This is a genomic window from Citrobacter sp. B72 (genome assembly GCF_016894305.1).
GTDB classification, from domain to species: Bacteria; Pseudomonadota; Gammaproteobacteria; order Enterobacterales; family Enterobacteriaceae; genus Citrobacter; species Citrobacter portucalensis.
Map to the genome: position 1 here is coordinate 1,670,789 of NZ_CP069801.1, position 57,671 is coordinate 1,728,459.

Genomic DNA, 57,671 nt, shown 5'->3' on the forward strand with positions numbered 1-57,671 from the left:
TCGGCAAACCGAAGGCGGTGCGCGCGGTGGCCAGTGCCTGTGGGGCCAACAAACTGGCGATTGTTATCCCGTGTCACCGGGTGATCCGTGGCGATGGCGCACTTTCGGGCTACCGATGGGGTATTGCGCGCAAGGCGCAGCTACTGCAACGGGAAGCTACTGGCGAGGAAACATAATGCTCGATCTCTTTGCGGATGCGAAACCCTGGCAGGAGCCGCTGGCGTCAGGTGCGGTTATTCTGCGACGTTTCGCTTTTGACTCTGCGCCCTCTTTACTGCAGGCGATAGCGGCTGTCGCCAGACAGTCGCCGTTTCGCCAGATGGTGACGCCCGGCGGCTATACGATGTCGGTGGCGATGACCAACTGCGGCCATCTGGGCTGGACGACGGATCAGCATGGCTATCTTTATTCTCCGTTTGATCCACTCACCGGCACGCACTGGCCGCCGCTGCCGGATGCGTTCGCTGATCTGTGCCAACAGGCGGCGACGGCGGCGGGCTATGCTGATTTTCAACCCGATGCCTGCCTGATTAACCGCTACACGCCAGGGGCAAAACTGTCCTTACATCAGGATAAAGACGAGCCCGACCTGCGGGCGCCAATTGTCTCTGTATCGCTGGGGCTACCAGCCATCTTTCAATTTGGCGGCTTGCGCCGTAATGACCCTTTAAAGCGTTTACTGCTGGAACACGGCGATGTCGTGGTGTGGGGCGGTAATTCGCGGCTGTTTTATCATGGGATCCAGCCGCTTAAGACGGGCTATCATCCGTTGACCGGAGACTGTCGTTACAATCTGACTTTTCGCCAGGCAGGTAAAAAAGAATAAAAATAAGAATTATTATTGCTGTCAGCGAAGAGATGTTTAAACTGCGGGCTGTTATTACTTGTCCGGGTTGTGTGCATGGAACTTTTACTTCTTGTCTGGCGGCAGTATCGCTGGCCATTTATCAGCGTGATGGCGCTCAGCCTCGCCAGCGCCGCGTTGGGGATTGGGCTGATTGCGTTTATCAACCAGCGCTTGATCGAAACGGTCGACACCACGCTGATGGTGCTACCGGAGTTTCTTGGCCTGCTGCTGTTGTTGATGGTTGTCACCCTCGGTTCTCAGCTGGCGTTGACCACGCTGGGTCACCACTTTGTCTACCGCCTGCGTAGCGAATTTATCAAACGAATTCTGGATACTCACGTCGAGCGTATTGAACAGCTTGGCAGCGCCTCGTTGCTGGCCGGTTTAACCAGTGATATCCGCAACATCACCATCGCCTTTGTTCGTCTGCCTGAGCTGGTGCAGGGGATTATCCTGACCATAGGATCGGCGGCGTATCTGGCGATGCTGTCGACCAAAATGCTACTGGTAACGGCAATCTGGATGGCAATCACCATCTGGGGCGGATTTGTGCTGGTGGCGCGGGTGTATAAACACATGGCCACCTTGCGCGAAACTGAAGACAAGTTGTACAACGATTATCAGACGGTGCTGGAAGGGCGCAAAGAGCTGACGCTTAACCGCGAGCGCGCCGAGCATATCTTTAATCAGATGTACGTCCCGGATGCCAAAGAGTATCGCCACCACATTATCCGTGCCGATACCTTCCACCTGAGCGCGGTTAACTGGTCGAACATTATGATGCTGGGTGCCATTGGCCTGGTGTTCTGGATGGCTAACAGTCTGGGATGGGCTGATACCGCCGTGGCAGCGACCTATTCTCTGACGCTGTTATTCCTGCGAACACCGTTGCTCTCTGCCGTTGGCGCGCTGCCGACGCTGCTTACCGCGCAGGTGGCGTTCAACAAGCTGAATAAATTCGCACTGGCACCTTTTAAGGCCGAATTCCCACGCCCAACCGCGTTTCCCAACTGGCAAACGCTGGAGCTGCGCAACGTGGTTTTCCACTATCAGGATAATGCGTTTTCCGTGGGGCCGGTGAATCTGACGATTCATCGCGGTGAACTGATCTTTCTGATTGGCGGTAACGGTAGCGGGAAATCTACGCTGGCGATGTTACTGACCGGTCTGTACCAGCCGCAGTCAGGCGAAATATTGCTTGATGGTAAGGCCGTTGCCGTTGAAAAACCGGAAGACTACCGCAAGCTCTTCTCCGCCGTGTTTACCGACGTCTGGCTGTTCGACAAACTGCTGGGGCCGGAAGGTAAAGAGGCTAATCCGCAGCTGGTCGCGAAGTGGCTGGAACATCTGAAGATGGGTCATAAGCTGGAGCTGAGCGATGGTCGTATCCTCAATCTGAAGCTGTCGAAAGGGCAGAAGAAACGCGTGGCACTGCTGCTGGCCCTGGCGGAGGAGCGCGACATCATTCTGCTGGACGAATGGGCCGCCGATCAGGATCCCCATTTCCGCCGGGAGTTCTATCAGGTGCTATTGCCTTTGATGCAGGAAATGGGGAAAACCATTTTCGCCATCAGCCACGACGATCACTATTTTATTCACGCCGATCGTCTACTGGAAATGCGTAACGGACAGTTGAGTGAACTGTTGGGCGATGAACGTGACGCCGCCTCGCGCGACGCGGTGGCTCGCACAGCCTGATCCTTCAGTGCCGCCGGTTTTTTAGCCACCCGGCGGCACTGTTTATTGTTATTTACATAAATCGGCATCATGATTAATGATATTTCATATCATGGATTTATGATTAATGTCCGTAATAAACAAAAACAGCGCCAGACTGCGTGATGAAGAGCGTGCGCGCCTCATCTGGCTGCTGACCACTGATAAAGCCATTATATCAACGCTGTTGGGCAAGCTTACCCTGGCTGAGCAATATGACGTCGGTACGTTAGCCGACGATATTGCTGAGGTAGGGGCGCTGGTGGCCCACCTGCCACCGCCTGACCTCGCCGATACCCTCGAAGCTTTGCCCTCTGAAGAGCGCCACGCCCTGTGGCGACTGGTCGAAAATGAAAAGCGCGGTAACGTCTTGCTTGAGGCGTCTGAAAACGTCTGGGACGACCTGATCGATGAGATGAGCGACCGCGAGCTGCTGGATGCGCTGCAATATCTCGATATCGATGAACAGATTTACCTGGTGCAGCATTTGCCTCGTAACCTTACCGGTCGTCTGCTGGCGACGTTACCGGCAGAGGAGCGGACGCGCGTCCGCCAGGTGCTGCACTACGAGAAAAATAGCGTCGGCGCGATCATGGAGTTCGAGGTCATCACTGTGCGTCCGGACGTGACGCTGGAAGTGGTGCAACGCTACCTGCGGCGGCTGGGGAAAATGCCGGAGAATACCGATAAACTTTTCGTGACCGATCGCAATAAAGTGCTGGTTGGCGAACTGACGCTAACCTGCATTTTACTCAATGATGTGCAGCGAAAAGTCAGCGAGGTGATGGAAGATGACCCGCTCACCTTTTCTCCTGAAGATATCGCCGAAAACGCTGCGCGTACCTTCGAACGCGACAACCTGGTCAGCGCCGCGGTGGTTGACCCTTCCGGTAAACTGATGGGCCGTTTAACCATCGATGAGATCGTCGACGTTGTCTATGAAGAAACCGACACCGATCTGCGTCGAATGGGGGGCTTAAGCGCCGAAGAGGACGTGTTTGCGCCTGTTACCAAAGCGGTAAAAACCCGCTGGGCGTGGTTGGCCGTTAACCTCTGTACCGCCTTTATCGCCTCGCGGGTGATCGACGGTTTTGAACATACGATTTCGCAACTGGTGGCGCTGGCCTCGTTGATGCCGATTGTGGCGGGTATCGGCGGCAATACCGGGAATCAAACTATCACTATGATCGTCCGCGCGCTGGCGCTGCAAAATATTCAGCCGGGGAACCTGACGTTTCTCATCCTGCGCGAGATGGGCGTGGCGCTAATCAACGGCCTCGTGTGGGGCGGGATTATGGGCGGCATTACCTGGTGGCTGTACGATGATATGGCGCTCGGTGGTGTGATGACTCTGGCGATGATGCTCAATCTGCTGATGGCGGCGTTGATGGGGGTTATCATTCCGATGACGATGGTGAAGCTCGGGCGCGACCCGGCGGTCGGCTCGAGCGTCATGATAACCGCTATCACTGATACTGGTGGTTTCTTTATTTTTCTCGGTCTGGCAACGCTGTTTCTGATGTAGTCGCCCGTTTGCGTCTGACGATACGCGGTAGAATAAGCATCGTCATCACCCCGGCAACCACGCCAATCGCCAGGTTGCCGGTAGAAACCGTGGCAGCGACGGTCACCAGCATCACCAGCGTTTCAGTGACGGGGAGTTTCGTCAGCGTGGCGGGCTGGATGCTGTGCCAACTGAAGGTTTTTACCGCCACAATCACCATAATACCTGCCAGCACCGACATGGGTATTTCTGCCATCACTTCGCTTAACCCTGTGACTAACAGGAGTAATACCAGTCCGGCGGCAACCGTCGAGACGCGGCTGCGTCCTTTGCCCATCTCGACGTTAACGATGGTTTGACCAATCATCGCGCACCCGGCGATGCCGCCATAAAATCCGGCCAGAATATTGGCTATCCCCAGCCCGGCACTCTCGCGATTTTTATTCGACGGCGTCACCGTCAGGTCATCCACCAGACGGGCGGTTAACAGCGATTCCATCAAACCAACAAAAGCGATGCTCAGCGCGCAGGGCCAGATAATCGCCAGCGTGTGCAGGTTGAGCGGTACGAGTAACTGCGTTAATCCTGGCAGACCGCCGCTCATTGAACCTTCATCACCGACGGTCGGTAACAGTTGCCCGCTGGTGACAGTGAACACGGTCAGCAGCACGATGGCGATAAGCGGTGCGGGAATTGCTTTAATAAACCGCGGAACCCACAGCACAATCAGCAGCGTCAGGACAAACAACCCCCAGATGAGCGGGCTTTTGCCCCAGAAATGCGGGACCTGGGCAAAGAAAATCAATATACCCAGCGCGTTAACAAAGCCGGTCATCACGGCCGTAGGGATGAATCGCATCAGACGTGCCATTCCCAATACACCAAACAGGATCTGAATCATCCCGGCCAGCACCACTGCAGGCAGGATGTATTGCACGCCGTGTTGATGCACCATCGGACCAATCACCAGCGCGACCGATCCTGCAGCGGCGGTAACCATTGCGGGACGACCGCCTAAAAAAGACATCGCCAGGCACAGTACGACGGAGGCGATCAGACTGACTTTAGGATCAACGCCTGCGATCACGGAAAACGAGATTACTTCCGGGATCAGCGCCAGGGCGGTTACCACACCGGCCAGCGTTTCGCGCACCAGCAGACGGGGTTGGCGGAGCACGGCGCGGGTCGTGTGTTCCGAGACTGTGGCAGAGGAATGTTGAGTTGCAGACATAGTTACACTCAGGTCAAAAATGGCCTGATACAGCAGACCGACAGGCATCCGTGCGGTGAATAGCAAAGCGCAGCATAGTACCCGTCAGATGGACCGGTTTCCAGAAATGATTGTCAATAACCGCATAAGCTATCAACGTATTAATAACATTTTTAAAAATTAAATATAATTTATAAACTTTATTTAATTATTTTTACTTAAGTGTTACCGTTGGTGCCGCTCGATTTTCACCTGCATTAAAAGCAAAAAAGCGATACTAAAAGTAAGGCATTAACATTATGAAAAAAGTGACTGCCATGCTCTTCACCATGGCCGTTGGGCTGAATGTTGTCTCGATGGCGGCAAAAGCGAAAGCGGCGGAAGAGCAGGAAACGGATGTACTGTTGATTGGCGGCGGCATCATGAGCGCCACGCTGGGAACCTATTTACAGGAGCTGGAGCCGCAATGGTCAATGACCATGGTTGAGCGACTGGATGGTGTAGCGCAGGAAAGCTCAAACGGCTGGAATAACGCCGGAACCGGCCACTCCGCACTGATGGAGCTGAACTACACGCCTAAAAAGGCCGACGGTAGCATCAGCATTGAAAAGGCAGTCGAAATTAACGAAGCCTTCCAGATTTCCCGCCAGTTTTGGGCCTATCAGGTCAATAATGGCGTAATGCATGAACCACGCTCGTTTATCACCACCGTTCCGCACATGAGTTTTGTCTGGGGTGACGAGAACGTGAACTTCCTGCGTGCCCGTTACACCGCACTGCAGCAGAGCACGCTGTTCCGTGGTATGCGCTATTCAGAAGACCACGCGCAGATCAAAGAGTGGGCGCCGCTGGTCATGGAAGGTCGCGATCCGCAGCAGAAAGTCGCGGCAACGCGTACCGAGATTGGTACTGACGTGAACTACGGCGAAATCACCCGCCAACTGATTACCTCATTGCAGAAAAAGCCCAACTTTGCGCTGCAGTTGAGCACCGAAGTGCGTGGCTTTAAGCGTAATGCCGATAATAGCTGGACGGTCACGGTCGCCGATCTGAAAAATAACGAAGCGGAACACGATATCAAGGCGAAATTTGTCTTTATCGGTGCCGGTGGCGCTGCGCTGAAGCTGTTGCAGGAAACCGACATTCCGGAAGCGAAAGGCTATGCCGGATTCCCGGTGGGCGGGCAGTTCCTGGTTGCAGAAAATCCGGATGTGGTCAATCGCCACCTGGCGAAAGTGTACGGTCAGGCCTCCGTTGGCGCGCCGCCGATGTCTGTACCGCATATCGACACCCGTATCCTTGATGGCAAGCGCGTTGTGCTGTTTGGGCCATTCGCGACATTCTCCACCAAGTTCCTGAAGAATGGTTCATTGTGGGATCTGCTCAGCTCGACCACCACCTCAAACTTTATGCCGATGGTCAACGTGGGTCTGGATAACTTCGATCTGGTGAAATATCTGGTGAGCCAGGTGATGCTCAGCGACGACGACCGTTTTGCTGCGCTGCAAGAGTACTATCCGCAGGCGAAAAAAGAAGACTGGCGTTTATGGCAGGCTGGCCAGCGTGTGCAGATCATCAAAAGCGATGCGGAGAAGGGCGGCGTGCTGCGTCTGGGCACTGAAGTCGTCAGCGATAAAGAAGGCACGATTGCAGCGCTGCTGGGAGCTTCTCCGGGCGCATCAACCGCGGCACCGATCATGCTGCATCTGATGGAAAAAGTGTTTAAAGATAAAGTAGCCAGCCCCGAGTGGCAGGCGAAGCTGAAAACCATTATTCCGTCTTATGGTACTAAGCTGAACGGTAACGTTGAGGCTACGGAACAAGAGCTGCAGTACACCAGTGAGGTTCTGGGTCTGAAATATGACAAGCCGCAGGTTGCTGATGAAGCGCCGAAACCACAGCTGAAACCTCAGGCACAACCTCAGCCTGAACAGAAAGCCGTCGCGGATATCGCGCTGTAAAATAAAATGCCGGATGGCGCTGCTGCGCTTATCCGGCATTGTTTATGCGTCTGTAGGCCGGATAAGGCGGTACGCTGCCATCCGGCACATTCTCACTTAGCGCGCGACTGCGTCCTGAATTTTGTCTTCCGCTTTCCAGATACGGTATTTAACGTCCACGTTTTCCGGGGTATAGACCACAATCGGCAACTTGCTGTTGTAACGCAGCATGCCGTCATCACCCAGATGCGCAGTAATGAATTTCTTCTCTTTCTTACCGTCCGGGCAGGCCATCATGGTTGAAACCGGAGACGTAACTTTGTCAAAGACATAGTAGTCATATCCCCAACCCTCCAGCGTTTTGCTGTCCAGTTCTCCGCCCAGGCGGTGTTGGTTACAGTCAACTTCCAGCGTTTGTCCGATCAGCAGTTCTACTTTCAGAGTAGATTCATCTTTCTCAGGGGTAAGCTGGATAACCTGGCGCTTCATACCCTTTTCCGCCTTGGGATAAGGGGCGACTTTTTCCAGCGGCTGAGCGGCGGTATCGTTACTGGCAGCCCATGCAGAGGTGCTGGCAAAGGCGGCGAAAAGTACGGCAGGGACAATTGTCTTCATCTTATTGTTCACAGTGTTTCCTTTCTTCTGTCTTATGAACGAGTCTGTAGCAGGTTAACATATTTGGATAATCTATTAATCTGGATTTACTTATATTTAAAGTGTATTAGGTAGAATTTCGTTGCCATGGTAGCGATATATCCTAGGAATTATCCTAATATTGAGATCTTTGTCTTTTTGAGTAAGTCGTTATATATATTGTTATATAACTCATTGAAATGTGAGCAAAAGCGCATTTTTTCCCGCCAACTCAACACTCCTTTGATCCGGCAACAGCATTTACCCCAATTGGGGTATGCACCTCTAACACATCCTGAAATATCTTACGGCTAAAAATAACTACTCATAAATAGTGCAGTTTTTTATGTCGTTCAACCCGCCGAGGGAGGGCGTCATTATGGAAGGACAATGTCATGGTTGATTTATCCCGTCGAGGCATGTTGACAGGCAGTTGGCGAAACGCCAGCGCAGGGATTCGTCCGCCGTGGAGCAAGGAAGACTCTCACTTTCTGGCCCATTGCCTCCGTTGTGACGCCTGCATCCAGGCGTGCGAAACCGACATCCTGCAGCGAGGCCAGGGTGGTTACCCGAGCGTAAATTTCAAACACGGCGAGTGCAGCTTTTGCTATGCCTGCGCAGAAGCCTGTCCCGAATCACTTTTTCTTCCGCGCCACACCAGGGCATGGGATCTGAATTTTACGATTGGGGAAAACTGTCTCGCACATCAGTCCGTTGAATGTCACCGCTGTCAGGATAGCTGTGAGCCCATGGCAATAACCTTTCGCCCCACGCTTTCCGGCATTTATCAGCCGCAGCTCGACAATCAGGACTGTAACGGATGTGGCGCCTGTGTCGCTATCTGCCCGGTATCAGCCATTAACGCGGAGTACAACCATGGACAATAACTGGCAGGTCTGCAGCCTGGTCGTTCAGGCCAAAAGCCAGCATATCAACGATATCGCCACACAGTTGCGTTCCTTTCCCGGTTGCGAAGTTGCACTCAGCGATGTGGAAAGTGGTCAGTTGATTGTGGTGGTGGAAGCTGAGCAAAGTGAAACGCTAATGAAAACAATTGAGTCAGTACGCAACGTTGCGGGCGTACTGGCGGTGTCGCTGGTTTATCACCAGCAGGATGAGCAAGGTGAGGAAACACCATGAAACTCAGTCGTCGTAGCTTTATGAAAGCTAACGCCGTTGCGGCCGCTGCGGCGGCTGCCGGGTTAAGCGTGCCGGGCGTTGCCCGCGCGGTAGTCGGTCAGCAAGAAGCCATCAAATGGGACAAAGCCCCGTGCCGTTTTTGCGGGACGGGCTGTGGCGTATTGGTCGGAACGCAGCAAGGGCGTGTTGTGGCATGCCAGGGCGATCCGGATGCGCCGGTTAACCGTGGGCTTAACTGCATCAAAGGTTACTTCCTGCCGAAAATCATGTACGGAAAAGACCGTTTAACGCAGCCGATGCTGCGCATGAAAGACGGCAAGTATCACAAAGAAGGCGAGTTCACCCCGATTAGCTGGGACCAGGCCTTTGACGTGATGGAAGAGAAATTCAAAACGTCGATGAAAGAGAAAGGCCCGGAGTCTATCGGTATGTTCGGCTCTGGCCAGTGGACGATTTGGGAAGGTTATGCCGCTGCCAAATTGTTTAAAGCGGGTTTCCGTTCCAATAACATCGACCCGAACGCACGTCACTGCATGGCCTCAGCGGTAGTCGGTTTTATGCGTACCTTCGGTATGGATGAACCGATGGGCTGCTATGACGATATCGAACATGCGGATGCCTTCGTCCTGTGGGGCGCGAATATGGCAGAGATGCACCCGATCCTGTGGTCGCGCATCACCAACCGTCGTCTGTCCGATCCTAATGTTAACGTCGCGGTTCTTTCCACCTTCCAGCACCGCAGCTTTGAGCTGGCGGATAACGGTATGGTCTTCACGCCGCAAACCGATCTGGTGATCCTCAACTACATCGCGAACTACATTATTCAAAACAATGCGATTAACCAGGATTTCTTTAGCAAGCACGTTAACCTGCGTAAAGGCGTGACGGACATCGGCTACGGTCTGCGTCCAACCCATCCGCTGGAAAAAGCGGCGAAAAACCCGGGATCCGATGCTTCTGAACCGATGAGCTTTGAGGATTACAAAGCCTTCGTTGCTGAGTACACGCTGGATAAAACCGCCGAAATGACCGGTGTGCCGAAAGATCAGCTGGAACAGCTGGCGCAGCTGTATGCCGATCCGAAGAAAAAAGTCATCTCCTACTGGACGATGGGCTTTAACCAGCACACCCGCGGCGTGTGGGCCAACAACCTGGTCTATAACCTGCACTTGCTGACTGGCAAAATCTCCCAGCCAGGCTGCGGCCCGTTCTCTCTGACCGGCCAGCCTTCAGCGTGCGGCACCGCGCGTGAAGTCGGTACGTTCTCCCACCGTCTGCCTGCGGACATGGTGGTAACGAACGAAAAACACCGCGATATCTGTGAGAAGCACTGGAATATTCCGTCAGGGACCATTCCGGCAAAAGTTGGTCTGCACGCCGTGGCGCAAGACCGCGCGCTGAAAGATGGCAAGCTCAATGTCTACTGGGCGATGTGTACTAACAACATGCAGGCCGGTCCGAACATCAACGAAGAGCGTATGCCGGGCTGGCGCGATCCGCGTAACTTCATCATCGTCTCCGATCCGTACCCGACGATCAGCGCCCTGTCGGCTGACCTGATCCTGCCGACCGCGATGTGGGTAGAGAAAGAAGGCGCCTACGGGAACGCGGAACGCCGTACACAGTTCTGGCGTCAGCAAATTAAAGCGCCGGGCGAATCGAAATCGGATCTGTGGCAACTGGTGCAATTCTCTCGTCGCTTCAAAACAGAAGAAGTATGGCCGGAAGAGCTGCTGGCACAAAAACCGGAACTGCGCGGTAAAACGCTGTATGACGTGCTGTTTGCTACGCCAGCAGTAACGAAATTCCCAGTGACTGAACTGGCTGAAGATCAACTGAACGATGAATCCCGCGAGCTGGGCTTCTATCTGCAAAAAGGCTTGTTCGAAGAGTACGCCTGGTTTGGCCGCGGTCACGGGCACGATCTTGCGCCATTTGACGATTACCACAAAGCGCGCGGTTTACGCTGGCCGGTCGTTGAGGGTAAAGAGACCCAGTGGCGCTACAGCGAAGGCAACGACCCTTACGTGAAAGCAGGTGAAAGCTACAAGTTCTACGGTAAACCGGACGGTAAAGCGGTTATCTTCGCGCTGCCATTTGAGCCTGCTGCTGAAGCGCCGGATAAAGAATATGACCTGTGGCTGTCTACCGGACGTGTGCTGGAACACTGGCATACCGGCAGTATGACGCGTCGTGTGCCTGAACTGCACCGTGCTTTCCCGGAAGCCGTGCTGTTTATCCACCCGCTGGATGCAAAAGCACGCGATCTGCGCCGTGGCGATAAGGTCAAAGTGATTTCCCGTCGTGGCGAAGTGATTTCGATTGTTGAAACACGCGGTCGTAACCGTCCGCCGCAGGGGCTGGTGTACATGCCGTTCTTCGATGCCGCACAGCTGGTGAACAACCTGACGCTGGATGCGACGGATCCGCTCTCCAAAGAGACGGATTTCAAGAAGTGCGCCGTGAAACTGGCGAAGGTGTAACGCGTTATGTCCCGGTCAGCAAAACCCCAAAATGGCCGCCGCCGCTTTCTGCGCGATATGGTTCGCGCAGCGGGCGGGCTGGCCGTCGTTGGCGTGGCGCTGGGGTTGCAACAACAAACCGCACGCGCAACCGGCGTGCGGTTGCGCCCGCCAGGTGCACTGAGCGAGGAGGCATTCGCCAGCGCCTGCGTACGTTGTGGTCAGTGCGTTCAGGCATGTCCCTATGACACGCTGAAGCTGGCAACGCTGGCCTCCGGGCTGGCGGCCGGTACGCCATATTTTGTCGCCCGTGATATTCCCTGCGAAATGTGTGAGGACATTCCGTGTGCCAAAGTCTGCCCGAGCGGCGCGTTGGACAGGGAAATTGAATCCATTGACGATTCGCGTATGGGGCTGGCGGTACTGCTGGATCACGAAAACTGCCTCAACTATCAGGGATTACGCTGCGACGTTTGCTATCGCGAGTGCCCGAAAATTGATGAGGCGATCACCCTGGAGCTGGACCGCAACATGCGTACCGGCAAGCATGCGCGGTTTATTCCGACCGTGCACAGCGATGCCTGTACCGGCTGTGGGAAATGCGAAAAAGTCTGCGTACTGGAACAGCCAGCAATAAAAGTGCTGCCGCTGTCGCTGGCGAAAGGGGAGTTAGGACACCATTACCGCTTCGGTTGGCTGGAGGGGAACAATGGCAAATCGTAAACGTGATGCGGGGCGTGAAGCGCAGGCAAAAAAAGGATGGTGGAAGAGTCATCGCTGGCTGCTGCTGCGTCGTTTGAGTCAGTTTCTGATACTGGCGATGTTCCTCAGCGGCCCGTGGCTTGGCGTGTGGATCCTGCATGGCAACTACAGTAGCAGCCTGTTGCTGGACGCTATCCCGTTCACCGATCCGCTGATTACTCTGCAAAGCCTGGCCAGCGGGCATCTGCCGGCGACGGTGGCGTTAACGGGAGCAGCTATCATCACGGTGCTGTATGCCCTGGCCGGTAAGCGGCTGTTTTGTAGCTGGGTTTGTCCCATGAACCCGGTTACCGATTTAGCCAGTTGGTTGCGCAGAAGGTTTGACCTGAATCAGTCCGCAACTCTGCCGCGCCATATACGGTACGTCCTGCTGGTGGTTATCCTGGTCGGTTCCGCCTTGACCGGTACGCTGTTGTGGGAGTGGATAAATCCAGTCTCTCTGCTTGGACGGAGCCTGGTAATGGGATTCGGTAGCGGAGCGTTGCTGATCCTCGCGCTGTTTTTATTTGATTTACTGGTCGTTGAGCATGGCTGGTGCGGGCATCTTTGCCCACTGGGTGCGCTGTATAGCGTGGTGGGAAGCAAAGGGGCATTAACCGTTTCGGCAAAAGAACGTAACAGATGTAACCGCTGTATGGATTGTTTTCATGTTTGCCCGGAACCGCATGTGTTACGTGCGCCGGTGCTGGATGAGCAAAGTCCGGTGCAGGTAACCAGCCGCGATTGCATGGCCTGCGGTCGCTGCGTGGATGTCTGTTCTGAGGATGTTTTTACAATAACAACACGATGGAGTTCGGGAGCGAAATCATGAAAAGCCATGACCTGATTAAGACGCTGTGTCAATGGACGGCCCTGCTTGCCCTGGTCGTCAGTGGGGCCGTTTGGGCTGCAAATGGAGTGGATCTGAGCCAGTCACCGGAAGTCTCAGGAACACAAGAAGGGGCGATTCGCATGCCGAAAGAGCAAGAGCGCATGCCGCTGAACTATGTGAATCAGCCGCCGATGATTCCGCATAGCGTTGAAGGGTATCAGGTGACGACTAACACTAACCGCTGCCTGCAATGCCACGGTGTGGAAAGCTATCGCACCACCGGTGCGCCGCGCATCAGTCCGACGCACTTTATGGACAGCGACGGCAAGGTATTGGCTGAAGTTGCGCCGCGTCGTTATTTCTGCCTGCAATGTCACGTTCCGCAGGCTGACGCCGCGCCGATTGTTGAAAATACCTTCACCCCCTCGAAAGGTTACGGGAAATAAGAGGTCATTATGGAAAATTCTAACCGTAAACCAGGCTGGATTAAGCGCGTCTGGCAATGGTGGCGTCGCCCCAGCCGTCTGGCGCTCGGCACGCTGTTGTTAATCGGCTTTGTGGGCGGCATTATTTTCTGGGGCGGCTTTAATACCGGTATGGAAAAGGCCAATACAGAAGAGTTCTGCATTAGCTGTCACGAAATGCGCAATACGGTATACCAGGAATACATGGAAACCGTACACTACAACAACCGCAGTGGTGTGCGAGCGACTTGCCCTGATTGCCACGTCCCGCATGAGTGGGGCCCGAAAATGATTCGTAAGATCAAGGCCAGTAAAGAGCTGTACGCGAAAGCACTGGGGTTGATAGATACACCGCAGAAATTTGAAGACCATCGTCTGACGATGGCGCAAAATGAGTGGCGGCGTATGAAAGATAATAATTCGCAAGAGTGCCGAAACTGTCACAACTTCGAGTTTATGGATTTAACCGCCCAGAAAGGTGTTGCGGCCAAAATGCACGACCAGGCCGTGAAAGACGGGCAAACCTGTATTGACTGTCATAAAGGGATAGCGCACAAACTGCCTGATATGCGCGAAGTCAAACCGGGCTTTTAACAGGATGTAGATAACCAGGTATGCTTGAAGCCAGAGAGTTACTTTGCGAGCGGGATGACAGAATACTGTTTAGCGATTTGTCATTTCGCGTCAACGCAGGGGAATGGGTACAAATTACCGGCAGCAACGGCGCAGGGAAAACCACTCTGCTGCGGTTGCTTACCGGGCTGGCGCGTCCCGATGCAGGGGAGGTTTGCTGGCAAGAGCAGCCGCTGCATCACGTGCGGGACAGCTACCATCAGCAACTGCTGTGGATCGGACATCAGCCGGGGATAAAAACCCGGCTTTCGGCGTTGGAGAACCTGCGTTTCTTTCATCATGACGGCGATATTGCACAGTGTCTGGCTGCGCTGGCGCAGGCGGGACTTGCCGGATATGAAGATATCCCGGTGAACCAGCTCTCCGCCGGACAACAGCGGCGCGTGGCGCTGGCCCGTTTGTGGCTGACCCGCGCCCGGCTGTGGATCCTCGATGAACCCTTTACCGCCATTGATGTGAACGGCGTTGAGCGACTGACTCAGCGTATGGCGCAGCATACAGAGCAGGGCGGTATTGTTATTCTCACCACCCACCAACCGCTCAATGTCGAAACCGATAAAGTGCGACGTATTGCGCTGACCAGCGAGAGGGCAACGCAATGATGTGGCGAATCTTCCGTTTAGAACTGCGAGTTGCGTTTCGTCATAGTGCGGAAATCGCCAATCCTTTATGGTTCTTCCTGATTGTTATTACGCTGTTCCCGCTGAGCATTGGGCCGGAGCCGCAGCTTCTGGCGCGCATTGCGCCGGGCATCATTTGGGTTGCGGCGCTGCTGGCGTCATTGCTGGCGCTGGAACGCCTGTTTCGTGATGATCTGCAGGACGGCAGCCTTGAGCAACTGATGCTGCTGCCGTTACCGCTACCGGCCGTGGTGCTGGCGAAAGTGATGGCGCACTGGGTCGTGACCGGCCTGCCGCTGTTGATCCTCTCGCCGCTAGTGGCGCTGCTGCTGGGCATGGATATGTACAGCTGGAAAATTATGGCGCTGACGTTGTTACTCGGAACGCCGACGCTGGGCTTCCTCGGTGCGCCGGGTGTGGGGCTGACGGTGGGCTTAAAGCGCGGCGGCGTGTTGTTAAGCGTGCTGGTGCTCCCGCTCACCATACCATTACTGATTTTTGCAACCGCCGCGATGGATGCGGCTTCTATGCACTTACCGGTTGAAGGGTACATGGCAATTCTGGGCGCGTTGCTGGTCGGCAGCGCCACGTTAAGCCCGTTTGCCACAGCCGCGGCGTTACGGATAAGCGTGCAGTAACGAGAATTAGATGTGTAGGCCGGGCAAGGCGCTCTGGCACAACGGATTTTAATTTATGGAGTCTGGTGACTGAACTATGTGGAAAACACTTCATCAATTGGCGATGCCCCCTCGGCTCTATCAGATCTGTGGCTGGTTTATCCCGTGGCTGGCGATTGCCAGCGCGGTGGTACTGATAACGGGATGGGTCTGGGGCTTTGGTTTTGCGCCTGCGGATTATCAGCAGGGGCAGAGCTATCGCATTATTTATCTGCACGTTCCGGCGGCAATCTGGTCGATGGGCATTTATGCCTCGATGGCTGTTGCCGCGTTTATCGGCCTGGTCTGGCAGATGAAAATGGCCAATCTGGCGCTGGCTGCGATGGCGCCGATTGGTGCAGTGTTTACCTTTATTGCGCTGGTGACCGGCTCCGCATGGGGCAAACCGATGTGGGGAACCTGGTGGGTCTGGGATGCTCGACTCACCTCTGAACTGGTACTGTTGTTTCTCTACGTGGGTGCCATTGCGCTGTGGCATGCCTTTGACGACCGCCGTCTGGCAGGTCGTGCCGCCGGTATTCTGGTGCTGATTGGCGTGGTCAACTTACCGATTATCCACTACTCGGTTGAGTGGTGGAATACGCTGCATCAGGGTTCTACCCGCATGCAGCAAAGCATCGATCCGGCGATGCGTACGCCGCTGCGTCTGGCAATCGTCGGCTATCTGTTACTGTTTGTCACGCTGGCGCTGATGCGCATGCGTAACCTGATTTTGATGATGGAAAAACGCCGCCCGTGGGTGAGCGAACTGATCTTAAAAAGAGGCCGCCAATGACCCCTGCATTTGCATCATGGAGTGATTTTTTCGCGATGGGCGGCTACGCCTTGTATGTCTGGCTTGCCGTAGCGATGAGCGTTATCCCGCTGGTGGTGCTGGTACTGCATTCCACGTTACAACATCGCGCAATTTTACGCGGTGTAGCGCAGCAGCGGGCGAGAGAAGCGCGTATGCGTGCGGCGCAAGTGCAACGGGAGGCGGCGTGAATATTCGACGTAAAAATCGGTTATGGATAGCCTGTGCGGTACTGGCGGGTCTGGCGTTGACCATTACGCTGGTGCTTTATGCGCTGCGTTCTAATATTGACCTGTTCTATACGCCGGGAGAGATACTCTACGGTAAGCGCGAAACACAGCAGATGCCCGAAGTCGGTCAGCGCCTGCGCGTGGGCGGAATGGTGATGCCCGGTAGCGTAAAGCGCGATCCGCAGTCGTTGAAGGTGAATTTCAGTATCTATGACGCCGAAGGTGTGGTGGATGTCACCTACGAAGGCATTCTGCCGGATCTGTTCCGCGAAGGGCAGGGTGTTGTTGTTCAGGGCGAGCTGAACGAAGGAAATCATGTGCAGGCCAAAGAAGTTCTTGCCAAACATGATGAGAATTACACCCCGCCGGAAGTCGAAAAAGCGATGCAGGAAAACCATCGTCGCCCGGAAAGTGTTTATAAGGATAAAACGTCATGATGCCTGAAATTGGCAATGCGCTGTTGTGCCTTGCGCTCGGCGTGGCGTTACTACTGTCAGTCTATCCGCTGTGGGGCGTAGCGCGCGGCGACGTGCGAATGATGGCCTCCGCGCGGCCTTTTGCCTGGGTTCTTTTTATCTGCGTGATGGGGGCGTTCCTGATTCTGGTCAACGCCTTCGTGGTTAATGACTTTACTGTCACCTACGTTGCCAGCAACTCCAATACCCAGCTTCCAGTCTGGTATCGGGTGGCAGCAACCTGGGGGGCTCATGAAGGCTCGCTGTTGCTATGGGTGCTGCTGATGAGCGGCTGGACCTTCGCCGTTGCGGCGTTCAGCCAGCGTATGCCGCTGGACATCGTTGCTCGCGTGCTGGCGGTGATGGGGATGGTAAGCGTTGGCTTTCTGCTGTTTATTCTGTTTACCTCCAACCCGTTTGCCCGTACGTTGCCCAACTTCCCTATTGAAGGGCGCGACCTGAACCCGCTGTTGCAGGATCCGGGACTGATTTTCCATCCGCCGTTGCTGTACATGGGGTATGTCGGCTTCTCCGTGGCCTTCGCGTTTGCGATTGCCGCGCTGATGAGCGGACGACTGGACAGTACCTTCGCCCGTTTTTCGCGTCCGTGGACGCTGGCGGCATGGGTGTTCCTGACGCTGGGTATTGTACTCGGTTCGGCCTGGGCCTATTACGAGCTGGGCTGGGGCGGTTGGTGGTTCTGGGATCCGGTTGAGAACGCCTCGTTTATGCCATGGCTGGTGGGAACGGCGCTGATGCACTCGCTGTCGGTAACCGAACAGCGTGCCAGCTTTAAAGCCTGGACGCTGCTGCTGTCAATCTGCGCATTCTCGCTGTGCCTATTGGGTACTTTCCTGGTACGCTCCGGCGTGCTGGTATCGGTGCATGCCTTCGCCTCCGATCCGTCGCGCGGGATGTTTATTCTGGCCTTTATGGTATTGGTGATTGGCGGCTCCCTGTTGCTGTTTGCGGTGCGCGGTCACAAGGTCCGCTCACGGGTGAACAACGCGCTGTGGTCGCGTGAATCTCTGCTGTTGGGCAACAACGTTCTGCTGATTGCCGCCATGCTGGTGGTGCTTTTGGGCACGCTGCTGCCGCTGGTGCACAAACAACTGGGTCTGGGCAGTATTTCGATTGGCGAACCGTTCTTCAACACCATGTTTACCTGGCTGATGGCGCCGTTCGCGCTGTTGCTGGGTATTGGGCCATTAGTGCGCTGGGGCCGTGACCGACCGCGTAAACTGAAAACGTTACTGATTATCGCGTTTGTCACCACGCTTGTTCTGTCGCTGCTGCTGCCGTGGTTGTTTGAGGATCGAGTTGCCGCTATGACGGTGGTAGGGCTGGCGATGGCATGCTGGATATTCGTGCTGGCGATGTCCGAAGCATTCCTGCGTGTTTCCCGCGGAACGAAATTAACACCAAGCTATTGGGGCATGGTGTCGGGCCACGTTGGGCTGGCGATTACTATTGTCGGTATTGCCTTCAGCCAGAACTACAGCGTTGAACGCGATGTGCGCATGAAAGCAGGTGATAGCGTCAGTATCCATAACTATCAGTTCACGTTCCGCGAAGTGAAAGATATTACCGGACCTAACTACCGGGGCGGTGTCGCCATTATTGGCGTTACCCGAGATGGTAAACCGGAAGCCACGCTGCATGCGGAAAAACGCTTCTATAACAGCACCAGTTCGATGATGACCGAAGCGGCAATTGACGGCGGATTCACGCGCGATCTGTACGCCGCGCTGGGTGAAGAACTGGATAACGGCGCATGGGCTGTGCGTCTGTACTACAAACCGTTTATTCGCTGGATTTGGGCCGGAGGATTGCTGATGGCGCTGGGCGGATTGTTCTGCCTGTTTGATCCACGCTATCGTCAGCGCGCGCGTCCTCGCGCCGCGGTGCAAAAAAATGCGTCGGAGGCTGTATGAAGCGCAACGCACTGTTAATTCCGTTTATTATTTTTCTGATCATTGCTGCGGCGCTGCTGTGGCAGCTGGCGCGTAACGCTCAGGGAGACGATCCCACGAATCTGGAATCGGCGCTGATCGGCAAACCCGTTCCGACATTCCGCCTGGAGTCGCTGGAGAATCCGGGTCAGCATTATCAGGCCGATGTGCTGACCCAGGGCAAACCGGTACTGCTGAACGTCTGGGCGACCTGGTGCCCGACCTGTCGCGCCGAACATCAGTATCTGAACCAGCTATCTGCACAAGGCGTGCGGGTGGTGGGTCTGAACTATAAAGACGATCGTCAGAAAGCCATTGTCTGGCTGAAAGAGCTGGGCAATCCTTACTCATTAAGCCTGTTTGACGGCGACGGTATGCTCGGTCTGGATCTTGGCGTGTACGGCGCGCCGGAAACGTTCCTGATCGACGGTAAAGGTATTATTCGCTATCGCCATGCCGGTGATTTGAATGCCAGGGTGTGGGAGAGCGAGATCAAACCGTTGTGGGATAAGTACAGTAAGGAGGCTGCGCAATGAGATTTTTACTGGGCCTGCTGATGCTGGTTATCTCGGGATCTGCGCTGGCGACCATCGATGTGATGCAGTTTAAGGATGAAGCGCAGGAGCAGCAGTTCCGTCAGCTTACCGAACAGCTGCGCTGTCCTAAATGTCAGAACAACAGTATCGCCGATTCTAACTCGATGATTGCCACCGACCTGCGCCAGAAAGTGTACGAACTGATGCAGGAAGGGAAAAGCCAGAAAGAAATTGTCGATTATATGGTGGCGCGCTACGGCAACTTTGTCACCTACGATCCGCCGTTGACGCCGCTTACTGTGCTTTTGTGGGTGATGCCAGTGGTAGCGATTGGTTTGGGCGGCTGGATTATTTTTGCCCGTACTCGCCGACGCGTCCGGGTGAAGCTTGAAGAGTTTCCTGACGACGTTTTCCCGGATGGCAAGCGCGGTGGATTTGGGTTGTTTGTGCCCGGCATCGTGGTGGCGCTGATCGTTGGTGCGGTGAGCTATTATGAAACCGGCAGCTATAAGCAGGTTCAGGTCTGGCAGCAGGCCACCGCTCAGGCTCCGGCGCTGCTGGAACGCGCGTTGGATCCGAAAGCTGACCCGCTCAATGAAGAAGATATGACACGTCTGGCGCTGGGACTGCGCACGCGTTTACAAGCCGATCCTACAAACGTTGAAGGTTGGATCATGCTTGGGCGTATTGGCATGGTACTCGGTAACGCCAGTACGGCCACTGAAGCCTATGCCAATGCCTATCGACTGGATCCTAAAAACAGCGATGCGGCGCTGGGTTATGCGGAAGCACTGACCCGTTCATCCGATCCTGACGATAATCGCAGGGGAGGGGAGCTGTTACGCCAGCTGGTGCGCGGCGAGCATGCCAACGTGCGGGTTCTCAGCATGTACGCGTTTAACGCTTTTGAACAGCAGCGCTTTGGTGAGGCGGTTGCGGCATGGGAGATGATGCTGAAATTATTACCGGCCAATGATACCCGTCGGGCGGTGATAGAACGCAGCATTAAGCAGGCGATGGAGCAGCTAACGCCGCAGGAGAAGTAAGAGTCCAGATTGCCCGAAGGCGTGCTGCTTTCGGGCCTGTGCGAGCTTTGTAGGCCGGATAAGACGCTGTTGCGTCGCCATCCGGCATCTCATTGATTACTGCATGCCGCGTGTTTGCAAAAACAGGATGGTGGCAGCAACGCGAGAACGCACGTTGAGTTTGCGCAGCAGGTTACGAATATGCACCTTCACCGTCTGTTCGGAAATATTCAGTACCGACGCAATCTGTTTATTCGACAGCCCCTGAGCCAGCTCGTGTAACACATCCAGCTCGCGTTCGGTGAGAATGCTGAATGGATCTTCCTGCGCACCAAACAGGTCGCGTTCGCGCAGATATTCGCTAACACGAGCGCTAAACGCTTTACCACCTTTGGCGCCGTTACGAATGGCTTCCAGCAAGACTTCGGGATCGCTATCTTTCAGTAAATAACCATCCGCGCCGGCATCAATTAAGGCGTACACATCGCTGGCGGCATCCGATACGGTAAGAATAATAATTTGCGCGGTGACGCCGTCCCGACGCAGCGCATTCAGGGTGTCCAGCCCGCTCATACCTTTCATATTGAGATCCAGCAGGATCACATCAAGGTCCAGACGGTTTGCCAGATCGATAGCACTTGCGCCGTCGCCTGCTTCAGCGACTACGTCAAATGCGGGATCCAGTTGCAATAATTGACTAATTCCCCGCCGCATGAGTGGGTGGTCGTCGACAATCAGCACCCGAAAAGGCGTTACTTCAGGCATACTATTCTCCTGAGCTTTTATTAGTATCATTATTGTTTTCAGCGCATCAATCGTCCAGATTCATCGCGCTGATGAGAGGATGAATTTTACCCCAATTTGTGCATGGGTAAGTAGTAAAACCTGTGCTGAAGGCTGCTGTAAAACTCAGGAATGCGGAATCGCAGACATAAAAAAACCAACCACAAGGGTTGGTTTTTTTGGGGATTTTTGGTCGGCACGAGAGGGTTAAAGAATATATGTATGTTATTGATTTAAATGTAATTTTATAAATATATATTTGATTGTATGCCTATATCTATGCCTAAAATCAGACGTCATTCCTGTTTGAGCAACATCACAATTTCGAACATTTTTCGACCTAAACAGATCATGTCTTTTTCTTTCGCTTTTCTTTTATAACCTATATCACCTGTACCATAAGTAGATAATCAGTTAATAAAAAAGAAATAATTCGTGGTACAGGTCGATTTTATAGCTGTTCCATACCTTCACCCTCTGTACCCCCTCCATGTTATCCGCTGCACACTTTTTATCTTCTGAGATAAACCCATTCTAACGGTATGGTAATGTCATGTTCGTACATTTTTAAACCAATCATTCACCAGCATTACCAGGATAAAAAGATGATCAGTCCCGTACGCCAGAACATATTCGAACGGGCAGCCAGTACCCCCGCGCTCAGTATGCGCGAACTGGCCCTGTTGCTGTGCGGCCTCGATCTACGCTTGCAAACCGCCGCGATACCGGAGAATAAGCGGGAATACTATGATATCTGGCTTTACCAGATATCCCGGCAGATAAAAGCCGCCGGATTACAACCTCAGGGCAAAAACAAACAGCTCTACCCGGCAGACGAAATGTTTGCGCTGGCGCACCTGATGACTGATGAAACTATCACCCCGGAGCCGATCCGGACGCGTTGCCTTCAGGCTGTCACCACCATTGCCAACCAGAACCTGGCCAGGAGCTGGTTAATGCGCTTGGGCGGTCCACCGCTGCTGGAACTGGGCCTGACGCTGCGCCGCAATCAGCGTGGGCAATACCGTAAAACAACGGAAAGAGAAAATACTGACAGGCTGCTCTTTCTGTTGATCATGCTGTTGGTCAAAAACTCGCATGGGGTGTATGGCACACCGGAATCCCCCCATCTGGCTGACATCTGGCGAGATATCCAGACGCTGGCGGAGCGCGAAGGACTTCCGGCTGAGGGACTATCACGATCGACTATTTATAGTAAGTTAAAGTCAGCTCTGACTATCCCCCGGCGCTCCCGCGATTAATTCCTCTCCGTCTGGCCCTCCATAGTAGTCCGGGAACGTCTCAGGACGTGTTCGGCCTCGTTCTTTACTCAACCATTCAATTCAGTGAACTTGCTAGTTTCTTATTCTAAAACAGTCAGATAAAGCAAATTTGGATGCTCTCAATTCTCGCGAGCAAGAAGAGCACTACTCACCGGACAGGGGATTCTTTCACTGGACGGCCACACCTTTCACTGTATTTTTTCTGACCTGTAGACGCCCTGTAACCTGCTGAATAGTATCAACCTTGCCACCTCACCCCAGTACAGGAGCGATCATGATCACATCACAACCACTCACTTCCCTGGATTTTCCGCTCTCCGGCAACGTGCGCATCCGTCAGGTAGCGCTGTTCCTGGCAATGAGCGAATCCACGGTTCACCGCCGGGTGAAAGATCCCGGTTTCCCGCAACCAGTCCGCCTTTCATCACGCCTGGTGGTATTTGATGCCGCCGAAGTTCGTCGCTGGCAGGAACGGTCAAAAACAGGTTAACCGCCGCTCAGGGATGAGCGCTATCGTGAGTAGAAAAGCATCATGAAACGCGCACCAAATGTAAAAAAGCTCCCGGAAGATAAATATACGGAGGCCATCATCTTCGCCGGAGATGAAGCCTGGAATGCGGCGAAGCGCTACATGCAGGACCCGGAAGCGGACGATCCTGTCCCGCCAATAGTGCTCGACCTGGACCAGTTAGAACATCTCAGCGAACTGGACATCATCGACGAAAACCGTTATCGGGTACGGATTCACCAGGCCGGGCGCATCGCACAACTGCCCCTGACGCAGATTGCCCATAAGCTGGCGCTGGCAAATGTGCAATACGCCGTGCTGTATGATTTGAAGGGCAATTTGCTGGAAGACTGGACATCTCAGCTTGCCCGCCTGAAAAGTGACGCCGCCGAACTGTTGGCCTCTCAGCAAGCGTTAAGCGATGGTACGCCGTTAGCGGAAGCCGATCTCCAGCGCCTTGAAGCGCTTAATAACGAATATACCCATGTACTGCTTTCCGGCGAGCATTACGTGGTCAGCGTGAAGCCTCATGCCGTCACCGGGCGAACGCACACTTTCCAGACGCTACGCGCATTTCGCAATAACTTTCTGGCCGACAAACCAATTGCCGGAAAACCAACAGGCAATGCGTGGCTGCAATGGCCGGGACATAACAGTAAAACAGGTGGCATTGGCTTTTACCCGCAGCCAGCGCTCTGTCCACCGGATATCTGTAACCTGTTTACGGGGTTCATTACAGAGCCGTTGCCGGGTGATATATCGCCCTTCCTTTATCATGTAGAACAGGTGATCTGCGCCGGAGATAAGGTGGTGTCTGATTATCTTCTGCAATGGATGGCTCACCTTATCCAGCGCCCAGAGGAAAAACCCTCCGTAGCTATCGTGATGAAATCGGTGGAAGGCACCGGAAAAAACACCCTGGTGCGTCCTCTGCTGCAAATACTCGGCCCGTATGCTGCGCAGATCAACGGTATCAGGCACCTGACCGGGCGCTTTAACAGTACGCTGGCAAACAAGCTGCTGGTATTTGTCGACGAAGCCGAAATGACGGAAGCCGGATGTGCGGACAGGCTGAAAGCTATCATCAGTGAGCCGGTCTTTCACCTGGAACGTAAAGGGATGGAGCCGGAGCCTGTCCCTAACTACGCGCGGATGATCTTTGCCAGTAATCACGAGCAGGTCATCCGGGCAGGGCTGTATGAACGTCGTTTTCTGGTGCTGGAACCAGACGCTCGCCGCATCACGGACAAAGATTATTTTGATCGGCTGTATCGCTGGCTGGACGAAAACGGCGCAGCCCACTTGCTTCACTGGCTACAACATCTGGACCTGACAGGCTTCGATCCCCGCCGTGCTCCTGTGACTCAAGCTCTGAGAGAAGAGAAGATCGCCAGCCTGCCGCTAGTACATCAGTTTATGCTGGCTGAGCTTGAAACCACGCGGCCATTCAGTGGCATGGCACGCCTGACGGCTACCGAACTGGTGGAGAGGTTTTTGCTCTGGTGTACAACGCATCATCTTTCTCTGTCTCCCGCTGCCGCTAGGGCAATGAGTGGCAAGCTGATGCAACGATTAGGCGTCCCGGTACAGGGGCGCTCAGGTAGGGGGATAGGGAAATATTATGAACTACCGGAGGGGGATGTGCTGCGTCAGAGGTTTGCAGCAATTTTGGGGGAAGCGACGAACGTACTCTTTGGTTGAGTGACGCCGGAGTGAATTCTCTTCCACTTTCATACCGTTTACTTTATAACCATCAATCCTATCAAATCAGGATCATACCAAACACGTAAAAACATTTAAGAAAGATATTAATTCCAAATCCTCAACACGATTCATCAATATTAACACTCGGTATCCAGTGTAACATTTATGAACAGCTATCATAAGGTAACCTACTGATAAGCCATCAAAATGAGTGTATATTGTTCAAGATTAGAGACAGTACATTTTCATTAATATCTGTAAGTAGTACTGAAAATTTGGGAGGGGGAATGGGAAAATATCATAATGATCAACCTATTAGGGGTGGTTCCAATGATCCTGATTTATTAAATAGATTAGATTTTGCCAACCATTTGGCGAATGCTTTACTTCTGGATCATGACGATAGTTGCTTAACTATATCTTTAGAGGGTGAGTGGGGATATGGAAAGACATCTGTAATTAACTTGGTTAAAGGAGCATTAAATGAAAAAGAACAATTGCCTATAATAGTAGAATACAACCCTTGGTTAGCAGGTAATTCAGACTCATTAATCCAAGATTTTTTAATACAATTATCTTCACGCTTGAGGATAAGCAATCACTCTGAAAATGCTCGTAAAGCAGCACAAGAATTAATTATTTACTCAAAACTTTTCAGTGTCGCGAAATTGATCCCTGGCATGGAACCATGGGCTAGTATTATAGAGAAAGTATTTTCTGGTTTTGGTGATATAAACAAAGAAATATCAGATCTTGATAAATTAGATTTGATGGCTCAAAAAAAGAAAGTTTCGGTTGCGCTCGAAAAAATAAAAACACCCGTTGTAGTTATTATTGATGATATTGACAGATTGACACCTGCAGAAACATTTCAGGTATTACGATTAGTTAAAGCTGTTGCAGATTTCTCTGGCACGTCTTTTCTTCTGGCTTTTGATGCAAACTATCTTGCATCTGTTTTAAACAAAAATAACATAGTAAATTCAACTGAGTATCTTAATAAGATCATCCAATTAAGAGTTCCTCTTCCATTAATATCTGAAAGAGGAATGAATGAACTTGTTAATGTAGAGTTAGAACGTTTAAGTAATAAGAATTTAACCGATCAATTTGAAGGTGATCAAGAAAGGCTTAGTTGGATTTATTATAAATATTTCACAAAACTAATAAAAAATCCAAGAGATCTCAAAAGATTATTTAACCATTTGAGATTTGTTCTGTTACAAATAGAGGGGCAAGTCTGCTTTTCTGATCTTTTTTCCTTATCGCTTTTAGCAACAAAATCTGAATCAATATATAATCATATCAAAAATAATCCTGAAGCATATATTGGGTGTCATTTATCAAAAAATAATGTCATGCTCAATAAAACAGCGGACGTAGTTGCATCCTTTAATGATATTAGAAATGAGTTAATTTCATCCCATGGAGGGGATAAAAAGGAGATACTTCATAATCTCCTTGGCGAAATATTTCCGTTGATTAAATCAGGAAATTCACCATATCGTAGTGCATCTAATGCAGATGCTAATGGCCGAGTATCATCTCCTCAGCGATTATATATTGCATTACATTATAATACTCCAATTGAATATTTATCTGATCAACAAATTCAGGAATTTATTTCTGGTTTAATTGATCGTAAAGATTTTCTTGATAATGTTCTTTCCAATGATGCAGAAGATCGATTTTTTGAAATGATGCATATTTATGCTGACCTTTGCAAAGATAAAAGTTATGAAGTTTTAACTGACATTTTTGATGCATTTTTAGCATCTGAAAAACTAAAAAAATCATTGCTAAGTAATTTGGAGTTCTTCTCAACTGATATGTATACAAAGATAAATTGGCTTGTGTTTGAAGTCATATCAAAAAGTAAAGCGAAATATGAGATAATTAAGAGAATAGTAGAACGAGAGGAAAACACTCCGTTTAGCGGTGATATACTAAGGGATATAAGATCTCAGTATAAAGAACAAAATAATGATAATTTTTGGTTAAACACTTCTCAGTTAAACGAAATAGAATTAATTTTCCAAGATGTGGCAATTAGTGCATTATCAAATAAACGTTTTTTGAATAACAACCTCGAGCCACATATATTTTATGCTTTAAAGGCATCTTCTAAGGATAAAGCTTCCGCATTTATCTCCAATTTATTTGGTACTTCAGAAGGAGTTATCAGAATTTCAGAATTAATTGGAGAATCTGGTAGGGATTCCACTAACGGACCATACGTCCAAATTAAGGATAATGATTTTTCTGATTTTATAAATATTAAAATACTTAGAGCCGAAGTTGAAAAATTATATATTGAACATTACTCTAAAAGAACTCAGGCTATTCTGAAGAGTATTATGGATGGTCGTAAATATTATTTAAGGGATAGTACCAATGATTAATGAATTTGGTATCATTTCAGTATGTGAAACTAATCAATGAACCGTTTATAAGGAATCAGGCAATGGAGCAATTTTGGAGAATAAGTAATTGTTTTTATTCTGAACCTTTTATTATATACCATAAAAATGACAAAATTTGCTTGAAATCTGATTCTTCTCTAATTTTATTTTGGTGAATTCAATGAATACAAAATTTTCATCTCTTCCCGATTATCCTGCTTTAAAAAAACTTGCATCAGCATTATGGCAGCAAGATAACGCATATCATGGTGCCGCGATTATAGTCGGTGCTGGCTTTAGTCGGAGTTGTGCATCAACAGGTGATAACAGCAGAAAGCTTCCACTTTGGAATGATTTTGCAAAAATTCTTTCAAAAGAATTAGCATCAGGAAGCAACGATCCTCTCCGTTTAGCGGAAGAGTATAATGCTTATTTTGGTAAACGAGCTCTCCATGACCTTATAAAGAAAGAGGTAAACGATTCCGCATGGACTCCTGGCGAGTTACATTACTCTCTTATGGAATTACCATGGTCTGAAATATTAACAACAAATTGGGACTCTTTGCTCGAAAGAACCTCTGCAGAAGTACATAGTCCAGTTTACTCTATCGTCTCTAAACCGGAAGATCTTTCTAATGCAAAAACACCTCGGATAGTCAAATTACATGGAACTATAGATATAACAAAAGAACTAATATTCACACAGGAGGACTACCGAAAATATCCTCAATCATATGCCGCATATGTAAATTTTGCACGACAGGTTTTCATTGAAAATGAACTGTGCCTGTTGGGGTTCTCCGGTGATGATCCTAATTTCCTTCAATGGGCCGGATGGGTTAGAGATAATTTAGCAACACATTCCCGCCGTATTTATCTTGTAGGTGCATTAAAACTAAACGCAGCGAAACGCAAATATCTGGAATCCATTAACGTAGCACCAATCGATCTAGATGATCTCGTAGCCGATTATGATGATATCGACTTAAAGCATAAACAGGCAACGAGGTTATTTCTCGAATTTTTACACGATATGAAGCCGAATCAAGTTTGGGAATGGGAACCCTCACGTTCCCAACGAGTTGGGTTTAATGAAGATGAAAGAAATAAAATATATAATGATTCTTCATATGCTGCCAAATTGCTTGAGGGTCAACTCCCTGTACTAAGAAGTGATAGAGATTCCTATCCTGGTTGGTTAATCTGCCCTGATCCTATACGATGGGAATTGCAAAATCAGTTTAATATCCCATCACCAAAAAAAGAACACTTACAACATATGACAGCAGAAAGCCGAGCATGCTTATTATACGAAATATCTTGGCGTTACGAAAAAACTTATGATTTACCACCGAGTTGGTTAATCCATGAATTATTAACTGTATGTGATCTAAATACTCCTTGTGGCCTAAGCAAGAAACAACAACTTGAAATTGCACTATTGCTTTTAAAAAACACTCGTTGGCTTAACCCAACTGATTCTAAACCAATTATTGAAGAAACAACTAAAATATTAGAAAAAGGTATTAAGTATTGGCCAGAACTTGCCAATGAGTTGGCGTATCATCAAGCTATAGTATCACGAGACAACTTTGATTTTCACATTATAGAAGAAAATATAAAAAAAATAACAGAATGCAACCCTGATTGGAAAATAAAAAAAGCTTCATTGCTTGCTGAGTTGGGAGAATTCGAAGGTGGGGAAAGATTAATCACCGAGGCATATAAAGAACTCCTTATACAATATCGCAATGACAGAAATTCCATTTATATACTTTCTCGTTTAGCATGGGGTCAATGGTTAATGGAAGGTGTTAAATATTGGTCATCAGAAAAAGAATTTAAAATTATATCCATTAATACTCAGATACAAAAATGTAATCCTTGGGATCATCTTGAGTACATAAGAAAACGCATCACAGATGAACTAACAACACAACAAAATAAAATGGCGATTAAACCATCATTTGAACCTGGTTATTATAAGGACAACTCGAATACAATAACTTTTGGTAACATATTGCATCCGCTTTTTATTCTAGAAGGAATTTCAAGAGATGCTGGAATTCCTGTGTGTTGGGACTTCAGAGGTTTTTTAGTTCAACATGCTGCCATGTTATCGGAAATTGAAACGGATAATAATATTCATCGATTCTCTCTGGCAATACGATCTGCAAACAGTGATACTTCAGATTCACTAATAAATAATTTCTCGAGGATTAAAATCGCATGTCTTCCGCAAAGCGATGTAGAGCATCTTTTAAATCAATGTTCACAAGCAGTGGAATATTGGATTGAAAAGTGTAAAGCAGGGAAAAATAAGGGTAATCATCATGTTATAACCAAGTTGAGGGTTTTCATTGAAGTATTAGCGAGAGTATCTGTACGAGCGACTCCTGAGCAGGCCAAAAAAATATTTCGCTTAGCTTTATCACTAGGTAGGATAAATGAATTGCATCATTTTTGGTTATTTGATGCACTCAAGCATTTAATTGAATTTTCTCTTGAAAGTATACCTAAATCAGAGCATTCAGAAATCTTGTTAGAAGCATTAATGTTCCCTCTGGCATCAGAAATTGAAACCGTTGGACCAAAGGAATGGATCAACCCAATAATTGAAAATCCAGGAAATAGAGAACAAAATTCAGCTATTGATCGTCGTATTGATGAAATTATTGAACGTATTTCGCCATGTTCATCACAAAGTGCACCATCACTTCTCAGACTTCTTCCATTGATCGAGAACAATTTTCTCACCGAGAGCGAAAAAAATAAAATAGCGGATCAGATATGGGGAGCTAATCCAGATTACCAGAAACTACCTAATACTGGTTTGTATTTTTATTCATTGTTAAAAATTCCTTCTCGAGATGTATTATCTTCTAACAATCTCGTCAGAGAAACTCTATTTAATGCAAATGACAAGCAGTTATTAGATCAAAGTCATCTAGCAAATATAATTAATGCCGCAAGGGCAAGAGATGTTAATGAACTTCCATCACCTGAACAAGCAATCCGGTATTTCAATATATTGATTTCTTGGGAGGCAAAGAAACATGACAATGACATGCTTGGTTTAAAAGAAAATGAAGAAATTCGCAGAATTGAGTTGATTGGGCATGCTCTGGCGTATTCAGTACTTCCATCTTTACCATTATCAGAATTAACTGAGGATAATTTTAAGCGGCTTATTTCATTCTATAATGATAATGGCGACGCTACTGAAGTTTTAGTCGCTCTTGCATATTTTTCTGCTGCAAATGACGCTTTTACTGAACGTCTAGAAAATATTTATAAGAAAACTCTTCAGAGCAAAGATATAGATGAAGTTGTATGTACATCTTACGCAATCTATACATGGATGAAATTAAATAAATCTTCTGCTGTCGAACGCTTAACAGTCAGGCTTATCTATTTAATTGAGCCAAATAGGATGGCTTATTTACATGGGCTATTATGGACAGTGAATGAAATGTATTGTTCAGAATACCTTTCTAATAGGGATATAGAGTTTCTAGTTGATATTCTTCCTGTAATCTTTGATAGCGCCACCTATACAGATATAAATCCAGCCAGTAAAGAATCGATAAGCATTTCACTCGTTCGTGCCGCATGCGTCAGACTAGCCAAAGATATTCTGACCATTAGTCACCGCGAAAATAAGGAATTGTATAGAATTATTAACGAAGCAAAGCTAGATCCTCTTCCTGAAGTTAGGTTTGCAAATATTGATTGATTTTTAGGTTTCCTTGCATCATCAAAGGCAATTCGTTACAGTTAGCCCGCAATCCCGAAGGGATTGCCGGGCGTGGAAACCCGAAAACACCTACCTGGTGATAACTCTTGTTATCGCCCTGATCTGCCGTACCTCATGCATGGGTCTTTTGGTGCATGTGATTCAATGGCAGCTCAGGTGAGGCAGCCTTCGGGCTGGCCGGATCTGGTAGGCCGGTATTTCCACCCTTGTCTGGGCTGCCACCAATGAGCGTGGAAACTCTGGTGGTGGTTAATTTTCCCTACCAGGAGAACATGATTATGTTTTCTTCACTCGCTTCATTGAAATCTCGCCTTGCGCATTACTGTTATACTCCCATCCCCTCTGACGACAACGACGAGTTGATTCAGATATTCAATATCAACCACCAGCACTGCGGTACTCTGCATCAGGAATGTCTCGAACGCTGGTTAAAAGCTGGCGAGAACGCTTCCCCGAAAAGCCACTTTCTCCCCACGATAACGCCTCTCTCCGTCTTGCCCTCGAAATCCTTAGCAGTCATACCCTCAATCAGTCAGAAGTCCTCAGCACATTGACCGAAGGGGATTTTTATTCTCCCGGCGGGTTACGTCATATCCGTCAACTCTTGGCCTCTGTGGTGTACGGATTTGCTTTCCGGCTAGCCGAGATCCGTATCGCCAGCGCGTACCAGGAAACGGAAGGTAGTCTTTTTATGCTGACTGAATCGTTGCGCCAGCTCGCGGACAGCGTCCTTGCTGACCATCGACATCACCGCCCCGTGGAACGTTGTCGGCTGGACAGTGTGGCGATGTCACTCACCGTAATACAGATCCGCCTGGATGAATGGCTGCGGCAGCCGGATAAACTTCTGCGGGATGAGTCGGTGATAAACGAACTCTGTGCCGTCAGTAATGCCATGAAATCGCTGCTGCTGGATATTGCCAGAATGCGCAGTGGTTGCTGGCAGCAATAAGGAGAACATCATGAATCTTACACCGGATAAGCCTACAGCCAGAGATCTCCTGGACCGCTGCCGTATCCTGACGCATTCCATGCTTGAGATCGATGAGCATGGCCCCAACTATGTCCTTCTCCTGATCCTCGCCGATCAGCTTCATTTGCTCTACGAAGCGTTTAAAGAAGCCGAGGAACTGGAAATGCGGCGTGAAAAGCTGCCGGAATAATGGCTGAAAGAGTAAGTACTGCCAGTTAAGGTGAGCAAAGCGGTAAGTTCACCTTAGCTGTATTGAAGGCAAAGGGAATGGCATTAAGGGGGAACGGCCCTGCCCGAAAAGGCCAAAAGGCCGCCTGCGCCAGCAGCCTGGCGATAGTTAGCAAGAACTTCTGGCGAAAACAGTATCAGTCCCCAAAGGGCATAAGGCATCATGTTATCGCATGAAAGATAAAACCATTAATTATCAATTGATTAAATAATATTATTGCTTGATCATTGCACCCAGAATGCTATGTTTACAACAACTGACGCAGTCCTGGGACTGCAAAAAGAGCCCTCAGGCGATACATGCAAAAAGGGCAGTTGCCGAAAGCAACGATCGCACGCACCTGAAGTTTTTCAAGTATGTCTGCGCCAAAACGGTGACAGATCCCAGCAACAATAATCTGCTAGTCCTGCGCCCAAAACGCTGGAATTCGCCCGACAAACGCCAGTGTATCTGGCCGGGGCGTCACTTTGGATGCGCCTGATGCACAAAGTGACGCCGGCTCACTCCGCTGCGCCAGCCCCGAAATTTCAGGCACGCCGCTCTATTTTTACCTGCTGAAGACGGCCAGTACGTGCGTCAATCGTTACAAAAAGGAGGAATGAACAGTACCGGAGGCGGATCACGACGATCCGGGGGCATCCCTGCTGACGCAGGCGGCCTGCACATCGTGCAGCACCGTACCCCGCCATACCTCAACTTTCGCCTTCCGGCGCACCGGTATTGTTCAGCATGGCGCAGTTTTCTGCGCCGTACATTCACCACGCGCCGGAAAAATGGAGTAAGCCTGTCACTGCGGGGGGAGGTCTACATGTCACGTCTGGCGCAGGATATGAAAAAACTGGCGCACCGTGCGGGTGGCAGCCATAAAACGGTCCATGACCGCGAACAGATGGCGCAGCGTTTTGCACATCATTTGCTGGCGCAGAATATCCAGATAACCCGAACCGACCATATTAAGGCCAGGCACATCACAGGCTATATCAATGAACGACTGGCGCAGGGCATTTCCCCGCGTACCTTACAGAATGAGATGGCGATGGTGCGCTCTATTCTGACTGAAGCCGGGCGTACACAACTCAGCCAGTCAGAATTAATCAGCAACCAATCGCTCGGTATCAGCGGTGCCTGCCGCGATGGAACACATCGGGCTATTCCAGATGCGTTTTACCAGCAGGTGCTGGAGCGGATACAGCAAACCGACGCTGGTCTCGCGGCCTGCCTGCAACTGGCAAGGGTGATGGGCCTGCGTGGTCAGGAGGCGGTACAGTGCTGCCAGTCACTGAAAACCTGGGATAAACAGCTGGAAAAAGGGGCTGAACGTCTGCCCGTGATTTTCGGCACCAAGGGCGGACGACCACGCATGACGCAGGTGACGGACCGGGAAGCGGTTCGTCAGGCGGTGAAAGAGGCACTGAATATTGCCGGGGAGCGTAACGGACATCTGATTGACAAGCCGGATCTGAAATCCGCGATGGACTACTGGCACAACCATCTCCGCGATGCCGGGCTGACAGGCGAATACTCCCCACACTCTCTTCGCTATGCATGGGCGCAGGACGCGATCCGCTATTACGAGGAGCAGGGACTGAGCCATAAAGAGGCGCTGGCGGTGACATCAACGGATCTGGGCCACGGTGATGGACGGGGGAGGTATATCGAGCAGGTGTACGGCCAGATGGATTAATAAGACCTGCATTGTGGCACAGGCAGGTGGTGTAATGAGACAGGTCTTTGACAGACCTGTACCACCAATAACAACTATAAATACAGCTAATTAAGTAAAGGTGGTACAGATGGTGCAGCTAAAACAGGAATTTAGCATTTCTATTTATCATCAAGGCATGAAAGCCCAAATCGTCCCGTTGCCGCCCGATCCACATAATTTCCCCACCAGACCATCATTTCACGTCGCTGCTCAAGGTAATTTGCCCGGTTGTAAGCTCGTCGAACTTCGTTGGTATCCATGTGCGCCAGCGCCGACTCAATGACATCCGGCGGAAAACCCGCTTCGTTCAGCGTAGTGGAGGCAATCGCTCGCATCCCATGCGCCACCAGCAATCCTTTAAACCCCATCCGTTTTAACGCCATATTCGCCGTCTGGCTGTTCATCGGCTTTTTTGGGTGTCCGAGTGCAGGGAAAATAAACTCGCCGTGCTGGCTGATGGGTTTCATGACTTCAAGCAGTCTCATGGCCTGTTCGCTGAGCGGAATGATGTGTTGACGCTGCATCTTCATGCGACCTTCCGGAATACGCCACTCTCGTGACTTCATATCCACTTCGCTCCAACGGGCACCAGATGCTTCGGCAGGGCGGCACATGGTGAGGAGCTGCCATTCGATCAGACAGCGCGTCTGTAACCGGATACTGGCGACAGACAGTGCGCGCATCAGTTCCGGTAACTGCTCGGGGGGGAGTGAAGGTCTGTGGCGTACTACCGGGCGGGGGAAAGCCCGGCCAACGCGGGCAACCGGATTAGCCACAATCAGGCCCGCATTCATGGCATAGTCCATCACTTCGTTAATCCGCTGCGTCATACGCTTTACGGTTTCCAGCTTACCGCCTGCGCGACAAGGCTCCAGTGCAGCAATAACCTGCTGTGCCGTGAGTTCATCAATGCCAATCTCCCCAATGTGGGGAAACACATACCGGTTTAACGAGTTCCAGATATCCTGCAGGGTATGGGGTTTCAGGCCTGCGGCTTTCTTCAGTTCATACCAGTTTGTGGCGACACATTTAAAGGTATTCTCTCTGGTGCGACGGGTTTTTTCCTGGCTTGCGCGCTGTTCTTCGAGTGGATCAATATATTTTGCCAGCAGACTTCTGGCATTTTCCCGCAGGACGCGAGCGTCAGCCAGCGTCACCGCAGGATAAGAGCCAAAACTCATCATGGCTCGTTTCTGACTGTGCGGCTTGTAGTAGCGAAAACGCCATAATTTTGAACCGGAAGAGGTGATTTGTAACTCAAGCCCACTGCCGTCATAAAGCACGGTGGCCTTATCAGCGGCCCTGGCATTTTTGACTTCAGTTGCGGTAAGCGGTCTGGTTTGTCTGGCCATTGTCATTCCTCCGCAAGCTATGATGCGTAGGCATAGAGAAAAACCATAAGGATTAATCTATGCCTTGCTGTATGCCTAAAACGGTGAATTTCAATGTACTCACATGGCTGGATATGAGCAATAAAAAACAGCAGGTCATAATAACCTGCTGTTCTTATTGGGGAAATGCCACTTTATGATGATTCATAACTGACACTTTTTATATTTTTGGTCGGCACGAGAGGATTTGAACCTCCGACCCCCGACACCCCATGACGGTGCGCTACCAGGCTGCGCTACGTGCCGACGCTATGGCTGCTAATACTACTGCTTTCCGCTACGAATGCAAGAGGATGCCTCACTAACTGATTTATAATTAATCAGTTAGCAATAAATCGTTTCTCATCCGTCAGAACCTGTAGCAGCAGGCTGAGCTGCGGTTTCTGATCTTTTATTTTCTCGCCACGTAAATCATAGGTCTGATAATTTCCGTTGTTGTTCAGCACCAGCGTCATCTCTGGCGTAGTCACTGCCATCGTGCTGCCGTCGGCGGCGGTCACCCAGTAATGGCGACGTGTAGCATTGAACAAATCCTGCCCCTGCGAGTATTCGTTAGCCGGCGTGCTGACATGCAGCAGGCGCTGCATCAGCGTCGTCATCAGGTCTGTATGATCGGTCAGGCTATTGATACGCTGGGCAGGTGTTCCCGGCCAGTGGATCACCAGAGGAACCTGCAGATGACCGCGCGACCAGGCAAAGTTGTTCTCTTCCTGAGTCAGCGGCACACCGCGACCCGCGGTAATAATCACCACCGTGTTGTCCAGTTTACCCGAGTCGCGCAGGGCGCTAAGAACACGGTTAATATTGGCATCCACATCCTGAGCGGCGCTGGCGTAGCGTTTGGCAAAGTTCTTCTGGTTACTGTCATCAAGGTTTGTCCCGTTAAAGGAGACCCAGGAGAACCAGCGATTATCTTCCTGCGCGTAGCGTCCCAGCCAGTTAATCCATTGGCTTGCGGTTTGTTCGTCTGATTGCGTTTGCACGCTCGGCATGGAGAAATCTGACAGTAGCGCCTGACGATAAAGCGGGCTGGTAAAGCCATCCGAGGAGAATAGCCCTAACTGATAACCCTGCTGGTTCAGTGCAGAGATCAGCGCCGCAGGCGTTCGGGTCGACAAAATGCCATCCATGTAGCTTGGTGATACGCCATAGAACAGGCCAAAGATCCCGTTATCCGTGGTGTTGCCTGAGCTCATGTGACGCGTAAAGGAGATATTCTGCCCGGCAAACTCAGCCAGCGCAGGCATCTGTTTTTCAAAGCGTGAGTAGTTCAGGCCGTCTACGGTGATCAGCAGAACGTTCTGGCCGGTGCCCATATCGCGATAGTGCAGTTCGCTGAGCGGGTACTGCACGGAAACCGCTTCCGGATTGCCTTGTTCGATCAGGCGACGCTGATACTCTTGCGCATCCAGCAGGCCATGTTTTTCCAGAAACTTACGCGCCGTCATCGGGTAAGAGAGTGGCAGGTTTGCGCGCTGCATGGTAATCGGGCGATAGAAATTGGCATCTGCCCAGATATACACCACATGCGAGGCGATAAAAGAAACGAAGAAGAATGCCGCTAACGGTTTGGCGAAATGGCGACGACGCGTCAGGCTGCGCAGCTTTTGCCAGCTCCAGGTCGCAAACAACATTTCTATTAACAGGATAACCGGCACGCTGATAAACAACAGTTGCCAGTCACGCGCCGCTTCATTCTGGTCAGGGTTAATGACCAGTTCCCAGACGATCGGGTTGAGGTGCAGGTGGAAGCGAGTGAAAACTTCGCTGTCGATTAACAACAGCGTCATGCCAGCCGTCGCCAGAATAGCTGATAAGAATCGCATCAGCCTCTGGGACATGACGATAAACGTCAGGGGAAACAGGATTAGCAGATAGGTGGCAAACACCAGAAAGCTAAAATGCCCGACAACGCTCAGGTAGGAATATACACGACCTGCAAGGGTTGTCGGCCAGTCGGCGACAAACAGGTAACGGCTACCGAGAACCATGGCCAACAGAATGTTGAACAAGGCAAACCAGTGCCCCCAGCTAACCATCTGGGAGACTTTCTCACGGTAGCGCTGACGATGAGTTACCATAAACTGTTGTTCGTTTCCCCGGAGCAGGCTCTTAATGCGCTTGGTCGTCGTTTACCGAAGACTGCAATGCGCGGGCAAAAGAGTTGGCAATCGCCTGGCGCTGGGCCGGTGCGATGCTTGTATTGATAAGGTTAGTCACCATGTTTCCCAGAACCATCAGGGAAAGGTCGGTCGGCGCCTTATGTTTTTCCAGTACGTTGAGCATCTCATTCAGCAGTTGTTCAACGTGTTCGTCACTATAGCGGGAAATTTGTGGCATAAATCGAAATCAGTCTGTTCATGAAAGGGCAACATATTACCGTACGGACAGTTTTTTTTCTGCTTTTTTATCTTCTATTGCGTCACTGCCCGGCAGGTGGTTGAATACCGCCCGGTCTAAAAGGAGAGTTTATCATGAGTCTGGATATCAACCAGATTGCCCTGCACCAGCTTATCAAACGTGACGAGCAGAACCTTGAGCTGGTCTTGCGCGATTCATTACTGGAACCGACAGCGACGGTTGTCGATATGATGGCTGAGTTGCATCGGGTGTATAGCGCCAAGAATAAAGCCTATGGCCTGTTTAGCGAAGAGAGTGAACTGGCGCAAACGCTGCGTTTACAGCGTCAGGGTGAAGAGGATTTTCTGGCATTTAGTCGTGCAGCGACCGGACGCTTGCGGGACGAGCTGGCGAAATATCCTTTTGCCGACGGCGGTATTGTCCTGTTCTGCCATTACCGCTATCTGGCGGTAGAGTATCTGCTGGTCGCCGTGCTGAACAATTTAAGCAGCATGCGCGTCAATGAAAATCTGGATATCAATCCGACGCACTATCTGGATATCAATCATGCGGACATCGTGGCGCGTATTGATTTAACCGAGTGGGAAACCAATCCGGAGTCCACGCGCTATCTGACGTTCCTGAAAGGGCGGGTCGGGCGTAAAGTCGCCGATTTCTTTATGGATTTCCTCGGTGCCAGCGAAGGTCTGAACGCCAAAGCGCAAAACCGTGGCCTGCTGCAGGCGGTCGATGACTTTACTGCCGAGGCGCAACTCGATAAAGCCGAACGCCAGAACGTGCGTCAGCAGGTGTACAGCTACTGTAACGAGCAGCTGCAGGCTGGTGAAGAGATCGAACTGGAGTCGCTGTCTAAAGAGCTTTCCGGCGTCAGTGAAGTCAGCTTCAGCGAATTTACCGCTGATAAAGGCTACGAGCTGGAAGAGAGCTTCCCTGCGGATCGCAGCACGCTGCGTCAGTTAACCAAATTTGCCGGCAGCGGCGGTGGGTTAACCATTAACTTCGACGCTATGTTACTGGGTGAACGTATTTTCTGGGATCCGGCGACGGACACCTTGACCATCAAAGGTACGCCGCCGAACCTGCGCGACCAGCTGCAGCGCCGCACGTCTGGCGGGAAATAAAACCGTGTGCCGGGTGAGAGCGTTAACGCCTTATCCGGTCGACGAGAACCATCAGTATCGATGACAAAATCCCATAAAAAAACCCCGCCTTGGCGGGGTTTTTCTTCAACTTGTTTGCGATTACGCGCGAACGAAGTCGATGTGGGACAGCTTCGGCTTGAACGGGTGACGCTGTACAGCCTGAGCTTTAACTTTAACTTCTTTACCGTCAACAACGATGGTCAGAACTTCGCTGTAGAATTCAGCTTTAGCTTGCATGTTCATAACTGCATCGTGATCCAGTTCGATAGCAATCGGGGCTTCTGCGCCACCGTAGATGATTGCCGGGAACTTGTTAGCGGCACGCAGGCGGCGGCTCGCACCCTTACCCTGCTCTTTACGTACTTCAGCGTTGATAGTAAACATTTAAATCTCTCTTTAATAATTCCTGCTACAGGCGACCCAGCAACAGGTAAGTGATCTGCTTTGCGTATGCAAAAGCGGGCGAGATTCTATACTCAAACGGCTGGTACATCAATCAAAAGTACGATTAACCGCGTAATTCATGTGCCCGACGAAAGCGACCTTCATAATCGAAGACCTTTTCACGGACCTGCCAGTACTGACCTTTCATACGCGCCACCACGAAATCAGGATGCCGTAACAACGCCTGCTGATTGAGGATATCGGCGGCGGTTATCCAGCGTAAGGGTATACCGGGTGTTCGGGTGTGCGGGCGAATAAACAGTTGTTCGAAGGCCGTACGCTGCGCGGGAGTGTGCAGGCGAAAGCGTTCGCTGACGTCAGCGCCGTCTTCATCGTAATAGGTGATTTTCAGCCATTCGCCTTTATCATCCTGCCCGTTTTGTAACACCATACCGCTACAGCGCAGGACCAGCGCATCTTTGAGCCTGAGCGCGGCTTTCAGCATGTCATCCGGGTCAACCAGCACCGTGTCGCACTCGCGACAACGGCGGGCGGCGATGTCATTTTCCGCGTTGCACTGTGGGCAGTTTTTAAAACGGAAACGAAAATCGCACTGTTCGCGATGGCCGTCATCATCTTCAAACCATCCCTGGCAGCGGCGGCCAAAATGTTCAATCAGCGTGCCGTCTGCCGTGGTTTTGCCCCAGAAGGTGTTTGCAAATCCGCAGGCAGGACAGAACACCTGTACCGGAACGTTGTCGCTTTTCCCTTTCGGAGCACCCACTTCCGGTGCGTACAGATCGTGCGGGTTGCCGGCGTAATCGAGGATCAGACAGTCGGTTTTACCCGGTGCAAGGCGCAACCCACGACCAACAATTTGTTGGTAAAGGCTAACTGACTCTGTTGGGCGCAGAATGGCGATAAGGTCGACGTGCGGTGCATCGAAGCCGGTGGTCAGGACCGATACATTCACCAGATAGCGAAAACGCTGGGCTTTGAACTCTTCAATCAGCACGTCGCGCTCAGCGCCTGGCGTATCTCCAGTGATTAGCGCGGCGTCGTCAGCGGGCAGCAGGCCCTGAATTTCTTTGGCGTGCTCAACGGTGGCGGCGAAAATCATCACCCCTTTGCGGGTTTGGGCAAACACGATAATCTGGCTGATGATATGTGGCGTTATTCGCTGCTGCTTTTTCAGCTCCTGATTCAGATCTGCTTCGCTAAACAGGCCGTTACTCTGCGCCTGCAGGCGACTAAAGTCATACTGCACGACCGGCATGTCGAGGCGTTCTGGCGGCGTCAGGTAGCCGTGTTTAATCATGTAGCGCAGCGGTAATTCATAAATGCAGTCGCGAAACAGCGCTTTTTCATCGCCGCGCACCATACCGTGATAATGAAAATGATAAATCCAGCCTTTGCCCAAACGAAAAGGCGTGGCGGTAAGCCCGAGCAGGCGTAAGTGGGGATTTACTTTAGTCAGGTGAGTGAGGATTTGCTGATACTGACTCTCTTCATCATCGCCAATACGGTGGCATTCATCGACGATCAGCAGTGAGAATTCACCCTGAAAGGCCTCCAGATTACGCGCTACCGACTGTACGCTGCCAAAGACTACTTTCCCGTGGCTCTCTTTACGCTTCAGGCCTGCGGCAAAAATATCGGCTTCAAGCCCCAGCGCACAATATTTGGCATGGTTTTGTGCGACCAGTTCTTTGACGTGCGCCAGTACCAGTACGCGACCACGTGCCACGCGGGCCAGTTCAGCAATCACCAGACTTTTGCCCGCGCCGGTTGGCAGGACGATAACCGCTGGGGTGCGGTGGTGGCGAAAATGGTTGAGCGTGGCGTCCACGGCTTCTTTTTGGTACGGGCGAAGAGTAAAAATCATGAGCTCATTAAGATAAACAGCAACAATGTATAGTATGCCATGAATCATTTCCCTTGAGGGATGGTGTAACACCGCTATACTGGGCGGATAATAGTCCCACTTTTCGGGCGTAAACCCGCTTCTCGTATTTTTACAGGCAAAAATCACACTCATGCGACTTGATAAATTTATCGCTCAGCAACTCGGCGTCAGCCGCGCTATTGCCGGGCGTGAGATCCGTGCTAACCGCGTTACCGTCGACGGTGAAATCGTTAAAAACAGTGCCTTTAAGCTGCTACCAGAACACGACGTCGAATATGACGGTAATTCCCTGGTTCAACAAAATGGCCCGCGCTATTTTATGCTGAATAAGCCTCAGGGTTATGTTTGCTCAACGGATGACCCGGATCATCCGACGGTGCTCTATTTCCTTGATGAACCGGTTGCCTACAAATTGCATGCGGCAGGGCGTCTGGATATCGACACCACCGGACTGGTACTGATGACCGATGACGGACAGTGGTCGCATCGTATCACCTCTCCTCGTCACCATTGCGAGAAAACCTATCTGGTGACGCTGGAGTCGCCAGTGGCAGACGATACCGCCGAGCAGTTTGCCCATGGCGTACAGTTGCATAATGAGAAAGACCTGACCAAACCGGCTGTTCTGGAGGTCATTACGCCAACTCAGGTGCGATTGACCATCAGCGAAGGGCGTTATCATCAAGTAAAACGTATGTTTGCCGCGGTGGGTAACCACGTTGTGGAACTGCACCGTGAACGAATTGGTGACATCAGGCTTGATGACGATCTGGAGCCGGGTGAATACCGTCCATTGACCGAAGAAGAAATCGCCAGCGTTAACTTAACCCCGCGTTAATTTCAGGAGCTAAATGTGACCACCCGGCAGAACTCGTCAATTGCCATAGTCTTTATCCTTGGCTTGTTAGCCATGCTGATGCCGTTGTCGATTGATATGTATCTTCCGGCGCTACCTGTTATCTCAGAACAGTTTGGTGTGCCTGCGGGTAGCGCGCAGATGACCCTCAGTACCTATATTCTGGGGTTTGCAGTGGGGCAGTTGCTCTATGGCCCAATGGCTGACAGCATTGGGCGCAAGCCGGTTATTCTGGGCGGAACGCTGGTGTTTGCGGCGGCGGCAGTGGCCTGCGCCCTGGCGCAAACTATCGATCAACTGATCGTGATGCGTTTCTTCCACGGTCTGGCTGCTGCGGCGGCGAGCGTGGTAATCAACGCCCTGATGCGCGATATCTATCCAAAGGAAGAGTTCTCGCGCATGATGTCATTCGTCATGTTGGTCACCACGATAGCGCCATTACTGGCACCTATCGTGGGTGGTTGGGTGCTGGTATGGCTGAGCTGGCACTATATCTTTTGGATCCTCGCCATGGCGGCTGTTCTGGCGTCGGTGATGATCTTTACGCTGATCAAAGAGACCCTGCCTGTAGAGCGTCGCCAGCCGTTTCGCCTGCGTACCACTATTGGCAACTTTGCCTCGCTGTTTCGTCATAAACGAGTGCTGAGCTATATGCTGGCCAGTGGGTTCAGCTTTGCCGGGATGTTCTCGTTTCTGAGCGCCGGACCCTTTGTTTACATTGAGATCAACCACGTTTCACCGCAGCATTTCGGTTATTACTTCGCATTGAACATCGTATTCCTGTTCGTGATGACTATCATCAACAGCCGCTTTGTGCGTCGGGTTGGGGCATTGAATATGTTCCGTACCGGTCTGTGGATCCAGTTCGTGATGGCGGGATGGATGGTCTTTAGCGCACTGTTTGGGCTGGGGTTCTGGGCTCTGGTCGTGGGCGTTGCGGCGTTTGTTGGCTGTGTATCGATGGTGTCATCAAACGCCATGGCGGTTATTCTGGATGAATTTCCGCATATGGCGGGAACGGCGTCATCGCTGGCTGGGACATTCCGCTTTGGCATTGGCGCCATTGTCGGGGCCCTGTTGTCTCTGGCGACCTTTAACTCGGCCTGGCCAATGATATGGTCGATCGCATTTTGCGCTACCTGCTCAATTCTCTTCTATCTTTACGCCAGTCGCGCTCAAAAACGGTGATCTATTACACAACCTGGGGGCCATAAGGTCTCCAGAGTTGATGTACATCAACCGCAAATCTATCATTTCCCCCGCTTATGTTTATTTTATGTAAAATCAATTTATGTAAAAAGTCACATCATTGTAGTTAAAAAGGTTGAGTTAGATCGCAGAAACGAGTACATATAGCCCGGAAATATGCCAGAACCGTTGAATAAATTTAATTACTGGGTTCTGTAAGCAGCATAAGTACTGGATGTAAACGTTTACCAACTGTCTAAAGACGTATTGTCAATGATGTGTTAATATTGATGTAAAATAATTGTGAAGTGATTGTGCTTCCAGGGAAAGAAAGTGATGACATTACAACTCTCAATCGTTCATCGTCTGCCGCAGAGCTATCGTTGGTCGGTGGGTTTCGCAGGTTCGAAAGTTGAACCGATTCCGCAAAACGGTCAGAGTAATGAGAACAGCCTGGTGGCACTCAAATTGCTCAGTCCTGATGGTGACAGCGCGTGGTCAGTCATGCATAAGCTCAGCCAGGCCCTCAGTGATATCGAGGTTCCTTGTTCCGTACTGGAATGTGAAGGAGAGCCGTGCCTGTTTGTGAATCGTCAGGACGAATTTGCCGCGACCTGCAGACTGAAAAACTTCGGCGTGGCTATCGCAGAACCGTTTTCAAACAACAATCCTTTTTGAGCGTCAGCTTAGCGCGAGCAGCTGACGCGTATAGGCCTGCTGTGGTGCGTTAAAGACGTGCTCGCATTGCCCTTGCTCCACGACCTCTCCCTGACGTAGCACAATAACCTGATGGCATAATGCGCGTACTACGTGCAAATCATGGCTGATAAAAATATAAGCCAGCCGATGCTTTTCCTGTAAGGATTTTAACAACGTCAGGATTTGCGCCTGTACGGTCCTGTCGAGCGACGATGTTGGTTCATCCAGAATGATCAGGGAAGGTTTGAGAATCAATGCTCTGGCAATAGCAATGCGTTGGCGTTGTCCGCCAGAAAACTCCGCAGGATAACGATGTCGCGTTTCGCTATCCAATCCCACTTCCGCCATTACCGCTTTCACCTGTGCCTCGCGTTGTTCGGCTGACAGGGTAGGCTGATGAACGCGCAACCCCTCCTCGATAATCTGTAGCACGCTCAGGCGTGGGTTCAGCGAGGAGTTGGGATCCTGAAATACCACCTGAATACGGTGACGGACCGGCAACAGCTGGCGTCGATTTAAGGTATGCAGTGCCAACCCATCGAACACAATGCTTCCCTGCGAGGTGATTAACCGCAGAAGCGCCAGCCCGGTGGTGCTTTTTCCTGAGCCTGACTCTCCCACCAGCCCCAGCGTTTCACCGGGCCGGAGGGAAAAACTGACGTCGTTAACGACGACGTTGTGGTCCACCACGTGTTTCAGGATACCTTTGCGGATAGGAAAGGCGACGCGGAGTTTTTCCACTTCCAGCAACGGAGCTTGCCCGACAGGTAAAGGTACCGGGTCGCCGGAAGGTTCGCTGTTTAACAATTTCTTCGTGTAGGGATGCGTTGGCGCAGTGAGCAACTGTGCTGCTCTATTTTGCTCAACGCACTGGCCGTTTTGCATGACCGCCACGGTATCGGCAAGCTTTTTCACAATGCTCAGGTTGTGGGTGATGAACAGTAATCCCATGTTCAGCTCGCGCTGTAGTTCCCTCAGCAGTTGCAGGATCTGTGCCTGGACGGAAACGTCCAGCGCGGTAGTCGGTTCATCGGCAATAAGCAGCTCCGGTCGTGTTAGCAACGCCATGGCGATCATCACGCGCTGGCGTTCACCGCCGGACAGTTGGTGCGGGTAATCTGCGAGACGTTTGGCTGCCTGACGGATGCCTACGCGATCCAGGCAGGTCAGGATTTCTGCCCGCGCCGCCTCCCGACGCATTCCCCTATGCAGCGACAGCACTTCATAAAGCTGTTTTTCCAGATTGTGGAGCGGGTTCAGTGACACCATCGGCTCCTGGAAAATCATGGCGATTTTATTCCCCCGTACGCCGCGAAGCGTCTGCTCGTTGGCGTGAAGTAATGATTCACCATGAAAACGGATGTCCCCGGAAGGGTAAACTACCGGAGGGGACGGTAACAACCGTAGGATAGAAAGCGCGGTCACGCTTTTCCCCGAGCCAGACTCGCCCACCAGCGCTAGCGTTTGTCCGGCATCAACCCGTAGTGAGAGGGCATTGACTACGGTGCGCACGGTCTCTTGTTGACGAAAACCTACCGATAAATTTTCAATGGCTAACAGAGGTTGTGTCATTTTAAATCGCCTTGTTGGGATCAAACGCATCGCGTACCGCTTCACCAATAAAGATCAGTAGCGATAGTAGCAGGGCAACGGAGATGAACGCGGTGATGCCAAGCCACGGTGCCTGCAGGTTGTTTTTACCCTGCAACAGGAGTTCTCCCAGTGATGGCGAGCCAAGCGGTAAACCGAACCCAAGAAAATCCAGTGAGGTCAGGGTGGTTATCGAGGCGCATAAAATAAACGGTAAAAAAGTCAGGGCCGCGACCATCGCGTTGGGCAGCATATGACGCAGAATAATACTGCGATCGCTTACGCCTAGCGCTTGAGCGGCTCGAATGTAATCAAAGTTTCGGGTACGTAAAAATTCCGCGCGCACCACGCCAACCAGGCTCATCCAGCCAAACAGTACGGTAATGCCCAGCAGCCACCAGAAGTTAGGCTGGACCACGCTCGACAATAGGATGATGAGAAACAGCGTTGGCATTCCTGACCAAACTTCAATGAATCGTTGCCCCCACAGGTCCACCTTGCCGCCATAATAGCCCTGAATTGCGCCAGCCATAATGCCCATCACGCTCGAACAGAGGGTGAGCATTAGACCAAACAAGACAGAAATACGTGTGCCGTAGAGGATGCGCGCCAGTACATCACCGCCGTTGGCGTCTGTTCCCAGCCAGTTTTGTGCGGAAGGCGGGGAAGGGAAGGGCTTATCGGTGGCAAAGTTAATGCTGGTGGCCCCAAAGCGTATTGGTGCCCACAGGATCCAGCCCTGGTTTTCCAGGCGCTGTTGTAGCCACGGGTCCTGATAATCAGCCTGAGTCGCCAGCGGTCCGCCGAAGTCGCTTTCACTGTAGTTTTTGAACAGGGGGAAATACCAGCTATTGTCGTAGCGCACCAGTAGCGGCTTATCATTGGCAATCAGTTCTGAACACAGGCTAAGACCGAACAGCACCAGAAAAATCCACAGCGACCAGTAGCCGCGACGATTGTGGCGAAAGCGCGCCCAGCGGGCCTGATTGACGGGGCTTAATCGCGACATTAGCGTCCCTCAAAATCAATACGAGGATCGACCAGCGTATAGCTGATGTCGCTGAGGATATTCAGCAGCAGACCGATCAGGGTGAAGATATAAAGCGTGCCAAACATTACCGGGTAGTCGCGTGATACGGTGGATTCATAACCCAGCAATCCCAGGCCGTTAAGTGAGAACATCACTTCAATCAGCAGTGAGCCGGTAAAAAACATGCTGATAAACGTTGCCGGGAAGCCGGCGATCACCAGCAACATGGCATTGCGAAACACATGTTTCCACAGAATATTTTTCTCGCTGACCCCTTTAGCGCGTGCGGTGACGACATATTGTTTGCGCACCTCATCCAGAAATGAGTTCTTGGTCAGCATAGTCAGTGCGGCAAACCCACCAACCACCGTCGCCAGCACCGGCAGGGTAATATGCCAAAGGTAGTCGGTTACTTTCTGATACCAGGGCAGGGAGTCAAAATTGGCGGATACCAGCCCGCGAAGCGGGAACAGATCGTAGTAGCTTCCCCCGGCAAAAAAGACGATCAGCAAAATGGCAAACAGAAAGGCCGGTATGGCATAGCCGATAATAATAAATGCGCTGCTCCAGACATCAAACCGGCTGCCGTTATGCACCGCTTTGCGGATCCCAAGCGGTATCGACACCAGATAGATGATGAGCGTACTCCACAGCCCCAGCGTGACGGAAACAGGCAGGCTGTCTTTGATAAGCGTCAGCACCGAGGCGCTACGAAACAGGCTGTCACCGAAATCGAAACGAATGTAATCCCAGAGCATTTTGAAGTAACGCTCGTGAATGGGCTTATCGAACCCATAGCGGCGAGTGATTTCGGCGATCACTTCCGGGTCAAGACCCCGGCCACCTCGATAATTACTGTCGCTGATGTTACCAACGCCTGTTTGCGCGTGGCTGGCACGAACGCCTTCGCTACCCGCGCCGGGTAATGCCCCGCTTTGCCCGAACTCAATGGCGGCGACGGCCTGTTCAACCGGGCCGCCTGGGGCTATTTGCACGATAAAAAAGTTGATGGTGATGATGGCCCAGAGCGTCGGGATCACCAGTAGCAGACGTCGAATCAGATACGCGCCCATTTATTCTCCCTGTCGTCTGGCAGCTTGCAGTTTCGCCGCTTTGTTGACGTCATACCACCAGTTGTCGAGGCCAATGGTGTAAATTGGGCGAATAGCAGGATGTGAAAATTTATCCCACCAGGCGATGCGATCCTCTGCCATAAACCACATCGGCAACATGTAGTAGTTCCAGGTTAGTACCCTGTCCAGTGCCCGGCCCAGTGGGATCAATTTGGCTTTATCACCTTGTGCCGCGATGATTTTATTGATCAATTTATCAATCACCGGGCTTTGTACGCCGGGGGCGTTGTAGCTGGAGTCAATATATTGAGAGGCCCACAGAATTTGCAGGTCTGAACTCGGCCACGGCATCGCGCGATACAACCTCGGCATCATGTCATAGTCGCGACTGCGCAGGCGGTTCGTGATTTGTGAGTTATCCACCTGGCGGATATTCATGGTAATACCTAAGCGCTGCAGGTTGTGCTGGAACGGCAGCACCCATTGACTGTTGCTGCCCGCCGGGAGCAACAGTTCAAAGCTCAGAGGTTTACCGCTGGCGCTATTTACCCGCTGCTGACCCTTTAGTACCCACCCGGCCTGCTCCAGTAAGGTATCGGCTTTCAACAGGTTGTCGCGATCGTAGCCATCGCCTTTTGATTTTGGCGGCTGATAGATTTGGCTAAAGACCTCAGGGGGGAGATCTTTTTTCAAGGGCGCGAGTATCACCAGTTCATCAGCGTCGGGGTATTTTGTCGCGGCATATTCGGTATTCTGAAAATAGCTGTTGGTCCGGCTCCAGGCATTATAGAACAGCGCTTTATTCATCCATTCAAAATCAAAGGCCAGCGTGATGGCTTCCCGTACCCGTCGGTCGCTGAATACCGGACGCTGAATATTAAATGCCAGCCAGCGGGTATCCTGCGCGGATTCGTTCTTTTGTTCATCTTTGATGATGTAGTGATTCGCGAAATTTTTCCCGGTATAACGCGTCGCCCAGTTTTTGGCATCATTTTCAAGACGCAGATCAAACGCACCGGCCTTAAACGCTTCAAAGGCGACGTTATCATCCAGATAGTAGTCGTAGCGGATGGTATCAAAGTTCCAGCGTCCACGATTGACGGGCAGATTAGCGGCCCAATAATCTTTGACGCGCGAATAGACAATATACTGGCCCATCTTCCATTTCGTAATGCGATAAGGGCCGCTGGCGAGCGGTGGTGATGATAAGGGATCGCTGAGCTTATGATCTTTCCAGTACTTCTCTGGCATTACGGGTAATGAAAACAGGCTGAGCATGTCCTCTTTACCCGGTTTGGCTAATTCAATGCGTACGGTTAATGGCGCGATGGCTTTTACCGTTGTTCCCTTGTAGACCAGACGAAACTGCGGCACGCCTTCAGTCATAAATTTGTGGAAGGTGAATGCGACGTCGCGGGCGGTAATGGGTGAGCCATCGTGAAAACGCGCTCGTGGATTAATGGCAATTTCTACCCAGGAATAGTCGTCAGCGTAGCGCGCGCTGTCGGCAATGAGCGGGTAATAGCTACCAGGTTCATCGTCAGAGGTCGTAAACAACGTATCGTAAAGCGTTTCGGTACGTGCGCCGGGGTTACCGCGCATCGCGTAGCGGTTAAAGTTGTCAAATGTGCCAATGGCGGACAGGGTGATTTGACCCCCTTTAGGGGCTGCGGGATTCACATAATCGAAGTGATTAAAGTTAAATGCGTACTTCGGTTCACCCAGTACGGCAAAAGCATAGCTTTCTTTGATGGATTGCGCCTGGGCGCTAAACCCGATGAGGGTAATAAACAGAAGCAGTACGCGAGGGATCATATAAAAGCGATTTCCTTTTCCTGCCACAACCCGACGGGCATCATGCCTGAAAGATAAGGGATGTAGCGGCGAGTGAGAGTATATGAATCGCATACTGCGATCACCACGTCGGCTTATTGGGCTGTGCCATCCAACGCACAAAATCAGCAAGCTTTAATGGTCGGCTAATCCAGTATCCCTGGAAAAAATGCACCCCACGATCGCGCAGCCAACGGGCTTGCTCAGGAGTTTCTACCCCTTCCGCAACCGTCAGCATATTAAGACGTTTAGAAAGTGTCAACACGGCGTCCAGAACCGGAGAGGTCAGGGTTTCCGTCCCGATGGCGTTAATAAATCCGCGATCGATTTTCAGGTAGTCAACGGTAAAGCGTTCCAGATAAATAAGCGCGCTATGGCCGGTGCCAAAATCATCAATCGCAATTTCAAAACCTGCGGAATGCAGCCATTCAAATAGCTTTGTGGCCTCGTGCTGATTGAGCATATCTCGTTCAGTGATTTCCAGCACTATCTGAAAATAGTTTGCGGGAAGTGAAGCGTGCAGGTGCCGGATGTCGTCTTTAAATGTCTCGCCATGCAGATGCGATGGCGCGATATTGATCCCCAATTTTGCGCCAGCGGGTAACACTTTTTGCAGCGCCGGGGCATCCTGGGCGATCAACTTAAAGAGATGCTGAGTCAGCGGGACAATCATTTTCTGTGATTCAGCGTAATGAATAAAGGCATCCGGTGGGATCTCGCCCGTTGTTGGGTGATTCCAACGTAACAGGACCTCGACGCCTTTCACTTCCAGCGTTTGCATCTCTACGACGGGCTGGTACACCACATAAAACTGGTTATGCTTGATGGCGTTGAGGATATCTTTGCCTGGGCGTAAACGGATGCTGTAGATGTAGTACCAGAGGAGAAGGGCGGCAATAATCCCGGCCATACATCCCAACAAAATAGAATACCAGACGTCGGTATAGCTCCACTCTTGTGCGTATAAGCGAATTTTAAGCGGGATCCCTTCAAGAGTGGCCTGCCGCCAGGAGGTATGAGGAAGAGCGGAGACATCGATGATTCGCGATGAGAATGTCGAAATTGCGGTATTACCGACGATAATTGCAATACCGTCAAAATCATCCTGCCGGGCGGTATAGAGCAGATAAGGTGCCAGATTGATATTCAGTGAGGTAAATACGCCGCTATCGTTGAACGACGCGTTTCGGTGCCAAATCATGATCGCTGGTTTGTCCGGCATCATGGGCGTACCGGGAAGTAATTCCACATCAATATTTCTGCTGATATCGAGGTTCGGGATCAAATCTAAAATCGGAGTGAACATGGAACCTGTTGCGGAAGAGCAGAAAGCGATACCGTCTTTTACCAGTAAGAAAGCGCGAACGTTCAGGCTAAAGGCTGCACTGGAGGTCAGTTTAGCGCCAACTTGTTGGCAACTGTTGGCAACCAGCGGCTGAAGGGCATCGGTGGTGGTTTTGAGGTCGGTAAAGTAGCTGCTGACGTAATTCTGGATATCGGCAAGGAGCGTGTCGTACTTAACTTCTCGTTTATGCCAGGTGACGAAAAACTGCAGGGTACTCACGAGTATTGCGACGATAAGCCCCGTTAACATACAGGAAAGCAGGATTTTCCGACCGGATGAAGAAGAGCGTCTGAACATAGATCCTTATTTTACCTGATTTAACCGCTTACTCTGTATGAATATAACCTGAAATGACTCATGTTGTGAGATTTTTCTTAGTCGCAGGGGGAAACAAAAAAGCACCGCCGAAGCAGTGCTTTTGGAATGTCTCATCAGGATAGCCAAGGGATAGCTGCCAAACGAAACTAACTGCGGCTCAGAACCCGGCGAGCTTCGTTGTAACGTTTTTTCCAGTAAGGCTCGTTCATGCTGGAAATGATAACGCCACTGCTGGTCGAGGCATGTACAAACTGGTTGTTACCGATATAAATACCGACGTGACGGCCAGTAGAACCAGCACGGAACAGAACCAGATCGCCTGTGCGCAGATTAGTGCGCGAAACGGATTTTCCCGTTTCCTGTTGTTCATAGGTTGAGCGCGGAAGCTCTAAACCAAATTGCTCGCGGAATGTACGCTGCACGAAGCTTGAGCAATCAATACCTTTTTTGGTGCTGCCGCCAAGGCGGTAACGCACGCCTTTCCAGTCAGCATACTGGTCCATAATACGTGATTTAACATCGATATTACGTACCATATTTTCAAATTCATCCTGAGAGGCTTGCAGTGAAGAGTTATCTCCATTGCCCACAGCATGCGTCTCAGAATGCATATTCTTGGCGGTGTTCGTTGTGCTACATGCAGAAAGCAGAACCGCAACTGCTATCGCGGGTATGCCCCGCAAGATATATCTCAAAATCGGTTGAGATTTGACCATTTTGTTTGTTTTCCCTTGAAGTCCTTAACGATAAATATCGTTATAAAAAATGCCAAACGTGACGAGACTAATTACCATCGCACGATGAGACAATTCCTTAAGGTCAAATCTGTGGCAGAACGCACAAATTTATTCTGAAAGGGAATAATTATCCCGCGAGGCAAAACGAGTTCGAGATTACCCGATCGTTCCGGTCAATGCGAGTGATTTTACGTGATTTCTTATAAGAAAAATTGATACAGAAAGTGAATAAACGGCATTGTCTAAATTAAGAACAATCAGGGTAAAAAATACGCAACCCACTCATTTTAAACATGAATAAGATGACAGGAGAATGACAATCAGAATGATGAAATATTGCCCGGCATCATCAGGGAATCAGAAGTATCCCTGATGATGTTAATTACTCTGCGTTATTTGTTTAAAAATTGTTTGTTTTTGCCGGGTAGATAATTCACGAACAGAGTGACTAATCGGTCGCTTAATGGCGTCATTAGCCACCAGGGAAGGCCAATCAAGACCACCGTCATGGAACCAACCACGATATCGGTGAGCCAGTGGGCGCCAATCATTACGCGCGGGAAGGCAAAAACCACAGCAATAATAAGGCCGATTATTCCTGCGACTTTTCCGAAATAACGCAACATGAATGCGGAAAAAATAAGCAGCATCATGCCGTGATCGCCAGGAAAACTGTCTTTCGACGCATCTTTGGTCGGAATATGCAGTAGTTCGCTGACGCGATAAATATTATCCAGCATAAGCGTGGGGCTGGCGCGTTTAACGGGAATAAGCGCCTGGCCCAGCTGGTTTAATACCACTGCAGTGAGCAGCATAACCAAACCAATTGCCACAATGCGTCGGCGACCTTCCGACGTCTCTTTGAGCCAAAAGTGCAGCATCAATGCGCCCATAGCCAGCAATGAGCAGCCATCAAATGCCCGATTATTAGTGATAGCAACAACCCATAAGAACAGTGGGCTTTCAATCAATTTGTGATTAAAAAATCGGAAGACGCCCGTATCGAGTGAAGACCAGAACCCATGCCCGGTTGGAATATACCAGGACAGAAACAGTGCTAGGCCCGCAATATTAAGCAGGAGGATTAAAGGGTATCGGGTTTTCATCGTCGTTTACCATTGCTAAAAACGAAGGCAACCTTACGCGCTAGCGTCTAAACGAAGTCTCAACAACGCGCTCTGTAATGCATTCCAGTCGGTCTCGGTATCGGCGATGAGTTCAATACGGCTATCCGGTGGCGCGACGTTTTGCGTTTCTATATGCCAGTCGTCTCCCTGGCGGTTAATGCGTACCAGTCCTTCTTTAATACGCATTACCCCCTTCACGCGCCCAACCGGGGCAAGACGCGACCATTCCAGCAGACCGATGGTATCGAACACCGTATCGGCGTCAAAAATCCAACCGCAGGCCTGATGGCCCTGACCGCTGTTCAGGCTACGACGCCAGCGCTGCTGTGCGGGTAAGCTCAACGCTGCCAGCCCCTTTTTGTTGGCATGGCTATGGGCGTGCTCCGCGCTTGCAGGAAGCTCCGCCAGGTTTAGTCGGGGCAAATCCAGTAGCTGTCCGTCAATTTGCCCATGGTCGGCATGAACCAACTGTCGATTACCGCCGTAGTGTTGCCACCAGCTTTGCAGGGCGTTTTCGCTTTCCGTCGTGGCACGGTCGGTTTTGTTGGCAACAATGATATCAGCGGCGGCCAGCTGATCGCGGAAATTGTCATTGGCGACGCTTTTCTCATCCAGTAACAGGCGAGGATCAAGGATACAAAGGGTTGCGCGCAGATCGATCCACGGCTCATAAACCGGTGCGGTGAGTAAATCCAGAATCTGTTTGGGATGCCCGAGGCCGGTGGGTTCAATCAGCAGGCGGTCGGGTTTCCCCTGACGCAGCAGCGTATTGAGGCCAACCTGCATTGGCAGACCGTTAACACAGCACATACAGCCGCCAGGGATCTCTTTTAGCAGCGCACCGCTGTCGGCCAGCAACGCGCCATCAATGCCAACTTCGCCAAACTCATTAACCAGCACGGCCCACTTCTCAGCAGGGTCTTTGTTTGCCAACAAATGAAGAATAGAGGTGGTTTTGCCACTGCCGAGAAAACCGGTGATGAGATTGGTTTTAGTCACATTTACTCCAGAATCATAAATTACCGTAATGGCATTTAACAATCCTGGCGAAAAACGGGGAAAAAGAGAAGGGGTGAGAGGACGAAGAGGCGCTTCGTCCTGCTTAATGGCAGAAATCGTTAACTTTTTAACGTCTCAATGACAGCCTGATGCGCACCGTATTGGGCAATGCGTTGCCAGGCCTGCTGAATGGCCGCGACAAACTGCGGATTCTGTACGAGATCGGTGGCGAAAATCTCGCGCAGCGAAAGCAGGGCGTTGACGCGTTCTGACTCTGTGCTCTGTTTAACCAGAGCGGCAATTTTTTCACTCAACGGGTCACGAACATCAATAGCGGTGCCTGAATCATCCACGCCGCTCACATAACGCATCCAGCCTGCGACGCCGAGCGCCAGCAGTGGCCACTCACTTTGGCGGGCTAAATGTACGCGGATCCCTTCCAACATGCGCTGGGGTAATTTCTGGCTACCGTCCATCGCGATTTGCCAGGTTTTATGTTTCAACGCTGGGTTGGCAAAACGCTCCAACAGGCTTAGGGCATACTGGTCTAAATCCACATCGGTAATTTGCAGCGTAGGTGCCTGTTCGTTGAGCATCAGGCGGTAAGCGGCTTCACGAAATGCGCTGTCCTGCATACAGTCGCTGATGTGCTGGAACCCGGCCAGATAGCCGAGATAAGCGAGAAACGAATGACTGCCGTTCAGCATCCGCAGTTTCATTTGTTCCCACGGCAACACATTTTCGACCATCTGGACGCCCGCCGTTTCCCATTGTGGGCGGCCACACACAAAATTATCTTCAATCACCCACTGGATAAACGGTTCGCAGCTGATTGCGCAAGGATCGGCAACCCCCAGCTCGCGGGCAATTTCGGCCAGTGACTCTTCAGTGGCGGCAGGGACAATGCGGTCGACCATGGTGCCAGGGAAACTGACATGCTCCTGAATCCAGGTTGCCAGTTCCGGTGAACGTTTCTCCGCCATTCCAAGGACGGCGTTTTTTACCACATGACCATTGTCCGGGATGTTATCGCAAGAGAGGACGGTAAACGGCTGTAGCCCGCGTTCACGTCGACGGTGTAGGGCTTCAACAATAATTCCGGGGGCAGAGTGCGGTTCAGTCGGTGTTTGCAGATCGTGAGCAATACGTGGATTACTGAGGTCTAGCGAGCCTGTCGCCGGATCGATGCAGTAGCCTTTTTCTGTGATGGTTAGCGAGACAATAGCCACCTGAGGTTCGCAGAATTTTTCGATAATGGCCGCCAGCGAATCCAGCCTGGCGTTGAGACATTCGTTGACGGCGCCGATAACAATTGGCTGGTTGCCGTTGGCCCCTTTTTCCAGCACGGTAAATAAATGATCCTGTTCGCGCAGTTGGCTCATCAGTCGATCGCCGCTGAACAGACTGATCTCACAAATACCCCAGTCTCCACCCTGCGCATTCAGCACCCTGTCGGTTAGTAACGCCTGATGGGCGCGGTGAAAAGCACCGAAACCAAAATGCACAATCCGCGTTTTTAATTGCTGGCGGTCGTATTGCGGCATCATGACATTTTCCGCCAGTGGCGCTGAGGCAATAGTTTTCATTTAATACACCTGATTAACCATAAATTAACAATGGCAGTATAAAGTTATATGACAACAAATTGAATTGGTGTGCCTCATTTATCCGGGGAATGTGAGCTTGATCAACCAATCATCGGCAATGTGTTGATCAGTTGACGGATGCCTGTATGGTAGTCGTCATTAAGATGATTTAATTTGGTATAACAACTTGTGAGGTGAAACAATGGAACAAACCTGGCGTTGGTACGGACCTAACGATCCGGTATCGCTTGATGATGTGCGTCAGGCTGGCGCAACGGGTGTTGTGACCGCCTTGCACCATATTCCTAACGGTGAAGTGTGGCCGGTAGAAGAAATTCAGCAGCGTCAGGCCATTCTGGCTGAAAAAGGGCTGACCTGGTCGGTAGTGGAAAGTATCCCTGTCCACGAAGATATCAAAACGCGTTCAGGTCAATATCAAACGTGGATTGCCAACTATCAGCAGAGTATCCGTAATCTGGCGACCTGTGGTATCGATACGGTGTGCTATAACTTCATGCCGATCCTCGACTGGACGCGTACCGACCTCGAATATCAACTGCCGGATGGTTCCAAAGCGCTGCGTTTTGACCAGATTGCTTTTGCGGCCTTCGAACTTCACATTCTGCAACGCCCGGGAGCTGAAGCGGATTATACCGCCGAAGAACAACGCCAGGCGCTGGACTACTTCAATGCCATGAGCGATGCAGAAATTGAAAAGCTGACCCGCAATATCATTGCTGGTCTGCCTGGTGCAGAAGAGGGCTATACGCTGGATCAGTTCCGTGAGCGTCTGGCTGAATACGACGGCATCAGCAAGGACGATCTGCGCGATAATATGGCGGTATTCCTGCGGGCGATTGTGCCAGTGGCAGAAGAAGTCGGCGTACGTCTGGCCGTGCATCCTGACGATCCGCCGCGCCCGATCCTCGGCCTGCCGCGTATTGTTTCGACTATTGAAGATATGCAATGGCTGAAAGAAACGGTCGATAGCATTAATAATGGTTTCACCATGTGCACCGGTTCTTACGGCGTGCGCGCTGATAACGATCTGGTGAAAATGATCGAAACCTTTGGCGATCGTATCCACTTCACGCACCTGCGCTCAACCTGTCGTGAAGATAACCCGAAAACCTTCCATGAAGGTGCGCACCTGCAGGGCGATGTGGATATGGTATCGGTGGTGGCTGCCATTTTGAGCGAAGAGCAGCGGCGTAAAAAAGCGGGCGACCTGCGTCCTATCCCGATGCGTCCGGATCATGGACACCAGATGCTTGACGATCTGCACAAGAAAACCAACCCGGGCTACTCTGCGATTGGTCGCCTGAAAGGCCTGGCAGAAGTCCGTGGCGTTGAGCTGGCGCTGAAACAAACGCAGTTCCGCGATCTGCTGTAAGTCTAACAACAGGGATTGCGCGACAGGCGCGATCCCTGTTTTTCATCAAGGCTGCGCGAGCGCCTGCTCCAGCACTGTCAGCACTTTATTGATCTGCTGTATCTGCAATCCACCAAATCCAAAAAACATAACAGCATCGCTGTTCTCTTTGCACCATGCGGCTTCTGATCCATTTTCTATATCCGGCAGAGTGTCGAAACGGATCCCGGCCAACAGGCAGCATTGTTGTAACCTGGTGATGAATTCTGCGTGTCTGTCAATGCGTAACGAGAGGTGCAGACCTGCCGTTGCGCCAGCGATTTTCCCTTCGGGAAACAGAGTGGAAAGGCCATCGCGTAACAGGGTGAGGCGCGTCGCATAGCTGCAGGCCAGCTTGCTGATATGCGTATAGAATACCTGGTTTTGCATCAGTTCGGCCAAAAATTGCTGCAACAACCACTGACTGCCGTTGTTATTGAGCGCTTTCATATTCTGTACCGCCGGAAGCAGTTCATCGGGGCAAATAAGATAGCCAAGCCGTGCGCCTGGCCCCAGCGTTTTAGAAAATGTCCCCATGTAGATAACCCGGTTGTGATAATCCATGGCTTTCAGCGCGGGAAGGGGGTTTTCCCCATAGGTAAAAACGGCATCGTAATCATCTTCAATGATGTAAGCGCCGACGCGTTGCGCCCACGTTAATAATGACTGACGGCGCTCCAGTGAAAGCACGCTTCCCATCGGATACTGATGCGCTGGAGTAACATAACAAAGCTGGGTTTCATACTCGGGTAAATTATCTGTTTGCAGCCCGTGGTTATCTACGGCAATTGACGTAATGTCTGCACCGTAATAATTAAAAAGATGCCATGCGCCAGAATAACAAGGGGATTCCGTCACGATATGGCACTTTTTTTGCTGACTGACAGCATGATGAATAATAAATATTTGGCTAAGCAGTGATAATCCTTCCTGAATCCCGT

General features: G+C 51.0%; 51 protein-coding genes and 1 tRNA gene (2 of these 52 running past the window's edge). 33 read left to right on the top strand and 19 right to left on the bottom strand.

What is annotated here, in order from left to right:
* The 4 genes from ada to mgtE form a co-directional block, all read left to right on the top strand.
* Nucleotides 1-176, top strand: partial view of a bifunctional DNA-binding transcriptional regulator/O6-methylguanine-DNA methyltransferase Ada gene (ada, locus tag JQN59_RS07855; protein ID WP_149607659.1) — the final stretch only. Its footprint begins 889 nt before the window's first position; the window shows 176 of its 1,065 coding nt (coding positions 890-1,065); its start codon lies off the left edge, out of view; the stop codon is at nt 174-176.
* Nucleotides 176-826 (top strand): DNA oxidative demethylase AlkB, encoded by a 651-nt coding sequence (alkB, locus tag JQN59_RS07860; RefSeq protein ID WP_048224665.1) that lies wholly within the window; start codon nt 176-178, stop codon nt 824-826. The genes ada and alkB overlap by 1 nt, the downstream gene beginning before the upstream one ends.
* A gap of 75 nt (nt 827-901) precedes the next feature.
* Entirely contained in the window at nt 902-2,545 is a 1,644-nt protein-coding gene (locus tag JQN59_RS07865) for a multidrug ABC transporter permease/ATP-binding protein (RefSeq protein ID WP_003834645.1), read from the top strand.
* A gap of 106 nt (nt 2,546-2,651) precedes the next feature.
* The gene (gene mgtE, locus JQN59_RS07870) at nt 2,652-4,088 is read left to right on the top strand and encodes a magnesium transporter (protein ID WP_008785304.1); all 1,437 of its coding nucleotides are present in this window, start codon (nt 2,652-2,654) and stop codon (nt 4,086-4,088) included.
* On the opposite strand, the gene JQN59_RS07875 is transcribed toward mgtE, so the two are convergent.
* Nucleotides 4,051-5,298 (bottom strand): SulP family inorganic anion transporter, encoded by a 1,248-nt coding sequence (locus JQN59_RS07875; protein ID WP_048236386.1) that lies wholly within the window; start codon nt 5,296-5,298, stop codon nt 4,051-4,053. The two genes, mgtE and JQN59_RS07875, sit on opposite strands and share 38 nt — an antisense overlap.
* Before the next feature lie 278 nt (nt 5,299-5,576).
* Here JQN59_RS07875 and mqo point away from each other — a divergent pair, with 278 nt between their 5' ends.
* The gene (gene mqo, locus JQN59_RS07880) at nt 5,577-7,238 is read left to right on the top strand and encodes a malate dehydrogenase (quinone) (protein ID WP_003834639.1); all 1,662 of its coding nucleotides are present in this window, start codon (nt 5,577-5,579) and stop codon (nt 7,236-7,238) included.
* Nucleotides 7,239-7,334: 96 nt separating this feature from the next.
* Here the strand turns inward: mqo and eco are convergent, their stop codons facing one another.
* Nucleotides 7,335-7,832, bottom strand: a complete 498-nt coding sequence (gene eco / locus JQN59_RS07885; RefSeq protein ID WP_048216405.1) for a serine protease inhibitor ecotin — start codon at nt 7,830-7,832, stop codon at nt 7,335-7,337.
* A 413-nt stretch (nt 7,833-8,245) separates the two neighbouring features.
* Here eco and napF point away from each other — a divergent pair, with 413 nt between their 5' ends.
* From napF to JQN59_RS07960, 15 genes are all read left to right on the top strand, one after another.
* Nucleotides 8,246-8,737: a ferredoxin-type protein NapF gene (gene napF / locus JQN59_RS07890; RefSeq protein ID WP_003027564.1), complete on the top strand. Its 492-nt coding sequence runs from the start codon at nt 8,246-8,248 to the stop codon at nt 8,735-8,737.
* Nucleotides 8,727-8,990 carry a chaperone NapD gene (gene napD, locus JQN59_RS07895; protein ID WP_003027560.1) on the top strand — a complete coding sequence of 88 codons (264 nt, stop codon included), beginning with the start codon at nt 8,727-8,729 and terminating at the stop codon, nt 8,988-8,990. Before napF ends, napD begins: the two co-directional genes overlap by 11 nt.
* On the top strand, nt 8,987-11,473 hold the full coding sequence (gene napA, locus JQN59_RS07900; RefSeq protein ID WP_008785300.1) for a nitrate reductase catalytic subunit NapA: 2,487 nt from the start codon (nt 8,987-8,989) through the stop codon (nt 11,471-11,473). Before napD ends, napA begins: the two co-directional genes overlap by 4 nt.
* A 6-nt stretch (nt 11,474-11,479) precedes the next feature.
* Nucleotides 11,480-12,175, top strand: coding sequence for a ferredoxin-type protein NapG (gene napG / locus JQN59_RS07905; protein ID WP_003834629.1), 696 nt, complete (start codon nt 11,480-11,482; stop codon nt 12,173-12,175).
* On the top strand, nt 12,162-13,025 hold the full coding sequence (gene napH / locus JQN59_RS07910; protein ID WP_003027552.1) for a quinol dehydrogenase ferredoxin subunit NapH: 864 nt from the start codon (nt 12,162-12,164) through the stop codon (nt 13,023-13,025). The genes napG and napH overlap by 14 nt, the downstream gene beginning before the upstream one ends.
* Nucleotides 13,022-13,471, top strand: a complete 450-nt coding sequence (gene napB / locus JQN59_RS07915; protein WP_048215889.1) for a nitrate reductase cytochrome c-type subunit — start codon at nt 13,022-13,024, stop codon at nt 13,469-13,471. Before napH ends, napB begins: the two co-directional genes overlap by 4 nt.
* Before the next feature lie 9 nt (nt 13,472-13,480).
* Nucleotides 13,481-14,083 (top strand): cytochrome c-type protein NapC, encoded by a 603-nt coding sequence (gene napC / locus JQN59_RS07920; protein ID WP_003027548.1) that lies wholly within the window; start codon nt 13,481-13,483, stop codon nt 14,081-14,083.
* A 20-nt stretch (nt 14,084-14,103) separates the two neighbouring features.
* Nucleotides 14,104-14,724, top strand: coding sequence for a cytochrome c biogenesis heme-transporting ATPase CcmA (gene ccmA, locus JQN59_RS07925; protein WP_043017002.1), 621 nt, complete (start codon nt 14,104-14,106; stop codon nt 14,722-14,724).
* Nucleotides 14,721-15,380 carry a heme exporter protein CcmB gene (gene ccmB / locus JQN59_RS07930; protein WP_048215891.1) on the top strand — a complete coding sequence of 220 codons (660 nt, stop codon included), beginning with the start codon at nt 14,721-14,723 and terminating at the stop codon, nt 15,378-15,380. Before ccmA ends, ccmB begins: the two co-directional genes overlap by 4 nt.
* 76 nt (nt 15,381-15,456) lie before the next feature.
* Complete coding sequence (locus JQN59_RS07935) at nt 15,457-16,194, top strand: heme ABC transporter permease (protein WP_003027538.1); 738 nt, start codon at nt 15,457-15,459, stop codon at nt 16,192-16,194.
* The gene (ccmD, locus tag JQN59_RS07940) at nt 16,191-16,403 is read left to right on the top strand and encodes a heme exporter protein CcmD (protein WP_048215892.1); all 213 of its coding nucleotides are present in this window, start codon (nt 16,191-16,193) and stop codon (nt 16,401-16,403) included. Before JQN59_RS07935 ends, ccmD begins: the two co-directional genes overlap by 4 nt.
* Entirely contained in the window at nt 16,400-16,879 is a 480-nt protein-coding gene (gene ccmE, locus JQN59_RS07945; RefSeq protein WP_016150677.1) for a cytochrome c maturation protein CcmE, read from the top strand. The genes ccmD and ccmE overlap by 4 nt, the downstream gene beginning before the upstream one ends.
* Nucleotides 16,876-18,831 (top strand): heme lyase CcmF/NrfE family subunit, encoded by a 1,956-nt coding sequence (locus tag JQN59_RS07950; RefSeq protein ID WP_048224655.1) that lies wholly within the window; start codon nt 16,876-16,878, stop codon nt 18,829-18,831. Before ccmE ends, JQN59_RS07950 begins: the two co-directional genes overlap by 4 nt.
* Entirely contained in the window at nt 18,828-19,385 is a 558-nt protein-coding gene (gene dsbE, locus JQN59_RS07955; RefSeq protein WP_003834613.1) for a thiol:disulfide interchange protein DsbE, read from the top strand. The genes JQN59_RS07950 and dsbE overlap by 4 nt, the downstream gene beginning before the upstream one ends.
* Nucleotides 19,382-20,431 (top strand): cytochrome c-type biogenesis protein CcmH, encoded by a 1,050-nt coding sequence (locus tag JQN59_RS07960; protein WP_149607658.1) that lies wholly within the window; start codon nt 19,382-19,384, stop codon nt 20,429-20,431. The genes dsbE and JQN59_RS07960 overlap by 4 nt, the downstream gene beginning before the upstream one ends.
* Nucleotides 20,432-20,527: 96 nt before the next feature.
* On the opposite strand, the gene narP is transcribed toward JQN59_RS07960, so the two are convergent.
* Entirely contained in the window at nt 20,528-21,175 is a 648-nt protein-coding gene (gene narP / locus JQN59_RS07965; protein WP_003834605.1) for a nitrate/nitrite response regulator protein NarP, read from the bottom strand.
* A 623-nt stretch (nt 21,176-21,798) separates the two neighbouring features.
* On the opposite strand from narP, the gene JQN59_RS07970 reads away from it, so the two are divergent.
* The 8 genes from JQN59_RS07970 (at nt 21,799) to JQN59_RS08005 (ending at nt 33,733) form a co-directional block, all read left to right on the top strand.
* Entirely contained in the window at nt 21,799-22,455 is a 657-nt protein-coding gene (locus tag JQN59_RS07970; RefSeq protein ID WP_046881763.1) for a hypothetical protein, read from the top strand.
* Between the two features lie 295 nt (nt 22,456-22,750).
* Entirely contained in the window at nt 22,751-22,966 is a 216-nt protein-coding gene (locus JQN59_RS07975) for a helix-turn-helix transcriptional regulator (RefSeq protein ID WP_149607657.1), read from the top strand.
* Nucleotides 22,967-23,008: 42 nt separating this feature from the next.
* Entirely contained in the window at nt 23,009-24,685 is a 1,677-nt protein-coding gene (locus tag JQN59_RS07980; protein WP_149607656.1) for a DUF5906 domain-containing protein, read from the top strand.
* A gap of 290 nt (nt 24,686-24,975) precedes the next feature.
* A complete protein-coding gene (locus tag JQN59_RS07985) occupies nt 24,976-27,090 on the top strand; it encodes a KAP family P-loop NTPase fold protein (protein ID WP_149607691.1) in 2,115 nt (704 codons plus the stop codon).
* A gap of 181 nt (nt 27,091-27,271) precedes the next feature.
* Complete coding sequence (locus tag JQN59_RS07990; protein WP_149607655.1) at nt 27,272-30,826, top strand: SIR2 family protein; 3,555 nt, start codon at nt 27,272-27,274, stop codon at nt 30,824-30,826.
* 433 nt (nt 30,827-31,259) lie between these two features.
* Nucleotides 31,260-31,799: a hypothetical protein gene (locus tag JQN59_RS07995; RefSeq protein WP_239484217.1), complete on the top strand. Its 540-nt coding sequence runs from the start codon at nt 31,260-31,262 to the stop codon at nt 31,797-31,799.
* A 10-nt stretch (nt 31,800-31,809) separates the two neighbouring features.
* Nucleotides 31,810-32,010, top strand: a complete 201-nt coding sequence (locus JQN59_RS08000) for a hypothetical protein (protein WP_004900171.1) — start codon at nt 31,810-31,812, stop codon at nt 32,008-32,010.
* 847 nt (nt 32,011-32,857) lie between these two features.
* A complete protein-coding gene (locus tag JQN59_RS08005) occupies nt 32,858-33,733 on the top strand; it encodes an integrase domain-containing protein (protein WP_149607654.1) in 876 nt (291 codons plus the stop codon).
* Between the two features lie 140 nt (nt 33,734-33,873).
* On the opposite strand, the gene JQN59_RS08010 is transcribed toward JQN59_RS08005, so the two are convergent.
* The 4 genes from JQN59_RS08010 to JQN59_RS08025 all read right to left on the bottom strand — a co-directional run bounded on the left by JQN59_RS08010 (nt 33,874) and on the right by JQN59_RS08025 (nt 37,485).
* Nucleotides 33,874-35,106, bottom strand: a complete 1,233-nt coding sequence (locus tag JQN59_RS08010; protein WP_188110098.1) for an integrase domain-containing protein — start codon at nt 35,104-35,106, stop codon at nt 33,874-33,876.
* A gap of 208 nt (nt 35,107-35,314) precedes the next feature.
* A tRNA-Pro gene (locus JQN59_RS08015) sits at nt 35,315-35,391 on the bottom strand.
* A gap of 74 nt (nt 35,392-35,465) precedes the next feature.
* Nucleotides 35,466-37,226, bottom strand: coding sequence for an LPS biosynthesis-modulating metalloenzyme YejM (gene yejM, locus JQN59_RS08020; protein ID WP_003834595.1), 1,761 nt, complete (start codon nt 37,224-37,226; stop codon nt 35,466-35,468).
* A gap of 31 nt (nt 37,227-37,257) precedes the next feature.
* Nucleotides 37,258-37,485 carry a YejL family protein gene (locus tag JQN59_RS08025; protein ID WP_003027506.1) on the bottom strand — a complete coding sequence of 76 codons (228 nt, stop codon included), beginning with the start codon at nt 37,483-37,485 and terminating at the stop codon, nt 37,258-37,260.
* Between the two features lie 134 nt (nt 37,486-37,619).
* On the opposite strand from JQN59_RS08025, the gene yejK reads away from it, so the two are divergent.
* Complete coding sequence (gene yejK / locus JQN59_RS08030; protein ID WP_003027504.1) at nt 37,620-38,627, top strand: nucleoid-associated protein YejK; 1,008 nt, start codon at nt 37,620-37,622, stop codon at nt 38,625-38,627.
* Between the two features lie 120 nt (nt 38,628-38,747).
* Here yejK and rplY read toward each other — a convergent pair whose 3' ends face one another.
* Both rplY and JQN59_RS08040 read right to left on the bottom strand, forming a co-directional pair.
* Complete coding sequence (gene rplY, locus JQN59_RS08035) at nt 38,748-39,032, bottom strand: 50S ribosomal protein L25 (RefSeq protein ID WP_003027502.1); 285 nt, start codon at nt 39,030-39,032, stop codon at nt 38,748-38,750.
* 124 nt (nt 39,033-39,156) lie between these two features.
* The gene (locus JQN59_RS08040; protein WP_149607652.1) at nt 39,157-40,917 is read right to left on the bottom strand and encodes a DEAD/DEAH box helicase; all 1,761 of its coding nucleotides are present in this window, start codon (nt 40,915-40,917) and stop codon (nt 39,157-39,159) included.
* Nucleotides 40,918-41,068: 151 nt separating this feature from the next.
* On the opposite strand from JQN59_RS08040, the gene rsuA reads away from it, so the two are divergent.
* From rsuA to JQN59_RS08055, 3 genes are all read left to right on the top strand, one after another.
* Entirely contained in the window at nt 41,069-41,776 is a 708-nt protein-coding gene (rsuA, locus tag JQN59_RS08045; RefSeq protein ID WP_008785291.1) for a 16S rRNA pseudouridine(516) synthase RsuA, read from the top strand.
* Nucleotides 41,777-41,791: 15 nt separating this feature from the next.
* Entirely contained in the window at nt 41,792-42,982 is a 1,191-nt protein-coding gene (locus JQN59_RS08050; RefSeq protein WP_003834584.1) for a Bcr/CflA family multidrug efflux MFS transporter, read from the top strand.
* 333 nt (nt 42,983-43,315) lie between these two features.
* Nucleotides 43,316-43,660: a YejG family protein gene (locus tag JQN59_RS08055; protein WP_085951589.1), complete on the top strand. Its 345-nt coding sequence runs from the start codon at nt 43,316-43,318 to the stop codon at nt 43,658-43,660.
* Nucleotides 43,661-43,663: 3 nt separating this feature from the next.
* Here the strand turns inward: JQN59_RS08055 and yejF are convergent, their stop codons facing one another.
* The 9 genes from yejF to JQN59_RS08100 all read right to left on the bottom strand — a co-directional run bounded on the left by yejF (nt 43,664) and on the right by JQN59_RS08100 (nt 55,319).
* Nucleotides 43,664-45,253: a microcin C ABC transporter ATP-binding protein YejF gene (yejF, locus tag JQN59_RS08060; RefSeq protein ID WP_149607651.1), complete on the bottom strand. Its 1,590-nt coding sequence runs from the start codon at nt 45,251-45,253 to the stop codon at nt 43,664-43,666.
* A gap of 1 nt (nt 45,254) precedes the next feature.
* The gene (locus JQN59_RS08065; protein ID WP_003834577.1) at nt 45,255-46,280 is read right to left on the bottom strand and encodes an ABC transporter permease; all 1,026 of its coding nucleotides are present in this window, start codon (nt 46,278-46,280) and stop codon (nt 45,255-45,257) included.
* A complete protein-coding gene (locus tag JQN59_RS08070) occupies nt 46,280-47,374 on the bottom strand; it encodes a microcin C ABC transporter permease YejB (protein WP_003834575.1) in 1,095 nt (364 codons plus the stop codon). Before JQN59_RS08070 ends, JQN59_RS08065 begins: the two co-directional genes overlap by 1 nt.
* A complete protein-coding gene (locus tag JQN59_RS08075; protein ID WP_149607650.1) occupies nt 47,375-49,189 on the bottom strand; it encodes an extracellular solute-binding protein in 1,815 nt (604 codons plus the stop codon). It abuts the gene before it with no gap.
* Nucleotides 49,190-49,289: 100 nt separating this feature from the next.
* Nucleotides 49,290-50,849, bottom strand: coding sequence for a cyclic di-GMP phosphodiesterase (locus JQN59_RS08080; RefSeq protein ID WP_008785287.1), 1,560 nt, complete (start codon nt 50,847-50,849; stop codon nt 49,290-49,292).
* A 167-nt stretch (nt 50,850-51,016) separates the two neighbouring features.
* Nucleotides 51,017-51,586, bottom strand: a complete 570-nt coding sequence (gene mepS, locus JQN59_RS08085; protein WP_003834567.1) for a bifunctional murein DD-endopeptidase/murein LD-carboxypeptidase — start codon at nt 51,584-51,586, stop codon at nt 51,017-51,019.
* 413 nt (nt 51,587-51,999) lie between these two features.
* Nucleotides 52,000-52,713, bottom strand: coding sequence for a phosphatase PAP2 family protein (locus JQN59_RS08090; RefSeq protein ID WP_149607649.1), 714 nt, complete (start codon nt 52,711-52,713; stop codon nt 52,000-52,002).
* Nucleotides 52,714-52,746: 33 nt separating this feature from the next.
* Nucleotides 52,747-53,733 carry a CobW family GTP-binding protein gene (locus JQN59_RS08095; protein ID WP_003834563.1) on the bottom strand — a complete coding sequence of 329 codons (987 nt, stop codon included), beginning with the start codon at nt 53,731-53,733 and terminating at the stop codon, nt 52,747-52,749.
* A gap of 119 nt (nt 53,734-53,852) precedes the next feature.
* Nucleotides 53,853-55,319: a mannitol dehydrogenase family protein gene (locus tag JQN59_RS08100; protein WP_008785284.1), complete on the bottom strand. Its 1,467-nt coding sequence runs from the start codon at nt 55,317-55,319 to the stop codon at nt 53,853-53,855.
* A 202-nt stretch (nt 55,320-55,521) separates the two neighbouring features.
* Between JQN59_RS08100 and uxuA the strand changes: the two genes are divergently transcribed.
* Nucleotides 55,522-56,712: a mannonate dehydratase gene (gene uxuA, locus JQN59_RS08105; protein ID WP_149607648.1), complete on the top strand. Its 1,191-nt coding sequence runs from the start codon at nt 55,522-55,524 to the stop codon at nt 56,710-56,712.
* Between the two features lie 45 nt (nt 56,713-56,757).
* Here uxuA and pdxR read toward each other — a convergent pair whose 3' ends face one another.
* Nucleotides 56,758-57,671, bottom strand: partial view of a MocR-like pyridoxine biosynthesis transcription factor PdxR gene (pdxR, locus tag JQN59_RS08110; RefSeq protein ID WP_149607647.1) — the 3' portion only. It continues 559 nt past the right edge of the window; the window shows 914 of its 1,473 coding nt (coding positions 560-1,473); the start codon falls outside the window, past its right edge; it ends in the stop codon at nt 56,758-56,760.

Excerpts from the sequence above, each read along its gene's own strand:
- alkB (WP_048224665.1), top strand. The coding sequence starts at position 176 with ATGCTCGATCTCTTTGCGGATGCGAAACCCTGGCAGGAGCCGCTGGCG.
- JQN59_RS07865 (WP_003834645.1), top strand. The coding sequence starts at position 902 with ATGGAACTTTTACTTCTTGTCTGGCGGCAGTATCGCTGGCCATTTATC.
- mgtE (WP_008785304.1), top strand. The coding sequence starts at position 2,652 with ATGTCCGTAATAAACAAAAACAGCGCCAGACTGCGTGATGAAGAGCGT.
- JQN59_RS07875 (WP_048236386.1), bottom strand. The coding sequence starts at position 5,298 with ATGTCTGCAACTCAACATTCCTCTGCCACAGTCTCGGAACACACGACC.
- mqo (WP_003834639.1), top strand. The coding sequence starts at position 5,577 with ATGAAAAAAGTGACTGCCATGCTCTTCACCATGGCCGTTGGGCTGAAT.
- eco (WP_048216405.1), bottom strand. The coding sequence starts at position 7,832 with ATGAAGACAATTGTCCCTGCCGTACTTTTCGCCGCCTTTGCCAGCACC.
- napF (WP_003027564.1), top strand. The coding sequence starts at position 8,246 with ATGGTTGATTTATCCCGTCGAGGCATGTTGACAGGCAGTTGGCGAAAC.
- napD (WP_003027560.1), top strand. The coding sequence starts at position 8,727 with ATGGACAATAACTGGCAGGTCTGCAGCCTGGTCGTTCAGGCCAAAAGC.
- napA (WP_008785300.1), top strand. The coding sequence starts at position 8,987 with ATGAAACTCAGTCGTCGTAGCTTTATGAAAGCTAACGCCGTTGCGGCC.
- napG (WP_003834629.1), top strand. The coding sequence starts at position 11,480 with ATGTCCCGGTCAGCAAAACCCCAAAATGGCCGCCGCCGCTTTCTGCGC.
- napH (WP_003027552.1), top strand. The coding sequence starts at position 12,162 with ATGGCAAATCGTAAACGTGATGCGGGGCGTGAAGCGCAGGCAAAAAAA.
- napB (WP_048215889.1), top strand. The coding sequence starts at position 13,022 with ATGAAAAGCCATGACCTGATTAAGACGCTGTGTCAATGGACGGCCCTG.
- napC (WP_003027548.1), top strand. The coding sequence starts at position 13,481 with ATGGAAAATTCTAACCGTAAACCAGGCTGGATTAAGCGCGTCTGGCAA.
- ccmA (WP_043017002.1), top strand. The coding sequence starts at position 14,104 with ATGCTTGAAGCCAGAGAGTTACTTTGCGAGCGGGATGACAGAATACTG.
- ccmB (WP_048215891.1), top strand. The coding sequence starts at position 14,721 with ATGATGTGGCGAATCTTCCGTTTAGAACTGCGAGTTGCGTTTCGTCAT.
- JQN59_RS07935 (WP_003027538.1), top strand. The coding sequence starts at position 15,457 with ATGTGGAAAACACTTCATCAATTGGCGATGCCCCCTCGGCTCTATCAG.
- ccmD (WP_048215892.1), top strand. The coding sequence starts at position 16,191 with ATGACCCCTGCATTTGCATCATGGAGTGATTTTTTCGCGATGGGCGGC.
- JQN59_RS07950 (WP_048224655.1), top strand. The coding sequence starts at position 16,876 with ATGATGCCTGAAATTGGCAATGCGCTGTTGTGCCTTGCGCTCGGCGTG.
- dsbE (WP_003834613.1), top strand. The coding sequence starts at position 18,828 with ATGAAGCGCAACGCACTGTTAATTCCGTTTATTATTTTTCTGATCATT.
- JQN59_RS07960 (WP_149607658.1), top strand. The coding sequence starts at position 19,382 with ATGAGATTTTTACTGGGCCTGCTGATGCTGGTTATCTCGGGATCTGCG.
- narP (WP_003834605.1), bottom strand. The coding sequence starts at position 21,175 with ATGCCTGAAGTAACGCCTTTTCGGGTGCTGATTGTCGACGACCACCCA.
- JQN59_RS07970 (WP_046881763.1), top strand. The coding sequence starts at position 21,799 with ATGATCAGTCCCGTACGCCAGAACATATTCGAACGGGCAGCCAGTACC.
- JQN59_RS07975 (WP_149607657.1), top strand. The coding sequence starts at position 22,751 with ATGATCACATCACAACCACTCACTTCCCTGGATTTTCCGCTCTCCGGC.
- JQN59_RS07980 (WP_149607656.1), top strand. The coding sequence starts at position 23,009 with ATGAAACGCGCACCAAATGTAAAAAAGCTCCCGGAAGATAAATATACG.
- JQN59_RS07985 (WP_149607691.1), top strand. The coding sequence starts at position 24,976 with ATGGGAAAATATCATAATGATCAACCTATTAGGGGTGGTTCCAATGAT.
- JQN59_RS07990 (WP_149607655.1), top strand. The coding sequence starts at position 27,272 with ATGAATACAAAATTTTCATCTCTTCCCGATTATCCTGCTTTAAAAAAA.
- JQN59_RS07995 (WP_239484217.1), top strand. The coding sequence starts at position 31,260 with ATGTCTCGAACGCTGGTTAAAAGCTGGCGAGAACGCTTCCCCGAAAAG.
- JQN59_RS08000 (WP_004900171.1), top strand. The coding sequence starts at position 31,810 with ATGAATCTTACACCGGATAAGCCTACAGCCAGAGATCTCCTGGACCGC.
- JQN59_RS08005 (WP_149607654.1), top strand. The coding sequence starts at position 32,858 with ATGTCACGTCTGGCGCAGGATATGAAAAAACTGGCGCACCGTGCGGGT.
- JQN59_RS08010 (WP_188110098.1), bottom strand. The coding sequence starts at position 35,106 with ATGGCCAGACAAACCAGACCGCTTACCGCAACTGAAGTCAAAAATGCC.
- yejM (WP_003834595.1), bottom strand. The coding sequence starts at position 37,226 with ATGGTAACTCATCGTCAGCGCTACCGTGAGAAAGTCTCCCAGATGGTT.
- JQN59_RS08025 (WP_003027506.1), bottom strand. The coding sequence starts at position 37,485 with ATGCCACAAATTTCCCGCTATAGTGACGAACACGTTGAACAACTGCTG.
- yejK (WP_003027504.1), top strand. The coding sequence starts at position 37,620 with ATGAGTCTGGATATCAACCAGATTGCCCTGCACCAGCTTATCAAACGT.
- rplY (WP_003027502.1), bottom strand. The coding sequence starts at position 39,032 with ATGTTTACTATCAACGCTGAAGTACGTAAAGAGCAGGGTAAGGGTGCG.
- JQN59_RS08040 (WP_149607652.1), bottom strand. The coding sequence starts at position 40,917 with ATGATTTTTACTCTTCGCCCGTACCAAAAAGAAGCCGTGGACGCCACG.
- rsuA (WP_008785291.1), top strand. The coding sequence starts at position 41,069 with ATGCGACTTGATAAATTTATCGCTCAGCAACTCGGCGTCAGCCGCGCT.
- yejF (WP_149607651.1), bottom strand. The coding sequence starts at position 45,253 with ATGACACAACCTCTGTTAGCCATTGAAAATTTATCGGTAGGTTTTCGT.
- JQN59_RS08065 (WP_003834577.1), bottom strand. The coding sequence starts at position 46,280 with ATGTCGCGATTAAGCCCCGTCAATCAGGCCCGCTGGGCGCGCTTTCGC.
- JQN59_RS08070 (WP_003834575.1), bottom strand. The coding sequence starts at position 47,374 with ATGGGCGCGTATCTGATTCGACGTCTGCTACTGGTGATCCCGACGCTC.
- JQN59_RS08075 (WP_149607650.1), bottom strand. The coding sequence starts at position 49,189 with ATGATCCCTCGCGTACTGCTTCTGTTTATTACCCTCATCGGGTTTAGC.
- JQN59_RS08080 (WP_008785287.1), bottom strand. The coding sequence starts at position 50,849 with ATGTTCAGACGCTCTTCTTCATCCGGTCGGAAAATCCTGCTTTCCTGT.
- mepS (WP_003834567.1), bottom strand. The coding sequence starts at position 51,586 with ATGGTCAAATCTCAACCGATTTTGAGATATATCTTGCGGGGCATACCC.
- JQN59_RS08090 (WP_149607649.1), bottom strand. The coding sequence starts at position 52,713 with ATGAAAACCCGATACCCTTTAATCCTCCTGCTTAATATTGCGGGCCTA.
- JQN59_RS08100 (WP_008785284.1), bottom strand. The coding sequence starts at position 55,319 with ATGAAAACTATTGCCTCAGCGCCACTGGCGGAAAATGTCATGATGCCG.
- uxuA (WP_149607648.1), top strand. The coding sequence starts at position 55,522 with ATGGAACAAACCTGGCGTTGGTACGGACCTAACGATCCGGTATCGCTT.